Annotated in this window: 54 protein-coding genes, 1 tRNA gene and 1 pseudogene (2 of these 56 running past the window's edge); 26 read left to right on the top strand and 30 right to left on the bottom strand. The window is 66.6% G+C overall.

Features of this window, described 5'->3' with window-relative positions; genetic code table 11:
• From SBI67_RS00575 to SBI67_RS00550, 6 genes and pseudogenes are all read right to left on the bottom strand, one after another.
• A pseudogene (locus tag SBI67_RS00575) lies at positions 1–1,751 on the bottom strand (propionyl-CoA synthetase) (it extends 118 nt beyond the left edge of the window).
• A gap of 63 nt (positions 1,752–1,814) precedes the next feature.
• Complete coding sequence (locus tag SBI67_RS00570) at positions 1,815–2,672, bottom strand: LLM class F420-dependent oxidoreductase (protein WP_318978708.1); 858 nt, start codon at positions 2,670–2,672, stop codon at positions 1,815–1,817.
• Between the two features lie 19 nt (positions 2,673–2,691).
• Positions 2,692–3,126: a MarR family winged helix-turn-helix transcriptional regulator gene (locus SBI67_RS00565; protein ID WP_318978707.1), complete on the bottom strand. Its 435-nt coding sequence runs from the start codon at positions 3,124–3,126 to the stop codon at positions 2,692–2,694.
• 62 nt (positions 3,127–3,188) lie between these two features.
• Entirely contained in the window at positions 3,189–5,945 is a 2,757-nt protein-coding gene (locus SBI67_RS00560) for an aminotransferase class I/II-fold pyridoxal phosphate-dependent enzyme (RefSeq protein WP_318978706.1), read from the bottom strand.
• A 103-nt stretch (positions 5,946–6,048) separates the two neighbouring features.
• Entirely contained in the window at positions 6,049–7,413 is a 1,365-nt protein-coding gene (locus SBI67_RS00555; protein ID WP_318978705.1) for an HNH endonuclease signature motif containing protein, read from the bottom strand.
• Positions 7,414–7,530: 117 nt separating this feature from the next.
• Positions 7,531–8,103, bottom strand: coding sequence for an SRPBCC family protein (locus SBI67_RS00550; RefSeq protein ID WP_318978704.1), 573 nt, complete (start codon positions 8,101–8,103; stop codon positions 7,531–7,533).
• A gap of 162 nt (positions 8,104–8,265) precedes the next feature.
• On the opposite strand from SBI67_RS00550, the gene SBI67_RS00545 reads away from it, so the two are divergent.
• Positions 8,266–9,105: a class I SAM-dependent methyltransferase gene (locus tag SBI67_RS00545; protein WP_318978703.1), complete on the top strand. Its 840-nt coding sequence runs from the start codon at positions 8,266–8,268 to the stop codon at positions 9,103–9,105.
• Here the strand turns inward: SBI67_RS00545 and SBI67_RS00540 are convergent.
• Genes SBI67_RS00540 through SBI67_RS00510 form a run of 7 tightly spaced genes read right to left on the bottom strand, consistent with a single transcriptional unit; the run spans position 9,068 to position 17,369 of the window.
• The gene (locus SBI67_RS00540) at positions 9,068–9,751 is read right to left on the bottom strand and encodes a response regulator (RefSeq protein WP_318978702.1); all 684 of its coding nucleotides are present in this window, start codon (positions 9,749–9,751) and stop codon (positions 9,068–9,070) included. The two genes, SBI67_RS00545 and SBI67_RS00540, sit on opposite strands and share 38 nt — an antisense overlap.
• A complete protein-coding gene (locus tag SBI67_RS00535) occupies positions 9,748–12,303 on the bottom strand; it encodes an ATP-binding protein (protein ID WP_318978701.1) in 2,556 nt (851 codons plus the stop codon). The genes SBI67_RS00540 and SBI67_RS00535 overlap by 4 nt, the downstream gene beginning before the upstream one ends.
• A gap of 7 nt (positions 12,304–12,310) precedes the next feature.
• A complete protein-coding gene (locus SBI67_RS00530; RefSeq protein ID WP_318978700.1) occupies positions 12,311–13,225 on the bottom strand; it encodes a potassium-transporting ATPase subunit C in 915 nt (304 codons plus the stop codon).
• Position 13,226: 1 nt separating this feature from the next.
• Positions 13,227–15,374, bottom strand: a complete 2,148-nt coding sequence (kdpB, locus tag SBI67_RS00525) for a potassium-transporting ATPase subunit KdpB (protein ID WP_318978699.1) — start codon at positions 15,372–15,374, stop codon at positions 13,227–13,229.
• The gene (kdpA, locus tag SBI67_RS00520; protein WP_318978698.1) at positions 15,374–17,044 is read right to left on the bottom strand and encodes a potassium-transporting ATPase subunit KdpA; all 1,671 of its coding nucleotides are present in this window, start codon (positions 17,042–17,044) and stop codon (positions 15,374–15,376) included. Before kdpA ends, kdpB begins: the two co-directional genes overlap by 1 nt.
• The gene (locus tag SBI67_RS00515) at positions 17,044–17,133 is read right to left on the bottom strand and encodes a potassium-transporting ATPase subunit F (RefSeq protein WP_109761975.1); all 90 of its coding nucleotides are present in this window, start codon (positions 17,131–17,133) and stop codon (positions 17,044–17,046) included. Before SBI67_RS00515 ends, kdpA begins: the two co-directional genes overlap by 1 nt.
• Positions 17,130–17,369, bottom strand: coding sequence for a hypothetical protein (locus SBI67_RS00510; RefSeq protein ID WP_318978697.1), 240 nt, complete (start codon positions 17,367–17,369; stop codon positions 17,130–17,132). Before SBI67_RS00510 ends, SBI67_RS00515 begins: the two co-directional genes overlap by 4 nt.
• Positions 17,370–17,539: 170 nt before the next feature.
• On the opposite strand from SBI67_RS00510, the gene SBI67_RS00505 reads away from it, so the two are divergent.
• Entirely contained in the window at positions 17,540–18,289 is a 750-nt protein-coding gene (locus SBI67_RS00505) for a type III PLP-dependent enzyme domain-containing protein (RefSeq protein WP_318978696.1), read from the top strand.
• Here SBI67_RS00505 and SBI67_RS00500 read toward each other — a convergent pair.
• Positions 18,286–18,579: a hypothetical protein gene (locus SBI67_RS00500; protein ID WP_318978695.1), complete on the bottom strand. Its 294-nt coding sequence runs from the start codon at positions 18,577–18,579 to the stop codon at positions 18,286–18,288. The genes SBI67_RS00505 and SBI67_RS00500 overlap by 4 nt on opposite strands.
• 108 nt (positions 18,580–18,687) lie before the next feature.
• On the opposite strand from SBI67_RS00500, the gene SBI67_RS00495 reads away from it, so the two are divergent.
• Positions 18,688–18,761, top strand: a tRNA-Leu gene (locus SBI67_RS00495).
• Between the two features lie 51 nt (positions 18,762–18,812).
• Here SBI67_RS00495 and SBI67_RS00490 read toward each other — a convergent pair.
• The 4 genes from SBI67_RS00490 to SBI67_RS00475 form a co-directional block, all read right to left on the bottom strand.
• Positions 18,813–19,319, bottom strand: a complete 507-nt coding sequence (locus SBI67_RS00490; protein ID WP_318978694.1) for a DUF4265 domain-containing protein — start codon at positions 19,317–19,319, stop codon at positions 18,813–18,815.
• A gap of 77 nt (positions 19,320–19,396) precedes the next feature.
• A complete protein-coding gene (locus tag SBI67_RS00485) occupies positions 19,397–21,832 on the bottom strand; it encodes a polymorphic toxin-type HINT domain-containing protein (RefSeq protein ID WP_318978693.1) in 2,436 nt (811 codons plus the stop codon).
• A gap of 223 nt (positions 21,833–22,055) precedes the next feature.
• Positions 22,056–22,406: a hypothetical protein gene (locus tag SBI67_RS00480; RefSeq protein WP_318978692.1), complete on the bottom strand. Its 351-nt coding sequence runs from the start codon at positions 22,404–22,406 to the stop codon at positions 22,056–22,058.
• A gap of 14 nt (positions 22,407–22,420) precedes the next feature.
• Complete coding sequence (locus SBI67_RS00475) at positions 22,421–22,690, bottom strand: excalibur domain-containing protein (protein WP_318978691.1); 270 nt, start codon at positions 22,688–22,690, stop codon at positions 22,421–22,423.
• 325 nt (positions 22,691–23,015) lie between these two features.
• Here SBI67_RS00475 and SBI67_RS00470 point away from each other — a divergent pair, with 325 nt between their 5' ends.
• The 13 genes from SBI67_RS00470 (at position 23,016) to SBI67_RS00410 (ending at position 35,578) form a co-directional block, all read left to right on the top strand.
• Entirely contained in the window at positions 23,016–24,113 is a 1,098-nt protein-coding gene (locus SBI67_RS00470; protein WP_318978690.1) for a GGDEF domain-containing protein, read from the top strand.
• 140 nt (positions 24,114–24,253) lie between these two features.
• Complete coding sequence (locus SBI67_RS00465; RefSeq protein ID WP_318978689.1) at positions 24,254–25,645, top strand: amino acid ABC transporter substrate-binding protein/permease; 1,392 nt, start codon at positions 24,254–24,256, stop codon at positions 25,643–25,645.
• A complete protein-coding gene (locus tag SBI67_RS00460; RefSeq protein ID WP_266048886.1) occupies positions 25,642–26,412 on the top strand; it encodes an amino acid ABC transporter ATP-binding protein in 771 nt (256 codons plus the stop codon). The genes SBI67_RS00465 and SBI67_RS00460 overlap by 4 nt, the downstream gene beginning before the upstream one ends.
• 280 nt (positions 26,413–26,692) lie before the next feature.
• On the top strand, positions 26,693–28,261 hold the full coding sequence (locus SBI67_RS00455; RefSeq protein ID WP_318978688.1) for a PE-PPE domain-containing protein: 1,569 nt from the start codon (positions 26,693–26,695) through the stop codon (positions 28,259–28,261).
• A gap of 89 nt (positions 28,262–28,350) precedes the next feature.
• A complete protein-coding gene (locus SBI67_RS00450; RefSeq protein ID WP_318978687.1) occupies positions 28,351–28,638 on the top strand; it encodes a hypothetical protein in 288 nt (95 codons plus the stop codon).
• A gap of 14 nt (positions 28,639–28,652) precedes the next feature.
• Complete coding sequence (locus SBI67_RS00445) at positions 28,653–28,967, top strand: hypothetical protein (RefSeq protein ID WP_318978686.1); 315 nt, start codon at positions 28,653–28,655, stop codon at positions 28,965–28,967.
• A gap of 51 nt (positions 28,968–29,018) precedes the next feature.
• Positions 29,019–30,572 (top strand): S53 family peptidase, encoded by a 1,554-nt coding sequence (locus SBI67_RS00440; RefSeq protein WP_318979528.1) that lies wholly within the window; start codon positions 29,019–29,021, stop codon positions 30,570–30,572.
• On the top strand, positions 30,569–32,008 hold the full coding sequence (locus tag SBI67_RS00435) for a zinc ribbon domain-containing protein (protein ID WP_318978685.1): 1,440 nt from the start codon (positions 30,569–30,571) through the stop codon (positions 32,006–32,008). The genes SBI67_RS00440 and SBI67_RS00435 overlap by 4 nt, the downstream gene beginning before the upstream one ends.
• Before the next feature lie 23 nt (positions 32,009–32,031).
• On the top strand, positions 32,032–32,778 hold the full coding sequence (locus SBI67_RS00430) for an alpha/beta fold hydrolase (RefSeq protein WP_318978684.1): 747 nt from the start codon (positions 32,032–32,034) through the stop codon (positions 32,776–32,778).
• 104 nt (positions 32,779–32,882) lie between these two features.
• Complete coding sequence (locus SBI67_RS00425) at positions 32,883–33,491, top strand: TetR/AcrR family transcriptional regulator (RefSeq protein WP_318978683.1); 609 nt, start codon at positions 32,883–32,885, stop codon at positions 33,489–33,491.
• 10 nt (positions 33,492–33,501) lie between these two features.
• Positions 33,502–34,806, top strand: a complete 1,305-nt coding sequence (locus SBI67_RS00420) for a glycosyltransferase (protein WP_318978682.1) — start codon at positions 33,502–33,504, stop codon at positions 34,804–34,806.
• Positions 34,807–34,951: 145 nt separating this feature from the next.
• Entirely contained in the window at positions 34,952–35,239 is a 288-nt protein-coding gene (locus tag SBI67_RS00415) for a hypothetical protein (protein WP_318978681.1), read from the top strand.
• A gap of 42 nt (positions 35,240–35,281) precedes the next feature.
• Positions 35,282–35,578 carry a hypothetical protein gene (locus SBI67_RS00410; RefSeq protein WP_318978680.1) on the top strand — a complete coding sequence of 99 codons (297 nt, stop codon included), beginning with the start codon at positions 35,282–35,284 and terminating at the stop codon, positions 35,576–35,578.
• A 6-nt stretch (positions 35,579–35,584) separates the two neighbouring features.
• Here the strand turns inward: SBI67_RS00410 and SBI67_RS00405 are convergent, their stop codons facing one another.
• Positions 35,585–36,358 (bottom strand): DUF427 domain-containing protein, encoded by a 774-nt coding sequence (locus tag SBI67_RS00405; RefSeq protein WP_318978679.1) that lies wholly within the window; start codon positions 36,356–36,358, stop codon positions 35,585–35,587.
• Positions 36,359–36,641: 283 nt separating this feature from the next.
• On the opposite strand from SBI67_RS00405, the gene SBI67_RS00400 reads away from it, so the two are divergent.
• The 3 genes from SBI67_RS00400 to SBI67_RS00390 all read left to right on the top strand — a co-directional run bounded on the left by SBI67_RS00400 (position 36,642) and on the right by SBI67_RS00390 (position 40,002).
• On the top strand, positions 36,642–38,105 hold the full coding sequence (locus SBI67_RS00400) for a cellulase family glycosylhydrolase (RefSeq protein ID WP_318978678.1): 1,464 nt from the start codon (positions 36,642–36,644) through the stop codon (positions 38,103–38,105).
• 479 nt (positions 38,106–38,584) lie between these two features.
• Positions 38,585–39,046 carry a hypothetical protein gene (locus tag SBI67_RS00395; RefSeq protein WP_318978677.1) on the top strand — a complete coding sequence of 154 codons (462 nt, stop codon included), beginning with the start codon at positions 38,585–38,587 and terminating at the stop codon, positions 39,044–39,046.
• A gap of 521 nt (positions 39,047–39,567) precedes the next feature.
• Positions 39,568–40,002: a hypothetical protein gene (locus SBI67_RS00390; RefSeq protein WP_318978676.1), complete on the top strand. Its 435-nt coding sequence runs from the start codon at positions 39,568–39,570 to the stop codon at positions 40,000–40,002.
• A 71-nt stretch (positions 40,003–40,073) separates the two neighbouring features.
• Here SBI67_RS00390 and SBI67_RS00385 read toward each other — a convergent pair whose 3' ends face one another.
• A complete protein-coding gene (locus tag SBI67_RS00385) occupies positions 40,074–40,406 on the bottom strand; it encodes a hypothetical protein (RefSeq protein WP_413232380.1) in 333 nt (110 codons plus the stop codon).
• Between the two features lie 176 nt (positions 40,407–40,582).
• On the opposite strand from SBI67_RS00385, the gene SBI67_RS00380 reads away from it, so the two are divergent.
• The gene (locus SBI67_RS00380) at positions 40,583–41,440 is read left to right on the top strand and encodes a peptidoglycan recognition protein family protein (protein ID WP_318978675.1); all 858 of its coding nucleotides are present in this window, start codon (positions 40,583–40,585) and stop codon (positions 41,438–41,440) included.
• Here the strand turns inward: SBI67_RS00380 and SBI67_RS00375 are convergent.
• The 3 genes from SBI67_RS00375 to SBI67_RS00365 all read right to left on the bottom strand — a co-directional run bounded on the left by SBI67_RS00375 (position 41,437) and on the right by SBI67_RS00365 (position 43,918).
• Entirely contained in the window at positions 41,437–42,117 is a 681-nt protein-coding gene (locus tag SBI67_RS00375) for a DUF3060 domain-containing protein (protein WP_318978674.1), read from the bottom strand. The genes SBI67_RS00380 and SBI67_RS00375 overlap by 4 nt on opposite strands.
• A 51-nt stretch (positions 42,118–42,168) precedes the next feature.
• Positions 42,169–42,462 carry a hypothetical protein gene (locus tag SBI67_RS00370; protein ID WP_318979526.1) on the bottom strand — a complete coding sequence of 98 codons (294 nt, stop codon included), beginning with the start codon at positions 42,460–42,462 and terminating at the stop codon, positions 42,169–42,171.
• Positions 42,463–42,550: 88 nt separating this feature from the next.
• A complete protein-coding gene (locus tag SBI67_RS00365; RefSeq protein ID WP_318978673.1) occupies positions 42,551–43,918 on the bottom strand; it encodes a cation:dicarboxylate symporter family transporter in 1,368 nt (455 codons plus the stop codon).
• 63 nt (positions 43,919–43,981) lie between these two features.
• Here SBI67_RS00365 and SBI67_RS00360 point away from each other — a divergent pair, with 63 nt between their 5' ends.
• The 4 genes from SBI67_RS00360 (at position 43,982) to SBI67_RS00345 (ending at position 48,660) form a co-directional block, all read left to right on the top strand.
• Positions 43,982–45,559, top strand: coding sequence for a sensor histidine kinase (locus tag SBI67_RS00360; RefSeq protein ID WP_318978672.1), 1,578 nt, complete (start codon positions 43,982–43,984; stop codon positions 45,557–45,559).
• Positions 45,556–46,242: a response regulator gene (locus tag SBI67_RS00355; RefSeq protein WP_318978671.1), complete on the top strand. Its 687-nt coding sequence runs from the start codon at positions 45,556–45,558 to the stop codon at positions 46,240–46,242. The genes SBI67_RS00360 and SBI67_RS00355 overlap by 4 nt, the downstream gene beginning before the upstream one ends.
• 128 nt (positions 46,243–46,370) lie before the next feature.
• A complete protein-coding gene (locus tag SBI67_RS00350) occupies positions 46,371–47,204 on the top strand; it encodes an amidase (RefSeq protein ID WP_318978670.1) in 834 nt (277 codons plus the stop codon).
• Positions 47,205–47,667: 463 nt separating this feature from the next.
• Positions 47,668–48,660 carry an MmpL3/TtfA transport complex stabilizer gene (locus SBI67_RS00345; protein ID WP_318978669.1) on the top strand — a complete coding sequence of 331 codons (993 nt, stop codon included), beginning with the start codon at positions 47,668–47,670 and terminating at the stop codon, positions 48,658–48,660.
• Here SBI67_RS00345 and SBI67_RS00340 read toward each other — a convergent pair.
• Entirely contained in the window at positions 48,657–48,977 is a 321-nt protein-coding gene (locus SBI67_RS00340) for a hypothetical protein (protein WP_318978668.1), read from the bottom strand. The two genes, SBI67_RS00345 and SBI67_RS00340, sit on opposite strands and share 4 nt — an antisense overlap.
• Before the next feature lie 7 nt (positions 48,978–48,984).
• On the bottom strand, positions 48,985–49,308 hold the full coding sequence (locus SBI67_RS00335; protein ID WP_318978667.1) for a hypothetical protein: 324 nt from the start codon (positions 49,306–49,308) through the stop codon (positions 48,985–48,987).
• Positions 49,309–49,411: 103 nt separating this feature from the next.
• On the opposite strand from SBI67_RS00335, the gene SBI67_RS00330 reads away from it, so the two are divergent.
• Positions 49,412–51,031, top strand: coding sequence for a fatty acid--CoA ligase (locus SBI67_RS00330; protein ID WP_318978666.1), 1,620 nt, complete (start codon positions 49,412–49,414; stop codon positions 51,029–51,031).
• A 52-nt stretch (positions 51,032–51,083) separates the two neighbouring features.
• Here SBI67_RS00330 and SBI67_RS00325 read toward each other — a convergent pair whose 3' ends face one another.
• The 4 genes from SBI67_RS00325 to SBI67_RS00310 form a co-directional block, all read right to left on the bottom strand.
• Positions 51,084–52,274, bottom strand: coding sequence for a lipid-transfer protein (locus tag SBI67_RS00325; protein ID WP_318978665.1), 1,191 nt, complete (start codon positions 52,272–52,274; stop codon positions 51,084–51,086).
• Positions 52,275–52,327: 53 nt separating this feature from the next.
• Positions 52,328–52,669 (bottom strand): DUF732 domain-containing protein, encoded by a 342-nt coding sequence (locus SBI67_RS00320; protein ID WP_318978664.1) that lies wholly within the window; start codon positions 52,667–52,669, stop codon positions 52,328–52,330.
• 96 nt (positions 52,670–52,765) lie between these two features.
• Complete coding sequence (locus tag SBI67_RS00315) at positions 52,766–54,409, bottom strand: serine/threonine-protein kinase (protein WP_318978663.1); 1,644 nt, start codon at positions 54,407–54,409, stop codon at positions 52,766–52,768.
• A gap of 70 nt (positions 54,410–54,479) precedes the next feature.
• A complete protein-coding gene (locus tag SBI67_RS00310; protein WP_318978662.1) occupies positions 54,480–55,613 on the bottom strand; it encodes a BTAD domain-containing putative transcriptional regulator in 1,134 nt (377 codons plus the stop codon).
• A 77-nt stretch (positions 55,614–55,690) separates the two neighbouring features.
• Here SBI67_RS00310 and SBI67_RS00305 point away from each other — a divergent pair, with 77 nt between their 5' ends.
• Positions 55,691–56,818 carry an NAD(P)H-dependent amine dehydrogenase family protein gene (locus SBI67_RS00305; protein WP_318978661.1) on the top strand — a complete coding sequence of 376 codons (1,128 nt, stop codon included), beginning with the start codon at positions 55,691–55,693 and terminating at the stop codon, positions 56,816–56,818.
• Here the strand turns inward: SBI67_RS00305 and SBI67_RS00300 are convergent.
• A protein-coding gene (locus SBI67_RS00300) for a zinc-binding dehydrogenase (RefSeq protein ID WP_318978660.1) crosses the window boundary here: on the bottom strand, positions 56,815–57,108 show its 3' end. The gene runs 750 nt beyond the window's last position; the window shows 294 of its 1,044 coding nt (coding positions 751–1,044); its start codon lies beyond the right edge, outside the window; it ends in the stop codon at positions 56,815–56,817. The two genes, SBI67_RS00305 and SBI67_RS00300, sit on opposite strands and share 4 nt — an antisense overlap.

The following is a 57,108-nucleotide window of genomic DNA, read 5'->3' as shown; positions in this document are numbered from 1 at the left end:
GAGCGCGTCTTGGGCAGTGCGGGTACCACGTCGACGAGTTTGAAACTGGCCACCGCCCCGATGTTGTCGCGCACCGCCTCGATGAGCTGCTCGGCCAGCCCGTCGGCCGTCGCGCCGGACTTGAGCACCACCAGCCCGCGCGGCACCTGACCCTTGATCTCGTCGGCCACCCCGATCACCGCGCATTCGGCGACGGCGGGATGTGCGGCCAGCACGGCCTCGATCGACCCGGTGGACAATCGGTGCCCGGCCACGTTGATCACGTCGTCGGTGCGGCCCACGACGAACAGGTAGCCGTCGGAGTCGATGTGACCGCCGTCGCCGGTCAGGTAGTAGCCGGGAAACGCCGACAGGTAGGACGAGATGTACCGGGCGTCGTCGCCCCACAGGGTGGGCAAGGTGCCGGGTGGCAGTGGCAATCGCACGCAGATCGAACCCTCTTCGCCGGCATCGCATTCGGTGTTGTCCGGGCGCAGCACCCGCACGTCGAAGCCGGGCATCGGTACCGTGGCCGATCCGGGTTTGATCGGCATCGGCTGTACGCCCATCGGGTCGGCGGCAATCGCCCAGCCGGTCTCGGTCTGCCACCAGTGGTCGACGACCGGGATCCCGAGTTTGTCGGAGGCCCAGGCGAAGGTGGCCGGGTCCAGGCGTTCGCCGGCCTGGAACAGGTACCGCAGGCTGGACACATCATGCTCGGCGAGCAGCCGTGCCTCGGGGTCTTCCTTCTTGATGGCCCGAATGGCCGTCGGGGCGGTGAACAACACCTTCACCCGGTGTTCGGCGATCACCCGCCAGAACGCTCCCGCATCCGGAGTGCCGACCGGCTTGCCCTCGTAGAGCACCGTGGTGGCGCCCAGTAGCAGGGGTGCGTAGACGATATAGGAGTGCCCGACCACCCAGCCGACGTCGGAGGCCGCCCAGTACACGTCGCCGGGACGGGTGTCGTAGATGTGGCCCATGGACCACAGCAGGGCCACCGCGTGCCCGCCGTTGTCGCGGACGATGCCCTTGGGTTTCCCGGTGGTGCCCGAGGTGTAGAGCACGTAGAGCGGATCGGTGGCCGCCACGGGCACCGGGTCGACGGGCTCGGCGGTGGCCAGTGCGTCGGCCCAGTCCACATCGCGGCCGTCGACCAGCGTGCACGGCGCCTGATCGCGTTGCAGGATGACGCACTTGGGAGTGTCGTGCTCGGCCATCTCCAGTGCGGCGTCGAGCATCGGCTTGTATTCGACGATGCGGGTCGGTTCGACGCCGCACTAGGCCGACACCACGACCGCCGGCCGGGCGTCGTCGATGCGGGTGGCCAGTTCGTGCGCGGCGAAACCGCCGAACACCACCGAATGCACCGCGCCGAGCCGGGCGCACGCCAGCATGGCGATCACGGCCTCGGGCACCATCGGCATGTAGATCACCACGCGATCACCCTTGCCGACCCCTAGGCCGCGCAGCACATCGGCGAATCGTGCTGTGACGTCGTGCAATTGGTGGTAGGTGTAGGTGCGTTTGGTGCCGGTGACGGGCGAGTCGTAGATCAGGGCGGCCTGGTCACCCCGGTCGGCCAGGTGGCGGTCCAGAGCGTTGGCGCAGGTGTTGAGCTGCCCGTCGGGGAACCAGCGGTAGAACGGTGGGTTGCTGTCGTCGAGCACCTGGCTGTGCTCACGGGTCCAGGTGACCGCCTTGGCGGCGTCGGCCCAGAATGTCGCCGGGTCGGAGAGGCTGGTCTCGAACAGTTCGCGATAACCGGACATACCGCAGAACCGTAGCTGCACATCGGCTGTGAGGATGGCGGGTCGGCGATAATCGGCTGCCGATCAGCTCAGGCGCGGAATCACCTCGTCGCCCAGCCGCTTGACCCAGCCGGCGGGATCGGGGTTGCCCGGCAACGGGCCGGTGTTGATCGTGTCGACGCCGAGTGCCGCATATTCGTCGAGCACACGCAGGTAGGCGTCGACGTCGGCAAACGGGTCGTCGAAAAGTCCGACGGTCAACCTGATCTCGGAGAAATCGCGGCCCATCGCGTCGCAGTGGCGGCGCAGCACGTCGAGCTTGTGCGGTAGTTCCTCGAGCGATGCCGTGGTGTTCCACACGTCGGCGTACTGGGCGACCATGCGCAGCGTCTTCTTCTCACCGGAGCCGCCGAGCAGGATGGGCGGACGGCGGATCGGCTGGGGCGCGCAGATGGTCTCGGCGAGTTGGTAGTGCTTGCCCTGGTAGGGCCCGTCGTTCGTACTCCACATCTGCAGGCAGATCTGCAGCGTCTCCTCGAGCATCTCGAACCGGTCGGACAGCGGCGGGTAGGGGATGCCCAGCGCACGGTGTTCCCGCTCGTACCAGGCGGCACCGAGTCCGAGCATGGAGCGCCCGCCGGAGAGCACATCCAGGGTCGTCGCGGTCTTGGCCAGCACGCCCGGATAACGGTACGTGACACCGGTGACGAGCATGGTCAAGGTGATCCGCTGGGTGAGGGCGGCCAGGTAACCCATGCAGGTATAGCCCTCCAGGAACGGATCCTGGGCCGCACCGATGTCCTCCATCTGGAAGAAATGGTCGGCCAGCGTGAACATGTCGACACCACCATCATCGGCGGCTTTCACCGTCGCGGCCAAGGTGGGCGCCAGCTTCTCGGGCGGGCCCGGCAGGAAATCGATGTAATGCACCGCGAGTTTCATGGCCAGCACGTACCTTTCGTCATTCGGTGATTCGGTCGAGAAGCGTGAGCGCCTCGTTGATCACGGCGCGCTCGGCTTCGGTGTAGCGCTGCTGCATCGTGGTGGCGAGCCACTCCTGGCGGGCCTGGCGACTGTCGGCCGCCCGTCGGCGTCCGGACTCGGTCAGTGTGATGACCTGGCGCCGGCCGTCGTCCGGATCGGGAGTGCGTACCAGATAGCCCAGCCGGTCGAGCGCGGCGAGCGTTGCCGTCATCGATTGGGAGCGCACCCGTTCGGCACCGGCGAGCTCACTCGTCGAAGCCGGACCGTTCTTGAACAGCCGGATCAGGACCGACGTTTGGGAGGGCGTCAAGTCGGTAGCGGTTTCTACCTCGCGCAGGCGAGTGCGCAGCCGGCTGAACAGGACCCGCAGGTTCGTGGCCGCCGTGACGGCGGAGGCGCTGACCGTTGGCATATACGTAGGCTAGACTACGTAGTTGAAACTGTCGAATATGCGCCGCTTTGGCCCGGTGATGCTCAGTCGGCGAAACTGGACTCCGGCAGGTTCGACCAGCGCGCCGGGCGGGCGCCTTCGATGGCCTTGTCCGTGTACACCCGGAAGCCGAGTTCGGGCTTGTAACCGTGGATCTCGGGGGTGTCCAGTTCACGTAGGAAGGTCAGGATCTCCTGGCTGAACACCTGCCCGGGCACCAGCACCGGGAACCCGGGCGGGTAGGGCGTCACGAAGGTCGCCGAGACCACCTGCACGCCGGCGTCGATCTTGTCGAAGATCTCGTCGGTGGACAGGTACTCGCAATTGCTGTCGGTATAGGACAGGTAGAAGGCACGCCGCACGTCCCCTTCTGGGGTGTCGTCACCGTCGCGGAAGGCAGGGTGGAAGCCGCTGAAGTTGGGTAGCGGTGCCGAGTTCGTCGTCAGCCGGCGCACCGTCTGCTCAAAGCGGGCCCGCTCGTTCAGTCCCATCTCCGAGATCGACTCCTCCAACTCGGCGGCGATCTTGACCAGCACCTCCACCAGGTAGGCCACCGAGCTGCGGGTGGTGCCGATATTCGTCATGAACAACACCGTGTTGCGTGAGGTCTTGTTGATCTGTACCCCGTGCCGGTCCATCAGTTGCTCCCGCTTGAACTTGTCGCCGTCGTAGCCGGTGCGCCCGATCGAGAGCGTGACGCGAGACGGGTCCAACACGAAATCGTCCGTATTCCACACCGCGGTCATGCTTTTCAGGCCAGACCGCAGCGGCTGCGCGATACCCGACGGCCGGAACTGCGCCGGGATCAGGTCCGCGGTACGCAAGCAGGACATGTACTTGCTCAGCAGCGGGTGATTGTCGATCGCATCGCGCAGCTGCATGGCGTTCTCGATCTGGCGTTGCACCAATTCGACACCCTCCAGGGCCACCTGACGCCGGCCCAGATCCAGCGAAGCCAAGATCTGGTAGTTCGGCGAGGTCGAGGTGTGCGCCATATAGGCCTCGTGGAAGGACTCGGACACCTTCTGCTCGAAGTCCTGGTCGAACACGTGGATCATCGAGCCTTGTCGCAGCGAGGTCAGCGTCTTGTGCGTGGACTGGGTGGCGTACACCCGGACCCGCGCCTCGGCCGGGTCCGGCCGCAGCCTGCGTTTGAGCATGTCCTCGTCGGACAGCGGTCCCTCTGCGGTGAGCTGGGCGGTGTAGGACGCGCGGTAGTCGGGGTCGGCGAGCTTGTCGCGCAGGCTGCGCGCGGACGCCATCGCGGTGCGCTTGCGGTACACCGGGTGGAAGCGCGCGAACGCGAACCACGCTTCATCCCAGAGGAACACCAGGTCCGGCTTGATGGCCAGGCATTCCTCCATGACCCGTTCGGTGTCGTAGACGATACCGTCGAAGGTGCAGTTGGTCAGCGAGATCATCTTGACCCGATCGATCTTGCCGGCGGCCTTGAGCGCCAACAGTTTCGACTTGATCTCGCGCAGCGGTACCGCGCCGTACATGGTGTAGTCGGGCAGTGGGTAGGCCTCGAGGTAGATGACGTTGGCGCCGGCCAGCATCATCCCGTAGTGGTGACTCTGGTGACAGTTGCGATCCAGCAGCACGATATCCCCTGGTGCAACCAAGGATTGGGTGACGATCTTGTTGGCCGTCGAGGTGCCGTTGGTGACGAAGTAGGTGTGCCGCGACCCGTAGGCTTCGGCTGCGAGCTGCTGTGCTTCGCGCAGCGGTCCGGTCGGTTCCAGCAGCGAGTCCAGGCCGCCGCATGTCGCCGAGGTCTCGGCCATGAACACGTCCAGCCCGTAGAAGCCCACCATGTCTTTGATCCAGTGCGAGTTCACAATCGACTTGCCCTGGCTGATCGGCAACGCGTGGAACACCCCAGTAGGCCGGTGACTGTACTGCTTGAGGGCGCTGAAGAACGGGGTGCGGTACCGGGCCGCCACGCCCTGCAGGATCGACAGGTGCAGCTCGAGCACACCCTCGCGGGCGTGGAACACCCGGCGGAAGGACTGCCCGAGCCGGCCGGCGATGTCCTCCACTTCGATCTCGGTCATCAGGTAGAGGTCGAGTTCAGGGCGCAGGTCCCGCAGTGAGGTGGCCAGGATCGCGGCCCGTTCGTCCGGGGACTTGTGGTCGTCGAGGTCATGCGACAGTTTGTGGTCGATGAACTCCGACAGGGTGGTCAGGTCGCGGGTCGACTGGTGGCTGAACCGGCGGCGGATCACCACGGCCTGCAGGTTGACGTTGAGCCGGGCGGCGATCAGTGCCTCGTCACCGCTGCCGACCACCACCAGTTCGTACACGAACTCGTCGTCGGGGCGGCGCCAGCTGCGAACTTCCTTGCGCAGGGCCCGTTCCTGCGCTTCGGTCATCTTCTCGACCACCAGCACCTCGAAGTAGAGCTGCTCGCGTTTGTTGACGGGCTGGCTCTCCAACGTGCGTGGGTCGGCCGGGAACATGTCGGCAGTGTCGTCCAGACCGGCGGTGTCCACCTCGCCGGTGCGGTAGGACTCGGTGGTCAGCGCGCGGTTGATCCGCGTGACGGCATGCGCGAACTTGTCGTACGCGCCGGCGTTGAACAGCCGCTGCACCTTCGCGAATTGCGGTGAGCCGGGAAAGGCCCAGTAGGGCTCCAGCGGCGTCAATTTGGTCAGCAGGTCGTGGCAGATGGCGACGTATTCGTCCTTGAGCTCCCCGGTGGTGGTGGGCCGGGTGAGCCGGTCGGCGGCCTCCTCCAGGCGGCACCAGGCGTCGCCGCGGAACTGCCAGACACTGTTGTACGCGCGGGAGTTTTCCACGGCTAGAGCGTGGACCCGCGGTGGCGTCGCGCGGGTGAGCGTACGACGAACGCTTCGCGTCGATTGGGCGAACGGCCAGTCGACCGCGGTCTGGGCGGCACCCTCATGGGTCATCCGCCTCGTCCTCGCGCAGGAGTTCTTCGGGGTGGTGTAGCGAGTTGATCCGGGTTTGTCCGGTGTCGAGTAGCAGTGGCGGAATCCATTCGACGCGGCCGTCGGCGCGCAGCCGGGTGGTCCAGCCGCCCTCCTTCACGAGGCGGTTGTGCGGACCGCACGCCAGGGTCTCGTTGTCGATGTCGGTGTGCCCGCCGGCACTGAAATCGGTGACGGCGTGGTGGGTTTGGCAGAGGTAGGGCGGTACCGGGCAGCCGGGGAAGGTGCAGCCGCGGTCGCGGGCGTGCAGGACGAGACGTTGGCCGGGTGAGGCGATGCGTTTGGTGCGTCCCAGATACAGCGGGATGCCGGTGGCGTTGTCGAAGACGGTCAGCCAGAGATAGGAGTGTGCGGCCAGGCGGATGGCGTCGCGCATGGGGAGCGTCGATCCGGCGCCGGTGCGGGCGACTCCGGCCGCGTCGTGCAGTTGGGTCAAGGTGGTGGTGATCACGACGCTGACGGGCAGTCCGTTGTGATCACCGAGTTCGCCGGACATCAGGGCAGCGCGGGCCAGCGCCATCAGGGCGTCATGCTGACGCTGACCGAGGCTGCGGGTGTCGGCGGCGATCGCCTCGGCCGACGGAGTGCCGGTGGTGCACGGCTGCTCGTCGTCCGGATTGCACATGCCCTTGCCGGCGAGTTTCGGGAAGGCCGCTTCCAGGTAGGCGCGGAATTCGGGGGTGATCTCGCCCCAGAACCTCGACATTCCGTCGGCGTCCTGCGGGCCCAGGAACACCCCGCGCATCAGTTCGCGTCGGTCGACGGTGTCCTCACCGTTGGGATCGGGACCGTCGGGGTCGAGCATCTGCAGCAGTAGCCGTGCGCACCGGCGCAGCCCCTCGGGGCATTGGCTGGCCGCGACGGCGGCCAGGTCGGCTTCGGCCTTGGCGCGGGTTTGTGCGTCCACTCTCGGCGGGATCTTCTTCATGGTCGTGGTGATGATCCCGACATGTTCGGCCGTCAGCTCACCGCGGGCGAGCGCGGCGGCGGTGGCAGGGTAGATCGGGTCCAGCGGTTCTCCGGTGATGCTCTGACGCGGACCGAGGAGCTCGGCCTGGGTAAGGCGGCGGCACGCTTCGGTTTTGGACAGGCGCAGTCGGATGGACAAGGCGTCGGCCCAGCTGCGGGCCCCCAGCTCGGACGGGCCCGTGCGGTGGTTCAACGTGGCCTGGATGCGGTGCGTGAGCGCCGGGATCCGGCGGTACGCCTGCTCCAGTGCCTCCTGGATCTCCAGGAGGTCGGCCACCGTCACGTCGTCCATCGAGGCGCCGGACACTTTGTCCAAGGCGGCCAACAAGTCGACGACAACCTCCATGATTCGAAACTAGTACGGACCACCGACATCAAGCCGCAGTTATGCACAACCACGGATTCATCCACAGATGCACGGACTCAATGGCTTTCGTGCTGGAAGACGAGTAGGCTTTCGTCGTCATGCCGGCGCGGCGACGCGCAGAACGCGGTCGAGTTCCTCCAGGCAGTCGCGGAAGATCCCGTTGCGCACCCAGTCGATGATGGGCTCGGCTTCCCCGATGGCATCGAATGACGCTTCCCAAGTGACAAAACTGGAGTCTTCGTCGGCGATTTCATGCACGGCGATGGTCGCGGTGTAGTTCCGTACTGGGGCGTCACCGCCGATGACGTCGTAGGTCACCCGCCGATCGCGGTCGGACAACGCGACCAGCCGTTCGACGACAGTGGTGCCGTCGTCGATGTGATTGGTGCGCAGGGCCCCCACCACTCTTCGGCCTCCGGCGGGTTCGAGTTCGCTGGTTATGACGAAGGGGAACCAGGAGGGCAACGATCCGAAGTCGCCGACGACCTCCCACACCCGCGTCGCCGGGGCGGCGATGATTCTGCTGTAACGGACGTTTGGCATCACGGCCTCCTTGCTGCTCGCTCTACAGGCAGCCGACTCCTGCTGATGTCGACCAACCAGATACTGCGCCGCGTAGCGGCTGATGTCTTTCCTGCTAACACCCATAAGGCTGTGCCGGTAAACCATCGGTGGATAGTGGGGTTTTCTGGAAGATCTCCGATGGCGCGTGCCGTCGAGAAGGCCTCAGCCTGCTCTGCTGGCCATGAACAGGTGACCGCACTTGGCGACGCCCGCAACGTATTTCGCAGTCGCGAAAATCAGTTGATCCTACGTGCGAAAATGGTCGTCGTGACCGAAGACTGGCGCGAGACGAACCTGGCGAACTGGGAATCCCGGGTGCCGCTGCACACCGGGCCCGACGGCTACGACCTCGCCGGGTTCGACGACCCCGACTACCTGTCCAGTGTCGTCCGCTACGACCTGCCGCGGCTGGGTCGCCTGGACGGTTGGGACGTGGTGCACCTGCAATGTCATATCGGCACCGACACCGTGTCCCTGGCGCGGTTGGGTGCGAAATCGGTTACTGGTATTGACTTCTCGCCGTCGGCGCTGGCGGCCGCCCGGGATCTCGCGGCCCGGGCCGGTGTCGACGTCACCTTCGTCGAGTCCGACGTCTACGACGCCACGGGCGATTTCGACCTGGTGTACACCGGCATCGGCGCGATCTGTTGGTTACCCGACATCCGCCGCTGGGCCCGGACCGTCGCCGGTCTGCTACGGCCGGGCGGCCGGTTGTTCATCCGGGACGGGCACCCGATGCTGTACGCGATCTGCGACCCCCGGCCCGACGGGCTGCTCGTCGTCGAGTTCCCGTATTTCGAGACCGACGGCCTGACATTCGTGCAGACCGACAGCTACGCCGGGTCAGGCGTGGTGACGTCCCCGGCCTCGGTCAGTTTCAACCACGGCCTCGGCGAGATCTTCGCCGCGCTCACCGAGGCCGGCATGACCGTCACCGCGTTGGAGGAACACCGCGAGGCTCCGTGGAATCCGCTGGGCGATGCCGTCATTCCGAGCCCGGACTTCGACGGGGAGTTCGTGTTGGCGGAGGGCCGGGACCGGGTACCGCTGACCTTCACCTTGCAGGCCGTCAAGCCTGAAAGCGGTACCCCATCCCTGCCTCGGTGAGCAGGTGCACCGGGTGTGACGGATCGTTTTCCAGCTTGCGGCGCAACTGCGCGAGGTACACCCGAAGATAGTGGGTCTCCTTGGCGTACGCGGGACCCCACACCTCTTTGAGTAGTTCCTCGCGGCCGACCAGCTTGCCGCGGTTGCGCACCAGCATCTCCAGCATGCCCCACTCGGTGGGGGTCAGATGCACTTCGACACCGTTCTTGGTCACCCGCTTCATCGCCAGATCGACGGTGAACGACGAGGTTTCGACGACGGGCTCGTCCACTTCGGTGGCGGCGGCACCGCGCCGGACCGCGGCGCGCAACCGCGCCAGGAACTCGTCCATGCCGAACGGTTTGGTGACGTAGTCGTCGGCGCCGGCGTCCAGCGCCTCCACCTTGTCCGACGAATCGGTGCGGGCCGAGAGCACGATCACCGGCGCGCTCAGCCAGCCGCGCAGGCCTTCGAGCACTTCGATACCGGACATGTCGGGCAGCCCGAGGTCCAGCACGATGACGTCGGGCCGGTGATCGGCCGCTGACCGCAACGCCTCGGCACCGGTGGCCGCGGTGGTGACCTCGTACCCCCGCACCGACAGGTTGATCCGCAACGCCCGCAGGATCTGCGGTTCGTCGTCGATCACGAGCACTCTGGTGTTCATCGTCCGTCTTTCGGTGGTGCGGCCAAGTCGATTTCGACGGTGAGCCCGCCGCCGGGCGTATCGGAGGCGGTGATCGTGCCGCCCATCGCTTCCACGAATCCGCGGGCCACCGACAGCCCCAAGCCCACCCCGGTACTGGTATCGGTGTCGCCCAGCCGCTGAAAGGGTTCGAACAGCTGCTCTTCGGTACCGCGAGCCACCCCGGGTCCTTCGTCGATGACGGCGATCAGTACCCGGTCACCGACGCGGCCCGCCGTGACCCGGACCGGCCGATCCGGCGGGGAGTAGCGCAACGCATTGTCGACCAGGTTGGCCAGTACCCGTTCCAGCAGACCGCTGTCGGCCAGCACCACGGCATCGTCGACCTCCACCTTGACCCGGTCCAGTTCCTTGCGGGCAAAGCCGGTGGTGCCCTTGTTTATTCCGATGAGCGCCCGGGGCACCGTCTCCTCCAGGTAGACCCGGCGCAGCTCGGGTCGCACCACCCCGGTGGCCAGCCGGGACGAATCCAACAGGTTGCCCACCAGTGCCGTCAGCTGGTCGACGGATTCCTCGATGGTGGCCAAGAGTTCCGCGGTGTCCTCGGCGGAGAACCCGATGTCCTCCGAGCGCAGGCTGGACACCGCGGCCTTCGCCGCGGCCAGCGGCGTGCGCAGGTCGTGGCTGACCGCCGACAGCAGCGAGCGGCGCAGTTCGTCGGCCTGGGCGATGGCCTCGGCGCGGCTGGCCTCCTCGGTGAGTTCGCGCTGTTTTACCAGTCCGGCGGCCTGTTTGGCCACTGCGCCGAGTACCCGCAGATCCCTGGCGGTCAATTGGCGCCCGGACAACAACATCCAGAACTCGTCATCACCGACCTCGACCGCGGTGTCGGCGTCGTCGACACCGACGCAGGGGTCCTTGCCGACACAGGCCACGGTGCTGAAACCGTCGGCGCCCTCGCGGACCAGGCTTACCGCCCGCTGTGCGTAGGTCTCCCGGACCCGTTCCAGCAGCATGCCCAGGTCCGCACCGCGCAGCACCGATCCCGCGAACAGCGCCAGCAGTTCGGCTTCCTGCGCCGCTCGGGTGGCTTCCCGGGCGCGGCTGGCCGCACCGTCGACCAGGACGGCCACCGCCACCGCCACCAGCAGCAGCACCACCACGGTGACGGCGCTGTCGGGTTCGGCGATGGTGAAGGTGTAGCGCGGGGCGACCAGGAAGTAGTTCAGCAGCAGCCCGGACAGCAAGGCGGAGAAGGCCGCCGGAGTCTTGCCGCCGAGCAGGGCGACCACGAGCACACCGATGAAGAACAGGGCACTCTCGCCGCCGATCCCGAGGAAGGTGTCCAGCCAGACCGAGGTCACCGCGCAGATGACCGACGGGACGATCACCGCGGCCAACCACGAGGCGATGTGCTTTTGCCAAGGCACCATCGACGAATATGAGCGCGCCCGTTTGGCTTCCGGGTGCGTCACCATGTGCACGTCGATCTTGCCGGACTGCTGCACCACCGACGCGCCGATACCTTCGTCGAAGATGCGCGCCCAGCGTGAGCGCCGGGAGGTGCCCAACACCAGCTGGGTGGCGTTCATCTCGCGGGCGAACTCCAACAGCGCAGCGGGGACGTCGTCGCCTACCACGGTGTGCAGGGTGGCGCCGAGGCTCACCACCAGCTCGCGCACCTTGCCCATCTGCGGAGCCGACACACCGGACAATCCGTCGCCCCGGACGACATGGACCACCATCAGTTCGGCGCTGGACTTCGACGCGATACGTGATGCCCGGCGCACCAGGGTTTCTGATTCGGCGCCACCGGTGACGGCGACGACGACGCGTTCGCGGGCCTCCCAGGTGTCGGTGATCTTGTTGTCGGCGCGGTATTTCGACAGTGCGGCGTCGACCTGGTCTGCCAGCCACAGCAGCGCCAACTCGCGTAGCGCCGTCAGGTTGCCGCGGCGGAAGTAGTTCGACAGTGCGGCGTCGATCCGTTCCGGGCCGTACACGTTGCCGTGGGACAGCCTGCGCCGCAGCGCCTCCGGGGTGATGTCGACCAGTTCGATCTGGTCGGCGGCACGCACCACCTCGTCGGGCACCTTCTCCTGCTGTTCGATGCCGGTGATCTGGGTGACGACGTCGTTGAGGCTCTCCAGGTGCTGCACGTTGACCGTGGAGATGACGGTGATCCCGGCGTCGAGCAGCTCCTCGATGTCCTGCCAGCGTTTGGTGTTCTTGCTGCCCGGGGTGTTGGTGTGGGCCAGTTCGTCGACCAGCACCACCTCGGGGTGCCGCGCGATGACAGCGTCGACGTCCAGTTCCGGGAACCGCCCACCGCGATACTCGATATAGCGCGGCGGCACGATCTCGATGCCGTCGAGCAGTTCGGCGGTCTTGGCGCGGCCGTGGGTTTCCACCACGGCGGCCACCACGTCGGTGCCCCGGTCGATGCGCCGGTGCGCCTCACCCAGCATCGCGAACGTCTTGCCGACGCCAGGGGCTGCCCCGAGATAGATGCGCAGTTCGCCGCGCTTGGCTTTGTGCGTCGAGGAGCCGGTGGTCACACCAACATCATCCACCGCAGCCTCAACTCTTCACGGGATACTTTTGGTCCAATTCCAGGTTGAGGGCCAGTACGTTGACCCTGGGCTCGCCGAGGAAGCCGAGGGTGCGCCCCGACGCGTTGTCCTCGACCGCCGCGCGGATCACATCCGGGCTGACCCCGCGGGCCTTGGCCACCCGGTCCACCTGGATGGCGGCGTAGGTGGGGGAGATGTCCGGGTCCAGGCCGCTGCCGCTGGCGGTGACGGCGTCCGCGGGCACCGCCGGGTCGGCTGGCGCGGCACCGCGGATGGGCACGATCTGGCCCAGGCTGTAGTCCTCGCCGAACGTGGCGCATTCGACGCGCACGCTCTCGTAGGTGGTCAGGAACGGCACCTTGGTGGTCTCGCAGGGTTCGTTGACGCTCACCACCCGGGTGGGGTGCACGACGTTTCCTGCCGCGTCACGGGGCCCGATCACCGACAGCACCGCTCCGACGCTGTCCCCGCCACCCGTGCAGAACGGGCGCGCCCCATTGACACCCTCCAGCGCCCCGACGGCAGCGCTGCGCTGGCACACCAGGGTCAGCAGGCCCGCTTTGAAGCCGTTGTCGTCGGCCGGTGCCGACGGGTCGGCCGGGGTGTCGACGATGCTCTCCGGGCCGAGGTTGCTGGCGCCGCTGGCCAGTGGGTCGTAGCCGGCACCGGCGGCCGATGGGCGGCTCTGGAAGTACTGCGGCAGGGCGTTGCCTTTGTCGTCGGTGAACGATTGTCCGATCAGGCTGCTGCCCAGAGGTTTTCCGTTCGCCTCGATGATCGACCCGTTGGCCTTGGCGCTGAGGCCGGGGATCTGGGCGACCAGCCAGATGACCACCGGATAGCCGAGGCCGAGGATGACGGTGAGGACCAGCAGGGCGCGCAGTGCGGCCAGGTGCTGACGAACCAAATTGGAGAAGAACATGTCACATCCCTGGGAGGAACTGGATAACGAGGTCGATGAGTTTGATGCCGATGAACGGCGCGATGATGCCGCCGAGGCCGTAGACGTAGAGGTTGCGCGACAAAAGCTTCGACGCGCTGCTCGGGGTGTAGCGCACCCCGCGCAGTGACAGCGGGATGAGCGCCACGATCACCACGGCGTTGAAGATCACCGCCGAGAGGATCGCCGACTGCGGGCTGTGCAGCCGCATGATGTTCAGCAGGTCCAGGCCGGGGAACAGCGAGACGAACAGGGCCGGGATGATCGCGAAGTACTTCGCGATGTCGTTGGCGATGGAGAACGTCGTCAGCGCACCTCGGGTGATCAACAGCTGCTTACCGATTTCCACGATCTCGATCAGCTTGGTCGGGTCGGAGTCCAGGTCGACCATGTTGCCGGCCTCTTTGGCCGCCGAGGTGCCAGTGTTCATCGCGACGCCGACATCGGCCTGCGCCAGGGCCGGCGCGTCGTTGGTGCCGTCGCCGGTCATCGCGACCAGCTTGCCGCCGGCCTGCTCCTTCTTGATCAGGGCCATCTTGTCTTCAGGGGTGGCTTCGGCCAGGAAGTCGTCCACGCCCGCCTCGTCGGCAATGGCCTTGGCGGTCAACGGATTGTCGCCGGTGATCATGACGGTGCGAATGCCCATGCGGCGCATCTCGTCGAAACGCTCCCGCATGCCCTGCTTGACGACGTCCTTGAGATGGATGACGCCGAGCACCGATGCCGTCCCGTCGAGCACCTGACCGACCACCAGCGGGGTGCCGCCGGCGGCCGAGATGCCGTCGACGATATCGCCCAGTTGGGCAGGGACCTGGCCGCCCTGGCTGCGGACCCACTCGGCCACCGAACTCGCCGCACCCTTGCGCAGGGAGTGCCCGTCACCGAGGTCGACACCCGACATCCTGGTCTGTGCGGTGAATTCCACCCAGTGGGCGGTGCTGAGTTCACCCGGGGTGCGGGCCCGCAGCCCGTATTCCTGCTTGGCGAACACCACGATGGAGCGGCCCTCCGGCGTCTCGTCGGCCAGGCTGGACAGTTGCGCGGCGTCGGCCAGCGTCTCGGGTGAGACACCAGTCACCGGAACGAAATCCGCTGCCTGCCGGTTGCCCAGGGTGATGGTGCCCGTCTTGTCCAGCAGCAGGGTGTTCACGTCCCCGGCGGCTTCGACGGCGCGCCCGGACATGGCCAGCACGTTGCGTTGCACCAGTCGGTCCATGCCGGCGATGCCGATGGCCGACAACAGCGCGCCGATGGTGGTCGGGATCAGGCACACCAGCAGGGACACCATGACGATGCCGGAGACACCGTTTCCGGTGAGCGCCAGCGAATCCGGTACGCCGGGGTTGTTCATCTTGGAGTAGATGGCCAGCGGCTGCAGCGTTGCCACGGCGAACACGAAGATGATCGTGAGCGAGGCCAGCAGGATGTTCAGCGCGATCTCGTTGGGGGTTTTCTGCCGGTTGGCGCCCTCGACAAGGGAGATCATCCGGTCGATGAAGCTCTCGCCCGGCTTCTGGGTGATGCGCACGACGATGCGGTCGGACAGCACCGTCGTACCGCCGGTGACGGCCGAACGGTCGCCACCGGACTCCCGGATCACCGGCGCCGACTCGCCGGTGATCGCCGATTCGTCCACCGAGGCAATGCCTTCGACGACGTCACCGTCACCGGGAATGACCTGGCCGGCCTCGACGACGACGTAGTCGCCCTGCTGCAACAGGGGAGCGGCGACTTCTTCTTCGTTGACGGGGCGGTTCGGGCCCCAGTCGACGAGGCGTCGGGCCATGGTCGAAGTCTTGGTCTTGCGCAGGGTTTCAGCCTGAGCCTTGCCCCGACCTTCGGCTACCGCCTCGGCGAGGTTGGCGAAGATGACCGTCAGCCACAGCCAAATCACCGTCAGCCAGCCGAACCAGGAGGGTTCGACGGCGGCCAGGATGGTGCTCCATACCGCGCCGATCTCGACGATCAGCATGACCGGGTTGCGCCACAGGGTGCGTGGGTCGAGCTTGCGCAGGGCGTCGGGCATCGACTTCCACAGCATCTTCGGATCGAGCAGGCCGCCTTGAATGCGGTTGCCGCCTGCTGGTTTCGATGCGTGCGACTGTGGTGCGTCGAGGGTCGGGGTGGTCATCAGTGGATTCCTTCGGCGAGGGGGCCGAGCGCGAGCATCGGCAGGAAGGTGAGGGCGACCAGGATCAGCGTGACACCGGCGACCATGCCGACGAACTGCGGTCGGTGGGTGGGCAGCGTGCCGATCGATTCGGGTGTCTTGCCTTGCTTGGCAAGTGTTCCGGCCAGGGCCAGCACGAAGATGATCGGCAGGAACCGGCCGAACAGCATGGCCAGACCCAGTGCGGTGTTGTACCACTCGGTGTTGACGCTGATGCCCGCGAATGCCGATCCGTTGTTGTTGGCGGCCGAGGTGAAGGCGTAGAGCACCTCCGACAGGCCGTGCGGTCCGCCGTTCAGCATCCCGGCTCGCTGGCCCGGCATGGCCATGGCGATCGCGGTGCCGGTCAGCACGATCAGCGGGGTGATGAGGAAATACGTTGCGGCGAGCTTGATCTCACGCGGGGTGATCTTCTTGCCGAGGTATTCCGGGGTGCGACCGACCATCAGGCCGGCGACGAAGACGGTGATGATCGCCAGGATCAGCATGCCGTACAGGCCGGAACCGGTGCCGCCGGGCGCCACCTCGCCGAGTTGCATGTTGAACAGCGTCATCATGCCGCCGAGGCTGGTATACGAGTCGTGGAACGAGTCGACGGCGCCGGTGGAGGTGAGCGTGGTGGCGCTGGCGAAGACGGCCGAGTCCGGGACGCCGAAGCGCTGCTCGACCCCTTCCATCGCCGAACCGATGGCGGTAGGCACGGTGCCGTGGTGCTGCAGCTGGAACAGCAGCATCAGGCTGGTGCTGGCCAGCGCGATGATCGTCATGACGGCGGCGATCGCATAGCCCTGCTTCTTGCTTTCCACCATGCGCCCATAGGTGCGGGGCAGCGAGAAGCTGATGACCAGCAGCAGGAAAATCTCGACCCAGTTGGTCCAGCTGTTGGGGTTCTCGAACGGGTGCGCGGAGTTCGCGTTGTAGAAGCCGCCGCCGTTGGTGCCGAGTTCCTTGATGGCCTCCTGGCTGGCGACCGGGCCGCCGGGGATGGTCTGCTGGGCGCCGTTGAGCGTGGTGACCACCTGGTCGTGCAGGTGGAAGTTCTGGATGGCGCCGCCGGCGATCAGGATGATGGCGGCGAGCACCGAGAGCGGCAGCAGGATGCGGATGCAGCCGCGGACCAGGTCAACCCAGAAGTTGCCGAGGTCACCGGTGTTGCGACGGGCCAGCCCGCGGATGAAGGCGATCGCGACAGCCATGCCGACCGCGGCGGAGACGAAGTTCTGCACCGCCAGACCGGCCATCTGGACCAGGTGCCCCTGGGTGGATTCACCCGAGTAGGCCTGCCAGTTGGTGTTGGTGACGAAGCTGACCGCCGTGTTCCAGGCCAGTGCCGGGGTCATCGGGGTGGCCGGATCGTTGAGGTGCAGTGGGAGCTTGCCCTGCACCAGCTGCAGCACGAACAGGAAGAGGACGCTGATCGCCGAGAAGGCGAGCACGCTGCGGGCGTATGAGCCCCAGGTCTGCTCGGTATCGGGGTCGGCGCCGATCGCCTTGTAGATCAGGCGCTCGCCACGAGAGTGCTTCTGGGAGCTGTAAACCCGGTACATGTAGTCGCCGAGCGGAACGTGCACGGCCGCCAGGGCGACGATCAGGGAGACGAGGAACAGGATCCCCGCGGTTTGACTGCTCACTAGAACCTCTCGGGGAAAAGCAGTGCGGCGAAGAGAAACAGTGCCAGCAGGATTGCCAGACCCAGGCCGACGATGTTGTCGTAGCTCACAGGCCCTCAACCCACTTCTGCACGAGGCCGAGCAGGGCGAAGATCGCCACTGTCAGCGCGAGGTACACCACTGTGGACATGTCACTCCGTTCACTGAAGACCAGGCCTCCGGCATCGGCGGCCAGGTCGAAGCTAGACCCGTCCAGCGAGCCCAACCGCGGCGTTGACGGTTTCTTTACGGGCGGCGCGCGGTCCTTTACGGTCTTCGTTCGATTCCGGCCGTCTGCCGAGGTCACGGGTCTTTACACTGGTGGCGCCGATCACGTGTGCGCCGTCAAGAGAACGTCAAGGTTCCAGGGGCTGGCGTCAAGACCGTGCAAGAGCTCTTTTGTCCGGGCGGGTCGCGAGAGACAGTGGTGGTAGCGGCTTGACCGGCCGGGGCTCTGACCAGACAGAAGGTTCCGTGGTGCACACGCTCGTCAGTCCAGGTATGTCCTCGGCGCATCGCTTCGCGCGACGGCTGTTGCACGTTCAGGCCGTCGACGTTTTCGACGAGACGGTGTTGCTGCGCCGATGCGCCATGTACCGCAAGGCTTTTCCGATGGCGACGTCGAACTTTCCGGCCGCCGTGCTGCGCTCTGCGGTGGTGGCCGACTGGATCCGGCGCCACGGCATAGGTGTCGAGGCCTGTTTTGTCGACGAGGTCGACCGGGCGCTCTCCCGTGGCGTCCCTGCGAAACAGGTTGTGCTGCATTGCGGTTCGGGTGTAGATGCCGATTCGGTGCGCAGCGCCGCCGGCGCCGGAGTGCAGCGGTTCCGGATCGGCGCTGTCGAGCAGTTGGACGCGCTCGGTTCCGGTGCAGCTCGAGTGGTGGTGGATTGCGCGGCCTCGGGGTGGGGCAGTCTTGCCGCGGAGGTCATCGCCCGGCCCGGTGTGGAATTGATTGGTCTGCATCGGCATATCGCGCGACCCGACGGTGCCGACGGTGCGGATGCGGTGATCGAGATGGTGGCCGGGCTGGCGCGGCTCAGCCGTCGGCACGGGGTGATTCTCGGGCAGCTGAGCGTGTCGGGGGTGGGTTTCCCGGCCGATGACATCGCGGCGCTGCGGGTAGCCGCCGAGGTGGTGTACGAGATCGTCGGTGACGGGTGTGCGCTGTGCCGGTATCCGCGGCCGGTGCTGGCGCTCTCGCCTGCACCCGAGGACCTGTTCTAGCTGCCGCCGCCGCAGCCCCCGCCACCACAGCCGCCCCCTCCACAGCCCGCGCCGCCACCGCAGCCGGTGTGACCGCCTCCGCACCCGCCGTGACCGTGCCCGGCACCGGTGCATCCACCGCCGCCGGCCAAGTACGTGCCTCCGGCCGCCGCGCCGCCGGCAGTGCCGCCGCGGGTGGCCCAGTATTTCTTGGAGGCGCGTTCCTGTCCGCGTTCGTGCAACCACACCATCGCGGTGCCGAGGGGCACCAGGATCGCCACTGTGGCGAGGGCGGCGAGCAGGCCGTTCATCGGTTCAGGGTAGGTCTCTTGGGGCCCGTCGGCCATCCACTGTGCGGGGGATTCGGGGTGGGATGTCGACTGTGGTGGGTCGGGCGCTAACGTCGTGGGCGGCGTTGAGCCCCCATAGCCCAATTGGCAGAGGCAGCGGACTTAAAATCCGCCAAGTGTCGGTTCGAGTCCGACTGGGGGCACCGAGATGTCTGTAGGCAGCATTCGTTAAACCTCCTGGGAGCCGGTGCGCGTCAATCGAAGGTCCAGCATCCCTTTTCGACCGTCAGGTGACCGGCGTCAGCTTGGGGGATGAGAACATCGGAATAGAGCCGCTCGTAGGCTTTTTCGGTGGGAATGTCGACAGCCAGGATCGCGTCCCAGCTCGTCAGCTGGTAGGTGCATCCGGACGCGGTGACCCCTGCGCGCACTTCTGCGATCGTGGAGTCCGGCAGTTCGTGATGCATGTACACGCGGATCGTCGAGTGCCCACCAGAGCTGATCTTGTGGTCGAACTGCAGGTCGTCGTCTGGGCCGAGTTTCCCTTGGACGAGGTCACCGACTGCGATATCAAAGACGAACGCAGGAATACTCACGACGCGGTAGGTGAAGAAGGCCTCGTCGGGTTGAGCCCATACCGCCTCCCAGTCCGCAGGTGGCCATCCGTCGTCATCGATAGCGAGCTCGAACTGCAGGTAGCGTGCGCCTTCTGGTCGTGTAGACGGGTGAGGTTCGAGTACGAAGATCCGATTATCGGGCACGAGATGACCGATTCTTCTGATCGTTGCGGCCAGAGGACGCCCCGAATTGCGATTGCTGTTGTCGCATGCTGATCACTCTATGGGTGGGAATGGTGCTGTTTGCTCTTCCGCCTGGGCTTCTTCTTCTCGCCAGTCTTGTGGTCGCTGTGCCCAGACTCGTGATCTGAGCTCCCGCGCGTTCCCTGCTTATCCAATTGCCGAGCTGAATCCGCCGCACGCGTGCGCTGCGTCTCGGTGACATCCTGAACACGCTGTTGCTGCTCCTGACGTTGATCCGCTGGACTGGACGGCCGCCGCTGGGCGTACCGAATGGCGCCGCGGATCACCCTCATCGATTGTGATGATGGCTGCATGCCCTTGCGCTGTAGCCAATCCATCACCGGCTGGTCTCGCTTGGACAGATTGCACGAAGCACATGCTCGGTCGAGATTCACGTCGGCGTTGGTGCCGCCTTTCGCGCGAGGAACGATGTGCTCTGTCTGCCCTTCAGTCACCTTGTCGCAGTAAAGGCAGTGCACCGCATTATCGTCGTTACGCGCGGCATTGCGTTGCCCAGCCAGAGCGCGCTGTGTGGGCGATGCCGGGGGGACCCGCTCAGACAGCGGAATGTTCCCGGGCCGCACGGTGGGAGCCGGACCTTCAGCGCCCTTGGGTGCCGACATTGGGCAGTTGTGGACCAGAACGTTGGCGGTGGGTGTGCTGATGTAGAAGGTGTGGGTGGTGGTGATGGTGAGGTCCCACATGTCGGCTGTGCCGGCGACCGGTGTGTGGTTGGCGACGTGGGCGACGCTGTCGTAGAACGGTGTTGCCAGTTGGTCGCCGGGGTGTAGGTCTTGGGCGTCGACCCACCCAGCGCCTGGGGCGGTCGCGGTGCCGGTGGTGTTGGCCAAGCCGGTGACCGCCGAGTCAGCTGGCCGCGTCTGGGTGTGGGTGGGGCTGTAGAACGGGTGTTTGGCGGTGGTGTGCACCAGCGAGGTGACATCGGCCGGGTTGGTGATGGTCAGGTCGAGCAGGTCGGTGTCGTGGTTGACCAGCACGGCCTGCACCGGCTGCCCGCTGGTCTGTCCGGTGTCGGGGTCGGTGGACCACACCCGATCCCCGACCTGCAGGGCGGCGATGGGGCGTTTGGTGCCATCGGCCAGCAGCACCAGTGTGTCGGGGCTAAACGATTGGCCTGCGCACGGAACCCGCTGTGTCAGCGGCGTTGTCGGTGGTTCGGGGGTTTTGACCGCCGGTGGCGCGTTGGGGACCTTCGGGGTTTGCACGCCCGGCACCGGTGGTTTCCCGGCCGCGCCGGCGGCGGTGATCTCGTCGCGGACGTGTGTCGGGTTGGGTACGACTTTGGCGGCGTCGATGATGTCGTCGGTGTGTTTGAGGGCTTGTTCGGCGACCACCTCGGCGGTTTCTTCGGCGATCTTCTTGGCTGCCCCGGTGGGGGTGAACATGGTTGCCGCGTCGGCCAGTGTGGAGGCCACCCCGAGGGCTTTGTTGTCGGGCATGGCTTCTGAGGCGATCTGCAACCCGGCGGCACTGACATTGGCGACGGCGGCCGCGATCGCGGCGGCCCCGGCCGGACCGCCCACACCGGTGACGGCGACCGCCGCGCCGGCGACGATGATCGCGGTCTCCATCGGGTTGTTCTTCACGAAGGTGCCCACCGCTTGGGCGCCGGACACGGTGGCCGAGGCGGCGGTGGACACCGCGCTGCCGACCGCGCTGGCCGCGCTGCTGATGGTCGAGGTGAACGAATCGAACAACCCCACCGGCAGAGGGTCACCGACATGCAGGGGCGGGTCGAGGTAGACCGGCCACACGGTGTCCGGTCGCGGGTCGATGACCTCCGAGAGTTGGTACAGGCCCGGCCGCAGCTGGCGCGTCACATAGGACGAGGGCACCAGTTTGCCTGCCGCGTCCCGGGTTTCGGCGGGGGCGAACATGCCGACCGTTTCGGCGGTCGGGGTGGCGCGGTTGATCGTCAGGAACCCGTTGGTGTGGGCCAGCATCACCGTGTCGGCCGGGGTCCGCACGAACGTGGTGACCATCCGCACCCCCGCGGGACTCGTGATGCGGGCCACGGTGCGGGTACCGGTGCCGGTGTTCTCGGCCAGCATGTCGAATCCGGCGCCGGTATCGGGGTAGACGACCTGCCCGGCGGTGGTGTGTTGGGCAGCGCCGAGACCACCCGGGAGGACCACCTGCACCGGCCCGGCCGGCGTCGTCGAGGTCAACCCGGCCACCGGATCGGTCGGCAGACCCGATGACCGCTGCGCAGGTGTCAACGCCGAGGCGGGGATGGCGATCGTGGTTGATCCGGTGAATGCCGCCAGCGCGGCGTCGGCGAACCGTTGTGCCGGCGAGGCAACCGATGCACGTCCAGTCTCTGAACGGCCATAGTCGGTCAACCAGTGTTGCCCGGCGACAGTCAACGCGACCGTGACGACCAGCGCCACCGCCACTGGCCACCACCGGCGCACAGCCCACCACGGCCGGTCACCCGGCAGAAAATCCCCCACGACCCAGTTCTCCCTCTACATCAAATCCCCCACCCGCCAGCTAAGGCGAGCTTCTGAAAGAGGTAGTCGGGAACCGAGCAAGAAACCGAACGGCGCTAGCGTGTGGCCTCAGTCACGCGGGTGTGGCTGAGCCCTGCTTTGCAGGGTGCCACATGTGAGTCTGGGGCGTAGAGAGGTCGGAAGTCGGCTGTAATTCGACGAAGCTTGCTGCGCTTTGCTGCGCTCACCTGACCACAGGCCCCGCCCAATCCGCCATCCGCCATGCTCCATACAACAGGGACCATTGCGCGACGACCCCGATAAGCGCAAGCCAGAAGCCAATTCTGTTGCGCACCAATTGGATGACGCCAATTCCGGTGAACACACCGGCTGGCGCGAGCGAGGCCAACGCCGTCCAGATCGCGTAATTGATCCACTTTTCGTCACCGCACGTCTGATACGCGCAGTTGTCGATGCTCATCGGCAACACGAGCACGCTCAACAACGCGATGCCGACACCGGCGAACTGAACGCACACCAGCAACACGAATACGGTGACATCGGCGGTTCGGACACCGCGGTTATCCAGCCCCACCACTTATGCCTAGCTCATTCGCAGGCGGTCCCGTCGCCGTCCCTGTCGAGGTCGTAGATATCCCGCCCGATCACCTTGATCGGACCTTGAACGTATGCGGGACCGTTGCCACTGCCGCCGGCGCAGTCCACGTCGCTGGCAATCGGGACGCAACCCGAGTAGTTCGGGTCGCAGTCGGAGCCCTGCTTGAACGGCACACCGCTAGCCAACCCACTCGCCGACGCCGTCGGACTCACGACGGTCAACACGATGAATGCGGAGAGAAGCCATGCCAGCCTGGTCACAGCCGGTGACATTAACCTCAGGAGTCACAGGGTAATTGGCCTTTGCGTGGATCTCATCCGATCGACCGACACCCCACCTGATCTCACCCTGGAACGTCGGCCGAACTGTTGCCGCTGAGCCAACTCTTTGCGTCGTCAAGCAAACGAGGGTACCGAAAATGCGATTCTGCTGACGTTGGCGCAAATTTGACTACCCTTTCCCTTTATCGGTGGTGCAGGGCGTTCGGGTCTACTGCGTGCCGGACCGTTCGGGGGCCGGCGCGGTTGGGGCGACGTCGCGGAAATACGCACGTCAAAAGGTGTCAATCGGTCTCTGGTTGGAAAGATGCGCTTTCTCTGCACGACGCGGCTGGCGGATTGGCTGGACCAGCCCGACCCGTTCGACGCCGTAACCGCCTTCGTGCAGAACCGCGGGTTGACCCACTCGGCACGGGTCATGCTGGCCATCGTCTCCGCGTCGTCGATACTGGCGCCACTGGCCATGGTGGTGCCCAGCTATCGCGAGGTCACCCTCTTGTTCGCCGTCATCATCGCCCTGGTCGGCTGCTGCCTGTCGTGTGTGATGACGTGGTTCTGGCTCACCCACTGGCCAACGCGCCGGCAATCGCTGATCACGGTGTCGCTGTGCACTGCGTGCGCCGTGGCGTGGAGTGTCGTGCAGCCCAGTGCTGCGCTCGCCGCCCTGACCTGTGCCGCGGTGCCCATCACCAGCGGATACATCGCGTTCTTCCACAGCAACCGGGCGCTGTTGCTGAACATGGTGGCGGGGCTGGCGGCATCCGGCTGCGCCGTGTACCGACTCGCGCATGAGGTCAACATCGAGACGGCCATCGCCGCGGTCTGGCTGTTGTGCATGCTCAACACCCTGACCCCGATCACCATCCGCGGCACCTCGAAGGCCATGAGCGTCTACGCCAGCCGCTCGGACACCGATGCCCTGACCGGGCTGCTCAACCGGCGCGGGTTCTTGGACACCGTCGAACGGCACCTCGTCAGCGCCCCTGACGACGGGCCCGAGTATGTCGTCGCGATCATGGTCGACCTCGACGACTTCAAACGCATCAACGACACGCTGGGGCATGCCGAAGGTGACCGGGTGCTGCTGCACGTCGCCGACATCCTGCGCGAGCACGCCCCGCCGACCTCTGCGATCTGTCGAGCCGGGGGAGAGGAATTTCTGCTGGCGGCCATGTCCTGGACCGCCGACCCGAGCGTCCTGGCCGCGCCGCTGTGCGAGGCGATCACCTCCCGGCTGGGCGACGTCAGTGCCAGCATCGGGGTCGCGGCCGCTGCCCGCCGTGACGTGCAGTCCGCCCCCGCCCCGGCCGAGGTGGTCCTCGAGCTGGTCAGCGCCGCCGACCTGGCCATGTACGAGGCCAAGCGCAGCGGCGGGAATCGGGTCGTGGTCGGCACGCCCCGATGACCCGTTCTGTGACAAGAAGCGACGCCGCCCGCTAGCGTTATCCTCCGCGCATTGTGGATGAGGGGAGGCGCAGCATGCAGCTGGCATCGCGGAGACGACGAGGTGCCCTGCGACGATCGGCATTTCTGATCGTCGCGGCCATGGTGGGCGCTCTCAGCGTCTTGCTCTCGACGGGGACGGCCAACGCCGACGGCGAGAACTATGTCATCGCCACCGACACCACGTTCGCGCCGTTCGAATTCCAAGATGCGCAAGGCAAATTCGTCGGCATCGACATGGATCTCATCCGTGAGATCGCCAAGGATCAGAACTTCACCGTCGACATCAAACCGCTCGGTTTCGACGCGGCGTTGCAAGCGGTGCAGGCCAATCAGGCCGCCGGTGTCATCGCGGGCATGTCGATCACCGACGCACGCAAGAAGGTATTCGACTTCTCCGAACCGTATTTCGAGTCCGGCGTGCAGATGGCCGTGCTCAAGACCAACGAGGACGTCAAGTCCTACGCCGACCTGAAGGGCAAGCGGGTCGCGGTCAAGAACGGCACCGAGGGTGCTGAGTTCGCCGAGTCCATCAAGGACAAGTACGGCTTCCAGATCGTCTCGTTCGCCGACTCGGCCTCGATGTTCGAAGAGGTGAAGACCGGCAACTCGGTGGCCGTCTTCGAGGATTACCCGGTGCTGCTGTACGGCATCCAGCAGGGCAACGGATTCAAGACCGTCACCCCGAAGGAGAAGGGATCCAGCTACGGCTTCGCGGTCAACAAAGGCCAAAACGCCGAGCTGCTCAAGAAATTCAACGACGGCCTGAATCACCTGAAAGCAAACGGCCGCTACGACGAGATCATCAAGACCTATCTCGGTGAGGGTGCGGCCGAGGCCGACAACTCCTTCTTCGGTCTGCTCACGAGCACCTTCTCGGTGCTGATGACCGGCCTGAAGATGACGATCATCCTGACCGTCGTCTCGATCGCGATCGCCCTGCTGCTCGGTATTCTCTTCGGCTTGATGCGGGTGTCCCGATCGATCTGGCTGCGCGCCATCGGCACCACCTACGTCGACATCTTCCGCGGCACACCGCTTCTGGTGCAGGCCTTCTTCATCTACTTCGGCATCCCGTCGGCCCTCGGGTTCACCATGACGGCGCTGACGGCGGGCATCATCACCCTGTCGCTCAACGCCGGTGCCTACATGACCGAGATCGTCCGCGGCGGCATCCAGTCGGTGGACAAGGGCCAGATGGAGGCCGCCCGCAGCCTCGGCATCGGATACCTGCCGACCATGCGCAAAGTGATTCTGCCCCAAGCCATCAGGACCATGATCCCGTCGTATGTCAACCAGTTCGTCATCACCCTGAAGGACACCTCGATCCTGTCGGTGATCGGTATCGCCGAGCTGACCCAGACCGGCCGGCTGATCATCGCCCGCAACTACCAGTCGTTCACCATGTGGCTGATCATCGGCATCATCTACTTCGTGGTGATCATGGCCTTGACCAAACTTTCGGACCGACTGGAGAGGCGGCTCGTCAAATGACCGAACTCGTGCCCGAAGCCGCTGCCGCCGAGCCGGGAACCGTCAAGATCCGCATCGAGGGCCTGAAGAAGTCGTTCGGTGACCTGGTGGTGCTCGACGGTATCGACACCACCATCAAACAGGGCGAGGTGGTGTGCGTCATCGGACCCTCGGGATCCGGCAAGTCCACCTTCCTGCGGTGCTTGAACAAGCTGGAGGACATCTCCGGGGGCAAGGTCGTCGTCGACGACTTCGACCTGACCGACCCGAAGGTGAACCTGGACAAGGTCCGCCAGCACATCGGCATGGTGTTCCAGCACTTCAACCTGTTCCCGCACATGACCGTGATCGACAACGTCACGCTCGCACCGCTTCTGACCAAGAAGATGGACAAGGCCGCGGCCGAGAAGAAGGCGATGGAGCTGCTGGCCCAGGTGGGCCTCGCCGAGAAGGCTCAGGTCAAACCCGCCACCCTGTCCGGCGGGCAGAAGCAACGCGTCGCGATCGCCCGGGCCCTGGCCATGAACCCGTCCATCATGCTCTTCGACGAGGCCACCAGCGCGCTGGATCCCGAGATGGTCGGAGACGTGCTGGAGGTGCTGCGCGAGCTGGCGGTGGGCGGCATGACGATGGTGGTGGTCACCCACGAGATGGGCTTCGCCAGGGAGGTTGCCTCCCGGGTGATCTTCATGTGCGACGGCAATATCGTGGAGGACGCCCCGCCCGCCGAGCTGTTCGACAACCCCAAGCATCCGCGGCTGCAGGAGTTTCTCTCCAAGGTGCTCTAGTCAGGCGCCCGCCTGAATGCTTTGACATACAAGGCAATTCGGGCTCCTTGGTGCGTGCCGCGTGTAGGGGTGTGCTTTCCGCCGCAGCGCGTCCACGTCCCGGTTCGCCCCGCACAGCAGCGCGTCGATGTGCACCGGCGCCTGACGGCTCTTTGCCAGAACTGTCGTTGTGTGGTGTCGGCGAGTTCGCTGAAATGCGACCCAGCCGGATTTTGACGTGGTAGGAATTTCTGGTGCACCGCCTAGCTGCGGTGATGGGTTGAGTTCGGGGGAGGGTGTCATGGTCGGGGGTTCCGTGCTGCGGGCGCTGGCGTCGGTTGTCCGGTCGGCCGCGGTATTCGCTGTCGTTGCCTTACTGCTCGCCGGTGTGCAAACCGGGATCCGTCTGCTCGCCGGGACCCTGGTGGCGATCGGCGGAAACAGCAACCCGACCAGCATCAGCATGATGCAGGAGTTGGGCGGTAACCCCCTGCCACCTGGCACGCCGAATACCACCGGGCTGCCGCTCGGCGTCGCGGGCGAGGGCTACCTCGATCCGACCAACCCCAACTCGCCGTACTACGGCTACGCCTTCAAGCCGGTCGCCTGGCCGTCGCAAATCCCGTTCACGAACAATTGGGACGGCTCCAGCGGATACGAGGATTCCCAACGGGCCGGGCTGGCGAACCTGCAGGCCCTGGTAAATCCGGCCGTGCAGACCGGCGACCCGGTGGCAGTCGTCGGCTACTCTTCCGGAGCGAACGTCGTCGTCCGTGAGCTGCGGTATCTGCAGTCGATCGGGTCGCCTGCTCCCGGTCAACTCAGCTTCATGCTGATCGCCAGCATGAACCGACCCAACGGCGGCCTCGCGGCCCGCTTCCCTGGACTGTTCGTCCCGTTCATCAACGTCAAGTTCGACGGCACCACACCGACCAACACCCCGTACAAGATCACCGATGTCAGCTGGCAGTACGACCCCGTCTCGGACTTCCCCAACTATCCGCTCAACCTGCTGGCGGACCTGAACTCCTTGGTGGGCTTCTTCACCCAGCACGGCAACTACTACCCGGCAGATATGAACGGTCCCCGCGCAGTGCCCGACTACACCGACCCCGCCAGCAACATCACCTATGTGACACTGGCGACGCAGCGGCTGCCGCTCCTGGTGCCGTTGCGCATGCTCGGTGTGCCCAAGCAGCTAATCGATTTGGTGGAACCGGCGTTGAAGGTGCTGGTCGATCTCGGCTATGACCGCTCCATCAAGGCTGGCGTCCCCACCCCGGCGTCCCTGTCGCCGACCCCGCAGCGACTGTTGGAGCTGCCAGGGCAGCTGCTCAACGCGGTCGGCGTCGGGATTCAGCACGCCCTCAACCCGTCGTGGGACAAACCGGCCACCAGTGCGCCGGCCGCGCCCACGACCACGGCGGCCGCTGCCAGTGTGAATGCGGTCACCGCTGCCGACGCGACCACCGGCAAAGATGTTGCAGAACATCCGAATACGACTGAGTCGGCGGCGAAGACGGTCGAGCTGGACAATGCCGAACCCGCCACCGTCAAGCCGGCGCAGCCCACCGCGGAGACGGCATCCCCGACCACTGACCCGGTGCACTCGACGCCAGCGGCGGACGTCGCGCCGTCGCCGGCCGCATCGGGTACCGCCGCTGCGCATACCGATGAGGACACGGCGACATCGGGCACCAAGGGCCGTCGGTCCGGCCAGTCCACCCGGTCCACTCCGAAGGTGGCGAAGCCGCAGGCAGTGACCGGCAAACACGAGACCACGACGGGGTCGGCCACCCATGAGTCCACCACGCCGGCCAAGGAAACTGACCATAGCGAAGATTCGAGCTCGGAGAAGGCCGCCGCATAGCCGGTAAAGCCCGTGTGACCGGGCCTGATGTGCAACGATGGTGATCTTGTTGTTCGGTGCACACCGCACCGCCGCACGGGATGGATGCCATGGCTGCAAAGAAACTTGTTCGACGTCTGGGGTTGACCGCCGGTTGCGCGGCGCTCATCGGCCTGGGCGGCCTGACGGCCGCCTGCGGGACGAGCAGTAAGGAGGCGCCGTCCTCCACGACGACCACCACCACGACGACCACCACGACGACCGCGCCCGCGACCACCTCGGCGCCGCTGTCGCCCACCCAGAAGTCGATCGACCCGACCGGGGGCAACCTGTTCACGCCCACCGTGCTGGCGCCACCGGCGCCGACCCAGCCGCCGGGCGTGCACCGCAACAACTGATGCTGAGGATGGCTATGGATACCCGTAAGTTCACCAGTCGGCTGGGTGTGGTTGCCGGCGCTGCGGCCGTCATTGCGCTCGGCGGGCTGACCGCGGCGTGCGGCAACAGCAGCAAGGAAAGCCCAACCAGCACGACGACAACGACCACGACGACCACCACGACAACCGAGGCGACCACCAGTGCGCCCGCGGCGCCGTCGGAATCGCTGTCGCCGACCCAGAAGTCGATCGATCCGACCGGCGGCAACCTGTTCACCCCCTCGGTGGTCGCACCTCCGGCCCCGACGGTGCCGGGCGGCCAGCATCCGGGGATCAACGGCATCTCCTGATCGCAGCGTGTGGGCGTGACCGGTCGGCGCCGGTTGTGGGCGCTGGTGGCGATGGGAACGCTGCTGGCAGCGGATCTTTCGGTGCTGCCGGCCCCCGGGCCGGCCGTCATCTCCGGTCCGTATGCGCGGCTGCTGGCGGCCTCGACCGATCTGGGGGAGTCCCGCGGACGTGATGTCCGTCTGACGGTCAGCTTGGCCGATGCGCGCCGCCCCGACGAATTGATCGGGTGGTCGCAGGCACGTGGTCTGCGGGTGCGCTGGCGGCAGGGTGACGACTGGGCTGTGGTCGTAGGCGAAGCCACCGGGATGGCCCGCGCCTTCGGCGTCCCGGTGCGCGACTACCGGGGCCGCCGTGGGCAGGTGTTCTATGCGTCGCCGCGCCAGCCGGCGGTGCCCGAGGCGTTGACCGCGTCGATCACCGCCGCCGGCCGCATCCTGGGCTACACACCGCACCACACCGCCCGCCCGGATCTGCTGCCCATGGATGTGCCCGGCCATGGGCTGGGCCCGGACGCCTTGTTGACTGCCTACAACGCGCATCCGCTCGCGGCGGCCGGGTTCACCGGTGCCGGCGCCACCCTCGTCATTTTCGGTTTCGACGGTTTCGCGCAGAGCGATCTCGACGCCTTCGCCGACAGCTCGGCACTGCCTCGGTTCACGCCGGTGGTGGTTGGTGGACAACCGGGACCACCGGGCGCCGAGACCACCATGGATCTTCAAGTGGCCCATGCGATCGCACCGGATGCGCAACTGGTCGTGGTCAATGCGCGGCCAACCGTGGAGGGCGACGGCGGTTACGAGAAGATCGGCCGGCTGTTCGAGGAGACGGCTCGGCAGTTCCCCGGAGCGGTGTGGAGCCTGTCGATCGGCTGGGGGTGCGACCGGTTGCCCGCAGCCGCCGACCTCGCTCCGGTGCGCACTGCCCTGGTGGCCGCACAACGCACCGGTACCGCGGTATTCGACGCGAGCGGCGACAACGGTGGCCTGGAATGCAAAGGTGGCCCGGATTGGTCCGCGCCACCGGGTCTCGACGATATCGGGCTCGACGCGGTCGCCTCGCTTCCCGAGGTGACGTCCGTCGGTGGCACCACGCTGTCCACCGACGCGCAGGGGCAGTGGCTGGCCGAACAGGCCTGGGTCGACGTGCCCATGTCGCTGGGCAGCAGCGGTGGAATCTCGAAGTTGTTCCCCCGCCCCGCCTTCCAGGCTTCGATCCGGACGAATCGATACAAGGAACAACGATTGGTCCCGGATGTGTCCGCGCTGGCCGACCCGTTCACCGGTGTCCGCATCGTGCTGGACGGCCAGCCGCGTATCGGCGCGGGCACCTCGCAGGCGGCGCCGATCTGGGGGGCCTTGACGGTGCTCATGAACCAATACCTGCAAGCCCATGGCGGACGTCTACTCGGCGGCGATCTGAATCCGCTGCTCTACCAAGTGGCTTCAGGCGCCCGGGCGCCTGGCTTCCGCGATGTCAGCCTCGGCTCCAACGCGGTGGACGTCTCGACTCCTGGCTATGACCTGGTGACCGGCCTGGGCAGCCCCAACGTCGACAACCTGGTACGTGACCTGCTGGACGCGCAGACCGGCGCGGCGCGTCGATGACACCCACCCTTGCGCGGCGAGCGCCGCTGTGGGGGGCGGTGCTGTTCGTGCTGGTCGTGCTGATCATTCTGGCGATGCTGCGCTGGCAGGCGCCGATGATCGGTGCCGGCGCGGTCGGCGTCCCGCTGGTGCTGGTGAGTTACCTTCGCGGCAGCGGTCAACCGCCGCGGGCGCTGGCTGTGGTGGCGGTGGTCGGGGCGGTGTTGGGCCTGGGGTGGGCGCTGGTCACCGGTGACATCGTGGCCCATGCCTACGATGTCGCACTGGGGGACGGCGTGACCGTCGACCACACCGTCCGCGATGGCCTGGTCATCTCGGTAGGCGGGGCCCTCGTCATGTTGGCGCCTGCCGTGCTGGCCTACCGGTTGATTCGAGATCCGTTGACCGGCTTGATGTTCGGCGCTCTCGGCGCGAGCAGTTTCACGGTGGTGACGACGCTGACGCGCCTGGCTCCGCAATTGGCGACCGGGGTGTCCACCGGTGAGCGGTCAACTGCCGGCCTGCTCGCCGAGGCGTTGATCCAGGGTGTCGCCGTTCCGGTGCTTGCCGCGGCCGTCGGCGCCATGGTGGGGGCGGCAGCGGGCTCGCATCGCCGGCGGGTGGTGTTGGTGGTCGCCAGCGTGGTCGGAGCGGCAGTGCTCTACGGCTGCCTGGGTCTGGTGGAGGCGGCTCCGCTTGCGCAAGGCGTGCAGATGGGTGTGCATCTTGGCTTGGCGGCCCTGGCGGTGCTGGCGATGCGCACCGTGCTTCGAGCGGGTTCGGGTGACCGGTCTCCCGAACTTTCGCGCGAGGTGTCGGTGCTGCCGCCGGTTGCAGTGGGCGTCGTCATCGCCGCCGCGATCACATCAGCGGTGTCCCTGGTGATCACCCCCGCGATCCCCAACTATCGATGCCCGCCCGACTGTGGACAGCCGCCGATCGGCACACCGGTGGCGACCAATCCGCGCTTCACCGCCGCGGACGGATCCTTCTCGGTCTCCTATCCCGGCCCGGGCACCGCCTACCGCGCGGAGCTCGACCCCGACGGCGTCACCCTGGATTTCGGCGCAGGGGACACCGGCACGGTGGAGCTGTTCGGCGAGCCGGCCAACGGGCGCACGCCGCGGATGATCACCGAGGAGCTGCTTGCCCGCAGCTACCCCAACGCCACCGTGGACTACGAGATCCCCAATGCCGCAGTCGGTTACCAACCCGGTTACGGGGTGTTCGCCGACGACTACCCGCAGGATTCGACCGGCACGTACACGCGGCTACGCATCATGGTGATGGTCGCCGTCAAGAACGACCTGGCTCTGGTGGCTTCTGCGATCGGGCCCTACCACGAGTTCAGCCCGTCGTTCGGTATCGGGCATCCCTCGGGCGCCAACCTGCAACTGGCGATGGACATCGGCAAGTACGTCAACAGCTTCAGTTGGCGCGGCGACCCACCGCGCTGACGCCGTGATGCCAGGATGGGCTCATGACGGTGGTTCTGGTGCACGGCAATCCGGAGACCGATGCGCTCTGGGGCCCGCTGGTCGAGGCGTTGGGCCGAGATGACGTCATCCGGTTGTCTCCGCCGGGTTTCGGCGCGCCGCTGCCCGATGGCTGGCCCGCCACCTATCTGGACTACCGCGACTGGCTCGTAGATGAACTGGGGCGCATCGACGGCCCGATCGATCTGGTGGGCCACGACTGGGGCGGCAACCACGTGGTGAACGCCATGATGCACCGGCCAGATTTGGTGCGCAGCTGGACCACCGACATCATCGGGGTGTTCGACCCCGAGTACGTCTGGCACGAGGCGGCCCAGATCTGGCAGACGCCCGGCGCCGGTGAACAGTTCGTCGACGCGCTGGTCGGCGGCACGGTGTCGGAGCGTGCCGAGCGGCTGACCGCACTCGGGATCACCGCGCCGGTGGCCGCGGAGATCGCCGTCGGTCTCGGCCCGGAGATGGGCCGGGCCATCCTGGCGCTGTACCGCTCCGTTCCGCCGCCAGTGCTGGCCGAAGCCGGCCGTCAGTTGGGCAACGCGGCTGCCCGGCCGGGACTGTGCCTGCTGGCCACCGAAGACCACTACACCGGCTCGCAGGAAATCCGTCGCCGGGCGGCCGACCGCGCGGGCGCCCGCACCGAGGTGCTCGACGGACTGGGGCACTGGTGGATGGTGCAGGATCCGCACCGCGGCGCCGCGGCACTGACGAAATTCTGGGAGTCTCTTCAGTAGCTGGGATGCCTGAAACGCCAGCTCAAATGTAAAAACCGGATGAAAACTGCATCGAAGTTCAGGAAATTGATGCGCCGCTGTCTCGATCCTGACAGCATGGGCGGGTGTCCGTCAGCCGCGCCGAACGTCGTGACAAGCTGCTGCGCGCCGCACAGACTGCGGTGATGAAGCACGGCGTCGACGTGCAACTCAAACAGGTCGCCGCCGAGGTCGGGCTGACTTCCGGCGCGGTGCTGTACCACTTCCCGGATATCCAAACCCTGCTGATCGAAGCCAACCAAGCCGGCGTGGAACGGTTCTACGACGCGCGGCTGCGTGCCATCGAAGGCGTCACCGAGCCCGACCGCAAACTGGTCATCACGATCGAGTCCGGGCTGCCCGTCGACTCCGAGGATCCCGCGGTCAAACTGATGTGTGCGCTCGGCGGCGCCGCCTCCCGCTTTCCCGCCTACGCGGTGATGCTCACATCGCTGTACGACCGGCAGGTGGCGATGTACCAGGTGATTTTGGAAACCGGTGCGGCACAAGAGATTTTCTCGCTCACCTCGCCGTCGCTGACCATCGCGCGCAATATTGTCGCGCTGGAGGACGCCTACGGATACCGCATGGTGGCACGGCACCCGAGCCTGGACGCCGCAACCGCCACCGAACTGATTCTCGACTACGCGCGGGTGGCAACCGGCCACCCGCTTCCCCGACCCGGCCGAGTGTGAAGGGTTGCCCATGACCACATTGACCATCATGTTCTGGCCGGAGTCGGCCTACGGACCGACGAACCAGTGCATCGGGCTGGCCGCCGTGCTGCGCGACCGGGGCCACCGGATCGTGTTCGCGGCCGAAAGCTCGTGGGCGGGAAAGCTCGCCCCGTTCGGCTTCGTCGAAGAACTCGTGGATCTCGCCGAGCCGGCGGCCGGCGCCGAGGACGACGATCCAGGCAAGTTCTGGACCGACTTCATCGCCGAGACCGCGCCGGAATTCCGCAAACCGACGGTCGAGCAGCTGCAGACGTTCATCCAGCCGACCTATCAGGCGCTGATCGACGGCGCCAAGTACTGCGAGCCCCGACTGCGGCAGATCATCGCCACTCATCGTCCGGACGTCATCGTCGAGGACAATGTCGTGCTGTTCCCCGCGCTGGCCTCGGCGGGTGTGCCATTCGTCCGCATCGTGTCCTGTAGCCCGCTGGAGGTCACGGGACCCGATGTGCCCCCGCCATTTTCCGGACTGCCCAGCGCGGATCGGTCGCAGTGGGACGCCTACCGTGCCGAATACGATCGCACCCACCGCGCCATGTGGTCCGAGTTCAACGAGTGGGTGCAGGCCCAGGGTGCGGCCCCGCTGCCGGAACTGGAATTCATGCCGCGCGACAACGCCGCCAACTTGTACGTCTACCCGGCCGAAGCGGACTACCTAGAGGCCCGGCCGTTGGACGGTACCTGGGTGCGGATGGACTCCAGCGTCCGCGAAACCGACGAGGAGTATGTGCTGCCCGCCGCGGTCGCCGACCGGCCCGACGGTAGCGCGTTGATCTACCTGTCGTTGGGTTCCCTCGGTGGCGCGGACGTCGAACTGATGCAGCGCCTGGTCGACGTGTTGGGCACCACCCGGCATCGCTACATCGTCAGCATGGGTCCGCAGGCGGATCGAATCACGTTGGCGGACAATATGATCGGTGCTCAGATGCTGCCGCAGACCAAGGTCATCCCGCAGGTCGACCTGGTGATCTCGCACGGCGGCAACAACACCGTCACCGAGACGCTGCACTTCGGGAAACCGCTGATCGTGCTCCCGCTGTTCTGGGATCAGTACGAGAACGCACAGCGGATCGACGAACTCGGCTTCGGGATCCGATTGAATACCTACGGTTTCGCCGACCAGGACCTCACCGCAGCGGTCGAGCGGCTGCTGGCCGACGACGAGTTGCGCGCCAAGCTGGTCGGTATCGGCGCGGCGATCAGGGCCCGCGACGGGCTGCGGGTGGGCGCCGATGCCATCGAACGGGTCGGAACGCAGTCCGCGGGTTCCTGACGGGAGACTCCAAGCCCGTATCCAGTTGTCGCACGGGAAACTTGCGGTCGAGGCGCTGGGTGCACACAGCCGGCTGGTGTATGTCACGATGGTAGATGGCTCGTTGCCGCACCGCGGGTGCGGCACCTCGGATAGGACAGATGTCATGGCTTCTCGGGTAGTGGTTCGGCGGATCGGGATGACAGCCGGATGCGCGGCGTTGGTCGCGCTGGGCGGGCTGACCGCAGCATGCGGATCGGGCGGCAAGGAGGCTCCCTCGAGCACCACGACCACGACGACCACTACCACCACGACGACCACCACCACGACACCGGCGACGGTGGCGCCGACGGAGAAATCGATCGTTCCCGGCGGCGGCAACCTGTTCACGCCCACCGTGCTGGCACCGCCCGCGGCGACCGAGCCGCCCGGCGTACATCGGCACACGTCGTAGTCGGTCAGCGCAGAGTCAGACAGCGGAGAAAAGGACAGCAACGTGAATTCACAGTTGGTGCGGCGCCGTATCGGTGTTGCCGCGGGGGCTTTGGCCATTGTCGCCGTCGGTGGCCTGAGCGCGGCGTGCAGTAACAGCGCCAAGGAGAGCCCGAGCACCAGCACGACGACCACGACGACAACGACCACGAGTGCTCCGGCGAGCCCGTCGGCGACGGTCGCGCCGACCGAGAAGTCGGTCAGCCCGACCGGCGGCAACCTGTTCACCCCCTCGGTGGTCGCACCTCCGGCCCCGACGGTGCCTGGTGGTCAGCATCCGGGGATCAACGGTATTTCCTGACCGTCGTCAGCTGAAATGCGTTGCCGGGCGCGGTAACCGCGCGCCGTCGACGGTGATGTCGACCTTCTCGTTGTAGAACGCGACCAGGCCGCTGATGGCGCTCACCGCGGGCAGTGGGTAGTCGTACACCCAGGCGAGATCCGGGTGAACGGTGTCGGCGGTACGCACCGACCAGTAACCGGTGGTGGTGCCCTTGTAGGGACACAGCGTCTGTGTTTCGCTGGGCACCAGATGCTCGAAGCGGACATCGGTGCGGTCTAGGTAATACCTTGTCGGTAGGCCGGTTTCGAACAACAGCACTGGACTGTGGGATTCGGCGAGCACCACGCCGTCCAACTCGACGACGACGTGGCGGTGCGAGCGCAGGGCATCGACTCGGGTATATGGATTACGCGGATGCCCGACGATGCGTTCGTCTTCCTCGAACCACTGCAGGCTGGTCCACTCGAAGCGCACGTACCCCGGCAGCAGGCCGTCGCCGTCGGCGTCGAAGACCCGCGCCGCCGACGCGACGGTGACCTCGCCGGCCACCACCGAATGCAGCCGGAAGGGGCCGAACTGGCTGCGTTGCGGATGATCCTCGTCCACCAGGTGTTCGGTGCGAACATCGGCCAGCGGAATGTAGTACTGGGGGTAATACGGCAATTCCCACACGTAGCGGGCCGCCGTGGTGTCGAAGACGACGGTTCCGTTGCAGTAGCCGCGGACCCGGCGCGGCACGGGCTCGACTCGGCCTCGGTCAGCTGCGTTGCGCGGGTAGTCGGTCGAGTCGGCGGCCATGGTGCCATTCTCGCACCGACGCTGTGGTACTCGTCCCTGCGTACGAGGGTTGATGACTGCGGAATGAAACTTTGCCCGTAATGGCCAATACCGCGTATTACGCAGTGCCATCGATTACTCGACACGCCGAATTGGATTGCGGGCTGGCAATGGTCTGTACGTGAGAATGACGTCTGGGCCGGCAGGGGGTCAGAGAGATTGGGTGTGCGTGCGTCGGAGGATGATCAACCCTGCCCGTAAATACTCTCGGGCCGCAGCGTCGATCACCGTTTCGATACTGACGGTGGCGACGCTGGCGCTGGTCCCCACGTCGCAACGGCACCGCCCGGTGGAATCCGACCGCGTCACCCCGTTGGCCGTGTCGGCGTCCACCTTGGGCTTCGCCGACTCACAGGTCTTCTTCTACAACGACGACCAGATTGCGCAAACGGTTCAGCGCTGGGTTGCGAGCAATATCCGCACCGTTCGAATCGGCATCCCGTGGGCCGGTGTCGAGGCCAGCAGGGGAAGCTTCGATTGGTCGCGCGCCGACCGGGTAGTGACCGCGGCGGCCGCGGCGAACATATCGATCATCTGTGCCATCACGTCGAGCCCGTTGTGGGCGGCGGCGGCCGGGGCCCTACCGCCACATGGCCGGCCGGCCTCACCGGATGCCTACGGAGCGTTCACCGCGCAGGTAGCCCAGCGATACAAGGGAAAGATCGCGGCGTACGAGATCTGGAACGAACCCAATGGCATCATCGGCTACCGGCCGTTTCCGGATCCGGCCGGATATACCGAGCTTCTCAAGGCGGCGTACCCCCGAATCAAGGCGGTCGATCCGTCGGTCACCGTGCTGGGCGGGGTGCTCGGTTCGGGAAAGACCTGGGGCGCCCTCACGATCAACCCGGTCACCTTTCTGTCGAAGATGTATGCCGCCGGGGCCGCGCCGTACTTCGATGCGCTGTCGTACCACCCATACAGCTACAGCATGAAGTTCTCCGACGGGATGTACCAAAGCGATTCCCCGCTCGATCAGCTGGTGCGGCTGCGGCAGACCATGCTCGCCAATAGTGAAGGCGCTAAGACGATCTGGATCACCGAGTTCGGCGCGCCCACCAACAGGGTGTCCGAGGCGACCCAGGCGGCGCTGATGTCGGACATGATCAGCAGTTGGCGGCAACTGCCCTACGGCGGCCCGCTGATGCTCTACACCACACGCGATCTGAACAGCTCGAGCTGGGCCGACGACGACCGCTTCGGGGTGTATCGCTCGAACTGGACGCCCAAGCAGTCGGCTCAGGTGGTGGCAGCCCCGCCGGTGCCCGGCGCCGCCTACCAGCGGTTCGCGGCGAATACGGATCCGTCGCTCGGTGAAGTGCTCAGCCCGGTCTTCGCGGCGACCTCGAAGGTCGCGGCGCAACTGCGTACCGGTGGCATGTTGTGGGAGCTGGCCCCGGGACAGTTCGTCGCCTCGCCTGGGCCGGTCGGTGATATGGCTCGCGCCCGACGGGTGACGCCCACGTCGGCGTTCGCGAACGGTTACCAGGACTTCACCGGCAGCACTCCCGTCCGGATCTGGTACTCGCCGGCCACCGGAGCGCATTGGGCCAGTAGGGAATTCGTCAAGGCGTGGGTTCCCGAGTTGGGTTTGGCGACCTCCGATGAGCGATGGTCGGGCGCCAGCACCAAGGTGACATTCGAGCGTGGCTCGATCACCTGGACGCCGTTTGTCGGGACAAAGGTCTCGCTCACTCAGCAACGCTGAGGTCTGATTTACCGGCTTTGACGCCGGTTTGCGCCGCGCGTGGGCCGCGGCGGCCCTGCCGTACTCACCTGGCGCACCCGGGTGGCGGGTTCGCTGATCACTATCAATTAGCTGTGTGTAACACGTAGCAACACTGTGGCGATATTGCACTTTCGGGTGGTGTCGCAGGGCTGGGCGGGCTTGGCCTTCTCGGCTGGCAACGACGCTGTGGGCTGATGTCCGCGTGTTGGTCGAGACCCTGGCGGAGGTCGTCGCTAGGCCTATTGCGGCGCTTTGAACTGGCCTTATCGGTCGCCACAGAGTTGTCACGGTGCGTCGATCCGGCTGGCTTTGCCGGGCGGAAGGGCGTTGAAAGCTAATCTTGGGCGGTCCACGCGGATAGAGGTTTATCGCAAGATGGTCACGGGGTATGGATCGATCACCGATGGCTGTGGTAACTTCCATTCGCCAACAAAGTAGTTTGCTGGAAGGAGACGGAGATGGAACGACGTCAGGGTTTGGGGCGCAAGATGATCGCGACGGTGGCGATCGCCGGTGGCGGCCTGGCTGCCGCGATGGGCATTGCCACTGCCGCGGCCGGGACTGCGGCTGCTGATTCTCAGCAAAATGTGCTGACCCAGATCGGCAACAAGACCACCCCGCTGTCGCAGCGGCTTGGGCAGTTCGGGACCAATGTGCTCGTCAACGGCGGGACCGTGGGGACGAACCTGTTGAAGAACAGCGGCACCGTGGGCTCGGACGCTCAGGTCAACCTCGGGACTGTCGGAACGAACCTGTTGAAGAGCGGCGGCACCGCGGCCAGCGATGCCCAGCAGCAATTGGGGGCGGCCGGTAGCAGCGCCCAGCAGCAGCTGGGGGCGGCCGGTAGCAGCGCCCAGCAGCAGCTCGGGTCGGCGGCCAGTAACGCGGTCAAGTCGATCGGATCCGCTCTCGGCGGCTGATTCTGCAAGCTTCACCCCCGACGACCACCGGCCCGCTCGCCGTCGCGAGCGGGCCGCTGGTCTGTCTGGGGCCGTTGCCGGCCTTCCGTCAGCTCTTTGCTGGCGTGTCGCGCGACGATTTTCTTCCGACGTCGGAACGGTGGCCGATCCGGAGTCCGGGCGGCCATTGATTTGCCACAAACACAGCTAACGTGCCGACTCGACGGTGCGCGGGCGACGGGTGTTCAGGGCCCGACGAAGCTGCGGTACCGCCGGTACTGAATCGGAGCTGGTAGACCCAAATTTGTCGAGGACGTAAAAACTTGCTGGCTGCTCAGGGGGCGTATCATCGTCGGCCTGACCCGTGCACGCAGCGCAGTGCGCCGCCGATTGCCAAATCCCCCGCCGCTTGCAGGCAAATATTTTTCCGCCGCGTAAGGTTTGGATATTCCGCTCTGGGGCTACTTCAATCGTGGTTTGCATCACAGACCACGTGCTAGCTTAGGCGGGCTCGGTTGGGATTTGCTGGAGGGAGAGCAATCATGGATCACAAGGTGGGGTCGGAAAGCCGGAAATGGGTGCGGGTCATCGCGGTGACCGGTACGGCGACGGCCCTCGCAATCGGTGGGAGTGTGGCTGGTGCGGGATCGGCATTCGCCGATTCGCAACAGAACGTCGTCACCAGTACGGGCAACATGGCGACCCCGAACCAGACGATCGGGGAGTTCGGGTCCAACCTGTCGCACAACCTGGGTGTGTTCGGCAGCAATCTGTTGGTGAACGCTGGAAAGGTCGGATCCAACGCGCAGCAACAGCTGGGCAAGACCGGCACCAACCTGCTCGTCAACAGTGGAAAGTTCACCACGAACCTGTCGACGAATATCGGTAAGACCGGTGGCAACCTGAGCAAGAATGCCGGCCAGTTCGGCGGCAATCTCGTGAAGAACATCGGGAAGTTCCTCAGCGGAAACGGCTAGGCCGACAGCGATATCCACATGGGCGGCACCTCCGGGTGCCGCCCATGTGGCGCGTTGGGGCCGACCGCAACTCAACGGGAGCAGTCCAATGACACCGACACGGTGCGACTCACGACCACCGGAATGACATCCCGGTGCTCGCGGCCACCGACACGGACGAACTCGGTGCGCTCGTGCGGATTCCGCACGCCGGTCACCACGCACTGATCCAGGGGCGCAGAGCCCACCCGGTCGATCTTCACGTCGGAACCTTGCGCCTCCAACAGGCCGATGGTGACCACCGCGGACTCTCCGGCCGCGGACGCCGCCGGGGCCGTCCACGCGCCGAGCATCAACGCGGTCCCGAGCGGCGCCGCGATGGCGGCCGTGGTGGCGGCGAAACGCTTGGCGATGATGCTTCTCATGGTGAGACTCCTTGTGCGAGTAGGCGTATTGATCCGTATTGATCCATGCCGCCGGGGTAGGTTGACTGGTATCCATCCTGTCGGCGCGGGGCGTGGTGCCGCTTGGAGGTTCGGTGGAGATCGGGTGGAGAGCACCGGTAGGCGGCCGGTAGCGATCGAGGTGGGGAGGCAACGCGGTGCCGTCAAGGCGACCCTGGACGGGGAATCCGGTCTGGCTGGCCGATGTGTTGCGAGCCGAGGGCCTGGACGTGGTCGAGTATCCGGGCTGGCGGGATCGAGGCCACGGTGCCTTCGAGGACATCCGCGGAGTGATGGTGCATCACACCGGTTCGGATACGGCGACGGCGGCGTCGATCGCCGTCGGCCGACCAGACCTGGCCGGGCCGTTGTCGCAACTCCACATCGCCAGGGATGGAACGGTGACGGTGGTGGCGCTGGGTGTGGCGTGGCATGCCGGTGTCGGGATGTATCCATGGGTGCCCGCGAACATGGGCAACTGGCATCTGATCGGGATCGAATGCGCCAACAGCGGCACCAGCCCGCTCGCGCCGCATCGCCAGAATTGGCCGGATGCCCAATATTTCGCGCTCGTCGGGTGCTGTGCGGCGATCAACCGCAGGTTGGGTCAGACATCGTCGCGGACCATCGGGCATAAGGAGTACGCGGGATACGCCCAAGGCAAGTGGGATCCGGGTGCCATCGATATGGCCGTGCTGCGCCGCGATATCGGAGTCCGCATCGGTGAGTTGACCAACCCCGCCGCCGACCGCCGCCCACCGGTGCCGGTGGGCGAGTACACCGGCATCCTGTTGTTCGCCGGATCGCAGGGACCGCAGGTCGCCGAATTGCAGCGACGGCTCAAGTACGCCTACGCGTCGTATGCCGGCGATCTGGTGATCGACGGCATCTTCGGTCCGCAGACCGAAGCCGCCGTGCGCGAATTCCAGCGCCGCACACCCGGGCTGGCGGTCGACGGCATCGTCGGGCCCGCAACCGCGGCGGCATTGCGGCTCAGGGTGTTACCGCAGACCTAACCGTGTTCGACCACGTTGCCTTCGCCGGACTTGGTGATCGCCGGGTCACCCGAGCGGAACGCGATGTGATTGTCGAATCCGGCGGCGGTGATGGTGTCGGCGGTGTCCACGGTGACGTTGTTCTCGAAGCCGGACACCGTCAGGCTGGTGCAGTGCCCGGTGATGGTGACCCGGTTGTTGGCCCCGCTGACCACCACCACATTCTGATCGCACGTCATCGACTTGACCGCGCCGATACCCGAGACGCTCACGGTGCTGCCCGGCTGCGGGATGTCCTGCGGCGGGACGTCCTGCGGCGGGACGCCCGGCGCCTGCGTCACGGCGGATCCGCGGCTCGACGGGGTCTCGGTGAGGATGCCACCGCCACCGGAGATGCTGGGGATGCCGGGGATGGACGCGGCATTCCGGTACATCACCCAGCCCGCGCCGCCGACCGCCGCCAGAAACACCAGCATGATCGGGACAATCAGCATCCAGGGCCGCAGGCCCGAACGCAACGGTGGCGCAGGCGGGTATCCGACCGGATATGCGTTGGCGGGGTAGGGCCACTGCGCTACCGGCGGCGGGTAACCCATGCCGGTCCGGTGGTCGGCTCCCAGTTCGGATGCCCTGGCCATATCGCTGAGCGGTTGCTCCAGAGCCCGGATTCGGGCCTCGGGATCATCCTCTGGGTTCATCTGCCGATGGTCCCACATCGGCGCCACGACAAGGGGCGATAAGACAAGGGGTTACCTGGAGCAGTCCAGGGACACCGTGATGGTGCGCCGCACCACGATCGGGACGAATACGTCGCGATCACCGCGCCGCTCCACTTGGACGAGTCTCGTTTCTGATTGCGGATTTCGGACGCTGGTGACCACGCACTGGTCCAGTGGAGCACTCCCCACCCGGTCGACGTTGACGTGAAAACCCTGCGATTGCAGCGTTCCGATGGTGGCCACCGCCGACTCCGCCCGAGCCGGGCCTGCGGTCGACAGCGCCGCCGCCGGTATGACGAACAGGGCGATCAACACAGTACGCATACCCATGACACGGTGTCCGTCCGGAAATGGTTCACCCACAACGAAAAACCCGGCCGGAGTAGCTCCGGCCGGGCCTTTCGTGCGCACCCTACGCCGGCACCGGGACGCGCGCCGATGCCGGTTCTTCGGTGCGTCCGCCGTGGTCGCTGTCGACCATGGTCAGCTCGTCGAACGGGACGTCACCGCGCAGCACCGCGTCGACCCTGGCCCGATCGATGGTCTTGGTCCACGACCCGACCAGGACGGTGGCGACGGCGTTGCCGGAGAAGTTGGTGACCGCGCGTGCTTCGGACATGAAGCGGTCGATACCGACGATCAGGCCGACCCCGTCGAGCAGATCGGGCCGGTGGCTCTGCAGTCCGCCTGCCAGCGTGGCCATCCCGGCGCCACTGACCCCGGCGGCGCCCTTGGAGGCGACGATCATGAACACCAACAGCGACAGCTGCTCGCCCAGTGACAGCGGGTGCCCCATCGCATCGGCGATGAACAACGAGGCCATGGTCAGGTAGATCGCCGTGCCGTCCAGGTTGAACGAGTACCCGGTGGGCACCACGACGCCGACGGTGCTGCGGTCCACGCCCAGGTGCTCCATCTTGGCGATCAACCGCGGCAGCGCGGATTCCGACGACGAAGTCGAGAAGATCAGCAGATATTCGCGGGCCAGGTAGCGCACCAGTTTGAAGATCGACACCCCGGACACCGCGCGCATCAGCACGCCCAGCACGCCGAACACGAACACGATGCAGGTCAGGTAGAAGCCCAGCATCAGGGCCAGCAGCTGGGTGACCGCGCTCCAGCCGGTCTGGGCCACCACGTTGGCGATAGCGCCGAATGCGCCGATGGGTGCCAGCCACAGGATCATGGTGAGCACCTTGAACACCAGCTTCTGCAGATGCTCGACACCGCGCAGGATGGGCTCACCGGCGGTGCCCATCGCCTGCAGCGCGAACCCGACGAGCAAGGCAACGAACAACGCCTGCAACACATTTCCCTCCGTCAGCGAGGACAGCAGGGTGGTCGGGATGATGTGGGTGACGAAGTCCATCAGGCCGCCGGCCTCATGCGCCTTCTCGGCGAGCGCGGCGCCTTGACCGGCCGCCTTCTCCGACAGGTGCATTCCCGAACCCGGCTTGAGCAGGTTGCCCACCACCAGACCGATGCCCAGCGCGATGGTCGACATGATCAGGAAGTAGACGAAAGCCAGCCCGCCGACGCGGCCGACCGTGGCGGCTTTGCGGACCGACCCGATGCCCAACACGATGGTGCAGAAGATGACCGGCGCGATCATCATCTTGATCAGGCTGACGAACATGGTGCCAAGGACGCCGACGTCCTTGCCGATCGACGGGGCGAGCAGGCCGACAGCGACGCCGATGACGACGGCGGCGATGACGGCGATATAAAGCCAGTGCGTGCGGTCCCGCTTCTTCGCGGGCGTGTCCGTGGTGGAGGTCATGTAAGGATGGTCGGCGAGTGCGTGATCCCGGTCACGTTTTAGTTCATTTCGTTCAGTATGGGGGTGTCGGTGCGCAGGTGGTGGCCGGCCACGTCGCGGTGGTCGCTGGCGGGTCAGGCGATCGCGCTGCAGATCGTCGTGGTGGTGCTGGTGGTGCTCGCCGGCACCGGCCTGGCCCTGCTGGACGCGCGCCGGGACGGCGACGACGCGGCACGCCAGCAGGTGATCGGCATCGCGACGGCGCTGGCTGATTCCCAGTCGACCGCGCAGGCCATCGAATCGGGTTCGGCGACAAGCTCGTTGCAGCCGGTGACCGAGGCGGTGCGCAAGGCCACCGGCATTGCCTTCATCACCATCATGGCGCCCGACGGCATCCGGTTCACCCACACCGATCCCTCGCAGATCGGCGGGCACTACCTGGGCACCCTGGAGCCCGCGCTGCGCGGTCAGACGTTCACCGAGGTCTACACCGGAACATTGGGCCCGTCGATCCGGGCCGTCGCCCCGGTGCGCGCGGCCGACGGCCGGATCGTGGGGCTGGTGTCGGCGGGTATCACCCGCCAGACCCTGGCCCAGCGCTGGCGATCGCAGATCACCACCATCGCGGCGGTCACCGTGGCGGCGCTGGCCATCTCCTTGACGGGAGCCTGGGCGATCCGGCGCCGGTTGCTGCGCCAGACCCACGGCCTGCGGCCGGACGAGCTGCGGGTGATGTATGACCATCATGACGCCGTCCTGCATTCGGTGTCGGAGGGGCTGATCGTGCTCGATGGTGACGGCGTGGCGCTGGTCAACGACGAGGCGCGCCGGCTGCTGGGACTGCCGGAGGGGCCGGTGACGCGTGCCGACCTGCCCGAGTTCCTGCGCAGCCAGGATCCGGGCGTGCGCGACGAGCTGCAGGTCACCGAGGAGCGGGTGCTGGTGGTCAACCGGGCATCGGTGGCGGACCAACGCGGTGACCGGGGCCGGGCGGCAGGGTCGGAGGTGGTGACCATCCGCGACCGCACCGAGTTACAGGATGCGCTGGGGGAACTGAGCGCCCTGAAGGTGCTCACCGATTCGTTACGCGCGCAGGCGCACGAACAGGCGAACAAACTGCACACCGTCATCACCATGGTGGAAATGGGTCGCCCCGAGGACGCGGTGCGGTTCGCCACCGACGAATTGGAACTGTCGCAGCGGCTGGTCGACCGGTTGTCGCAGTCGGTGCGCGAACCCGCCCTGGTGGCGCTGTTGTTGGGGAAGGCGGCGCAGGCCGATGAACGCGGCATCACCCTGACCGTCACCGAGGACACCCAGTTGTCCGCCGATATCCCGTTGACGGGCCAGGAGATCGTCACCGTGCTGGGCAACCTCATCGACAATGCGCTCGATGCCTGCGATCGGGACGAGCCGTGGGTCGAGGTCACGGTGAACCAGGACGACCAGGCGCTGATGATCAAGGTGGCCGACAGCGGCCCCGGCATGGACCCGGCGACGTTCGAGCGGGCGTTGCGGCGTGGGTATTCGACCAAGACCGATGCGGCGGGGCACGGTTTGGGCCTGGCGCTGGTGGCTCAGGTGGTCAACCGGCACGGCGGCACGGTGGCCGCCGAGCTGTCGTATGGCTCGGTGGTCACCGTGACGGTGCCCGTCCCATGAGCGCGATCCGGGTGCTGATCGTCGAGGACGAACCACTGATCGCCGAGGCGCACCAGGCGTATCTCGGCCGGGTCGACGGGTTTTCGGTGGTCGCGGTGGTGCACACCGCTCGTGACGCGATGCGGGTCGCGGCGGAGGCGCAACCGCCTGTCGATCTGGTGCTGCTCGACCTCGGTCTGCCCGATGCCAGCGGTATCGCACTGGCATCGGGGCTGTCGGGGCTGGCGCCGGCGCCGGACATCATCGCGATCACCTCCGAGCGGGATCTGGAGATGGTCCGTGCCGCGGTCGCGCACGGGGCGCTGGCCTATCTGCTCAAGCCGTTCACCTTTGCCGCCTTCCGGGATCGGATGGAGCGATATCGCCGCTACCGCAACGCGCTGCCTGCCGGTACCGAGGCGGCCAGTCAGGCCGAGGTTGACCGCGCCTTCACGGAATTGCGGGTGGCCACCGACAAAGCGGTCACGCCCAAAGGCGTCGCACCACACACCACGGACGAGATCGCGCGGGTGGTGCGGGACAGCCCGGGTGGCCTGACGGCCGACGAGGTCGCCGCTCAGGTCGGTGTCTCCCGGGTGACGGCATGGCGATACCTGGAGCGCCTCGCCGACGACGGCACCGTCACCCGCAGCACCGATTACGGGAAGGCCGGGCGGCCCAAGACGCGTTATCAGTGGCGCTGAGCGCCGCGGTCCCGCGCATCGCCTGAGTGACTAATCGAAAATCACGGCTTGGCAAAGAATTCGTCAGGCGGCAGCAAATGGCCAATTCGAGAATTATGATTCTGCGAATTGTGTCCGAAGGGATTGCCGTGAGTTCGACCAGAACGCGCATTGGGCTGACCTCGCTGACGGTTTTCGGTGTTGTTTCGGGTGTCGTCTCGGCCCTTGTCTCGGCCCTTGTCTCGGCCGTTGTCTCGGGGGCATCCGGCGCCGTGGTGCTGGCGACCGCTGGTGCGGCGCCGGAATCGGCGGCCGACGCCCGCGCCGTCACCGTCAACACCGGCAGCTTCGATCTCAACATCCGGTCGGCACCGTCGACGGCGAGCCAGAAAATCGGCACCGTCGCCAATCATTCGCAGGTGGTCATCACCTGTTATGCCCGCGGCACGGTATTCGTCGGCGGGCCGTATCAGCTGCGCACGGATCTGTGGAACCGTCTGGACAGCGGGGGTTACGTCACCGACGCAATGCTCGACACCGGCTCCAATGATCCGATCGTCCCGCCGTGCGCCACCGAATCGTCGCGGCCGACGTCGGCGCGGGCCACCGGGCGGAAGGCGCAGGCGAACCCGGCCAAGAACGGCACGGACGCCTGGGCGGCGTTGGAGAAGTGGTTCTTCGTTTCGGGCCAGCAGTTCTACCCGGCGGTCACCGCGACACCGCAGGATCTGGCCGGTTCGGCCAGGTCGGCGGGCTGGACGGTGGTGGACGATCCGCAGCCGCGGGCGATCGTGGTGATTCCGGGCGGCCGGCTCGATGCCCCGCCGGCGGGTCATGTCGCGTGGGTGGACTCGACGTCGAAGCGGCCCGATGGCACGTATCTGACGCTGACCGAGATGGGCGGCCCCGGCCGCGGTCCGGGTACCTGGTCGGCGCGCACGGTGAAAGCCGAGAAAGGGCTGTCGTTCGTACTCTTGCCGTGAGGCACGCCAGCTAATTTGACAGCAATGTCAATTCAAGTGGATGGACTGCTTCGCCGACACGCGGAGTGGCGCAATGTGACCGAAAGTTTGCTGATCCGGGCACTGTGATCTGGCGCTCACTTTGTGCCGCCAAGGTAAGAATCCGTGATGTGACGGATGGGGCGACCACGCATCGGGTGAATTGCCAGTGCTCGGTACGTCCAGTTCAGAGCCTTGTGACGAGTTGCTACCACGAGGTCACAAATGCATAACGAATTGTTTCCTGTGCGGTGTATAAGAGGTTGACGGCAGCTCAACGCACGGTGGCGCGCAATGCCGGGTTTGCCTGTCGGATGCGTCGCTAGACTCGATCGGGAACGCGCCATCCTCGGCGCATCGCGACTGAATCTAGTGCCGGTGCAGTTATACCGGCGGAGGTGTCGAAGAAATGGCAAGTGTTTTCGTGCGCGCAAATGACGCCGCCGTGACCGAATCCCGGACCGCGTATGCGGGGTCGGTGCAGATCGGGCGGGGCGCGATTGCCGACGTCGCCGCCGATTCCAGGACCATCGTCGTGGCCAACCTCGGCGACGAGTCGGTCACCGTGGTGCGCCCGGATACCGTCGCGGCCCCGGCCGTGGTCGACGTGGCCGGTGAGCCCACGGCCATCGCACTCGCCGAGGACCGCGCCTACGTGATCACCAGCGCCGCCGAGGTCGACACCGTCGTGGTCGTCGACACCAGGGCCAACGCCGTGGTAGCCAGCTACCCGCTGGCCTTCACCGCCACCGCCGTCGAGGTGAGCGGCGACGGCAAGCGTGCCTACGTCGCGCGCACCGGCACCGACCACGTCGACATCGCCGTCGTCGACACCACTGCCGAGCGGGTGGGCACCATCGACATCCCGGCCGGAATCGGCGCCTCGATCGACGGGCTGGCGATGTCCGCATCGGGGCGGGAGCTGTACGCCGCCGTCACGACCATCACGGGCAGCCGCCTGCTGATGATCGACACCGAGACCGCCACCGTGCGCAAGTCGCTGTCGATCGGAGCCCCGATCCGCGATCTCGCGCTCACCAAGACCGCGGCCTACGTGCTGACCTCTGATCTGAGCTCACTCGGCGCCATCGTCGTGGTGGACCTGGCGGCCTTCACCGTCACCGGCACCGTCGCGGCCGGCGCGCTGCCGATTCAGATGGCGCTCTCGGCCGACGGCTCGCGTGCCTACGTGGTGGACTACGACCAGGTCGCGGTGCTGTGCACAGTCACCAACGACGTGCTGGAGACCATCACGGTCGGCTCTCGGCCCACCGCCCTGGCGCTCAGCGGGCAGGGGGACCGGCTCTACGTCGCGGACGTGGACGGCCGGATCACCGCGTTCCGGGTGACCCCGCCCGCGCCGATGTACTCGCCGTTCGGGGCCGTTGCCCTCAACGATGCCCGCGAAGCCCGCCAGCTGGAGTCGGTCGGCGTCTAGCTGCCCGAGATCGACCGGTTGCAGTCCAAGGTCACCGAGATCGACTGACTGATGGTCTGCTGCACCAGCACCCGCTCGTCGGTGCCGGGCCCCACATAGGGCACCCACTGCTTGACGGTGTTCGGGTTGCGCACGTTGGTCACCACGCATTGGCTCAGCGGCAGGGTGCCGGTGCGGTCGATGTTGACCGTGTAGCCCTCGGACTGCAGACGGCTGATGGTCTCCTGCGCCGTCTCCTCGGCCCAAGCCGCAGGGACGGTGACCGCCGCGGCTGCGGTGGCCGCGGCGATCGTGGCCAAGGCCCATCTCATTCGCATCTGTCCATCATGGCCCATGTTGCTGGTTTGCGGTGCAGTCGAGCGACACCGAGATCGACCGGCTGACCACCACCTCGATGTAGTCGTAGTCGTGTTTGCCGTTACGGCCGTTGTCCACCCTGATCAGCCGGGTCACGGTCTGCGGGTTGCGCACGCTGGTGACGACGCACTGATCCAGCGGGGCGCTACCGACCCGGTCGACGTTGACGGTGTAACCCTCGGACTCCAGCCGACCGATGGTTTCCTGCGCCGACTCGTCGGCGCGGGCCGGCGGTGCGGCGGTGAGGAGCACGGCCAGTGCAGCCACCGCGGCGAGAAGTAATGGACGCATCGCGCGCCCCCTGTCGGATTCTTGAACACCTGCTGTGAACTACATCGCCGGGCGGCGGTGATTCGTTGCAGGCGATCTCCGCGCTGGCGCTACCATCGCGGCGGTGTACTCCACCATGCAGAACTGGCCGCTGACCATCACCGCGATCCTGCGTCACGCCTGCGGCGTCAACGGGGACCGCGTCGTCACCACCGCCACCGGGCAGGGCCATCGCAGCCTCACCTACCGTGAAGTCGGCGAACAGGCCGCCCGGCTCGCGAATGCCCTGCGCGGGCTGGGGATCACCGGTGACCAGCGGGTCGCCACGTTCCAGTGGAACAACGCCGAGCATCTGGTCGCGTACCTGGCCGTACCCGCGATGGGGGCGGTGCTGCACACGCTGAACATCCGGCTGGCGCCCGAGCAGATCGCCTATATCGCCAACGAGGCCGAGGATCAGGTCATCATCGTCGACGCCTCACTGGTCACCCTGCTGTCGCCGGTGCTGCCGCAGCTGACCACCGTGCACACCGTCATCGTCGTCGGCGACGGGGATACCAGCGCGCTGACCGGGCCGACGGTGCTGCGTTACGACGAACTGCTGGCCGGCCAGCTCACCGAGTTCGACTGGCCCGAACTCGACGAGAACTCCGCCGCCGCCATGTGCTACACCAGCGGCACCACCGGCAATCCGAAAGGTGTTGTCTACAGCCACCGTTCGAGTTATCTGCACGCGCTGACGGCGTGCACCGCCAACGCGCTGGACGTCAGCTCCAGCGACGTGGTGCTGCCCATCGTGCCGATGTTCCACGCCAACGCGTGGGGTCTGCCCTACGCCGCGCTGATGGCCGGTGCCGACCTGGCCATGCCGGACCGGTTCCTGGACGGGACCTCACTCATCGAGCTGATCGAATCGCGGCGCCCGACGGTGGCCGGCGCGGTCCCGACCATCTGGAACGATGTCATGCATTGCCTGGAAAAGTCTGGCGGCCATGATATTTCGTCTCTGCGACTGGTTGCCTGCGGTGGCTCGGCCGTGCCGTTGTCGTTGATGCGGACGTTCCAGGAGCGCCACGGCGTCTACATCCAGCAGGCCTGGGGGATGACCGAGACCTCGCCACTGGCCACCGTCGCCAAGCCGCTGCCCGGGGTCTCCGAGGAGCGGCACTGGCAGATGCGGGCCACCCAGGGCCGGCCGATGTGCGGGGTCGAGATCCGCATCGTCGACGACGAGGGCAACCGGCTGCCCGACGACGGCCAGGCCGTTGGCGAGCTGGAGGTCCGCGGGCCGTGGATCACCGGCGGTTACTACCTGGGCCGCGACGCCGAGAAGTTCGACAGTGGCTGGCTGCGCACCGGTGACGTCGGCGTGATCGACTCGGACGGTTATGTGACGCTGACCGACCGGGCCAAGGATGTCATCAAATCCGGCGGGGAATGGATCTCCTCGGTGGAGCTGGAGAACCATCTGATCGCGCATCCCGCCGTGCTGGAGGCCGCCGTGGTGGGCGTGCCCGACGAGCGCTGGCAGGAACGTCCGCTGGCTGTCATCGTGCTGGACGAAGGAGCCTCGGCCGAGGCCGCCGAGCTGCGAGAGTTCCTGGCGGACAAGGTGGTGCGGTGGTGGCTGCCCGAGCGCTGGACGTTCATCGAGCAGGTCCCGCGCACCAGCGTCGGCAAGTACGACAAGAAGACCATCCGGGCCAGGCACGCCGACGGCGTCTACGAGGTCATCATCCTGTGATTTGTGGAGCCGCACCCGTAATGGTTACGGGTGCGGCTCCACAAATCGCCGTTCAGCGCTCGGCGCGCTGATACGCGGTGACCACCGCCGCGCCGCCGAGCCCGATGTTGTGCTGCAGGGCCGCGCTGACGTTGTCGACCTGGCGCATGTCCGCGGTGCCGCGCAGCTGCCAGGTCAGCTCGGCGCACTGCGCCAGACCGGTCGCGCCCAGCGGGTGGCCCTTCGAGATCAGGCCCCCGGACGGGTTGACCACCCACCGCCCGCCGTAGGTGGTGTCGTCGTTGTCGATCAGGGCGGGCGCCTCACCAGGACCGCACAGGCCCAGCGCCTCGTACAGCAGCAGCTCGTTGGCCGAGAAGCAGTCGTGCAGCTCGATCACCTGGAAGTCGGCCGGGCCGAGGCCGGCCTGATCGTAAACCTGTTGGGCGGCCTGCACATTCATGTCGTAGCCGATGATGTTGGCGGCGCTGCCGTCGAACGTGGAGGCGAAATCGGTGGTCATCGCCTGCCCGACGATCTCCACGGCCTGGCCGGCCAGGCCGTGCGCGTCGACGAACGCCTCGCTGGCCACGATGGCCGCACCCGACCCGTCGGAGGTGGGGGAGCACTGCAACTTGGTCAGCGGGTCGGAGATCATCTTCGCGGCCAGGATGTCGTCGAGGGTGTACTCGTCCTGGAACTGCGCGTACGGGTTGTTCACCGAGTGCTTGTGGTTCTTGTAGCCGATCTTCGCGAAATGCTCTGCGGTGCTGCCGTACTTGCGCATGTGCTCGCGTCCTGCTGCGCCAAACATCCACGGCGCCACCGGAAATCCGAACTCGTCGATCTCGGCCAGCGCCTTGACGTGCCGGCCAAGCGGGGATTCCCGGTCCTGTGCACCGCCACCCAGGGAGCCGGGCTGCATCTTCTCGAAGCCCAGTGCGATGGTGCAGTCGGCCAGTCCGCCGCGGATCGACTGTGCGGCAAGGTAGAGCGCCGTCGAACCGGTGGAACAGTTGTTGTTGACGTTGACGATCGGGATGCCCGTCATGCCGAGCTCGTAGAGGGCGCGTTGGCCCGAGGTGGAGTCCCCCGAGCAGTACCCGACGTAACCCTGCTGCACCTCGGTGTAGTCGATGCCGGCATCGGCCAGCGCCTTGGTGCCGGACTCGCGGGCCATGTCGGGATAGTCCCAGCCTTCGACCCGTCCGGGCTTCTCGAACTTCGTCATTCCGACGCCGACGACGAAAACACGATTCGGCATGGTGGTCCCTTTCGCTTCATTGCGGTCGAGACCGAACATACTTCGCGGGTTTCTCAGGCGAACGCGTCGGTGTACTGCGGGCAGTAGTAGTCGATCGACATGACGACGAAGGCGGCGGCCTGCCGGGTGGTCAGGTCGGTGTCGGCGAGGATGTCCATCCCGATCTCGGTGCCGGTCGCGCCGGCTTTCAGCTCCGAGCACACCTGGCGCGCGTTGCCGATGACGTCGGTGGCCGAGTCGTAGGCGATGCCCTCCTTGGCGATCTCGTCGAGAAACGCGCTATCGGTCTGGGAGGTGATGGCATTCGCCGTGCCGGCCGAGGAGAGGGCGGCCAGCCCCAGCGCCAGCCCGGACAGGGTGGTGACGACGGCGGCGCGGGCGGCGGTGCTGAGCATGGTGTGGACTCCTGATGAGGTCGGTTCCGGTCGTTCCGGGCGACCACAGGGTCCAACGGCGATCTTGATGGATTCTTGGTGGATCCTTGGCAGCGCTCAGCCGTAGGCCAGCCACCACTGGTGCAGCTGTTCCATATCGGGTGCCTGGATGTTGCCGATCATCAGATCGGAGTTCTTGGTCCAGGTGATGTCGGGGCCGTCGGCGTAGGTGCCGCAGGCGATCGAGCCCTCGGCCCGCTGGGCAGAGTCGGTGTAGTGCCACGTCGTCGGCGAGTCGATACCGCTGCCAGGGCATTGCAGCAACTCGGAGTCGCCCTGGATGGCGTCGTCGAAATGCCCCGACAGCGCGCCCTGGTCGGCGAACAACGAATACCGAGACGCGGCCGGTCCGCCCGGCGAGGTGGCCGGCCCGCAGTCGACGGTGGCCAAGGCTCCGGTGATCGGCGGGTGCACCACCTGGCAGGCGCCCGGCGCATAGTCGCGGGGCAGCATCCCCAGCAGCCGGTTTTCCAGGGTGCCGGGGCTTTCGGGTTCGGTACTCCCGGCGGGTTCGGTGGTCTCACTGGTCTCGACCGGTTCCGTGGTCGAGGTGCGTGCTGTTGTCGTGGTCTTGGTGGCCGGTGCTGCCGTGGTGTCCTCGGGCTTGACCAGCCAGAACACCCCGAGTGCGGCGATGACCAAGACGAACATACCGGCCGCGGCCGCGATGGGCACCCAGGCGGTCTTCTTCCGGGGTCCCGGAGCGCCGGGCGGGGTCTGGTTCCAGGTGGGGCCACTGGGCTGGGGTGTGTGGAAGCGCGCGGGTGCCGGCGGCGTGGTGGGGTACGGGGTGGGTGCCCCGAACCGCGGCGCGGGCCGGGTGGCGGCCTCGCCGCGCGCGACGATATCGGCCGCTTGCGTCTGGTCCCGGGTGCTCAGCGCCTGCGTCGCGGCGGCGGCCAGCTCGCCGGCGGTGGCGAACCGGTCCTCGGGCTTCTTGGCCATGCCACGGGCGATCACGGCGTCGAATGCGGTGGGAATCCCGGGCCGGATGGTGCTCGGCGCCGGCACCGGGTTCATCAGATGGGCGGTGATCACCATGCTGACGCTGTCGCCGGGGAACGGCTGCCCACCGGTCAGGCATTCGTGCAGCACACAGGTCAAGGCGTAGACGTCGGCGCGATAAGTCACCGTGCCGCTGGTGAACCGTTCCGGGGCCATGTAGGCGTAGGTGCCCACCGCGGTGCCCAATTCGGTCAGCTTCTCGTCGCTGGCCGCATTGGCGATCCCGAAGTCCACCAGGTAGGCGAAATCGTCCCTGGTGATCAGGATGTTCTCCGGCTTGACGTCGCGGTGCATGATGCCGCTCTCATGGGCAGCGTCCAGCGCGGAGGCCACCTGGCCGATGATGGCGACGGCACGCGCCGGCGGCATCGGGCCGGAGGCCTTGAGCAGCTTGCGCAGGTCCTGGCCGTTGATCATGCGCATGTCGACGTACAGCACGCCGTCGATCTCGCCGTAGTCGTGGATCGGCACCACGTGCGGCTCCTGCAGACGCCCGGCCGAATGTGCTTCGCGCTGCAGCCTTTTGCGGAACACCGGGTCGTGCGAGACGCCTTCGGGCAGCAGTTTCAGCGCGACGATGCGGTCCTTGACGGTGTCCTCGGCCTCGTAGACCTCGCCCATGCCGCCGCGCCCGATGAGCCGCCGCAACCGGTAAGGGCCGAACTGGGTGCCCTCGCGCGAAGTCGGCCCGGTCATGTCTGCCTCGCTCCTCTACGTCCGCAGGCTCAACACCCTAACGGGTGGCCGGAACGCGCACAGCGGAAGCTCAGCCGGGGTGCACGATCTCGAACACGAATTCGTGCTCGCAGATGCGGAACCGGTCACCGTCGTTGAGGGAGGCGGTGCCACGGATGCGCTGACCACCCACCTCGACACCGTTGGCCGAGCGCAGGTCGGTGATGACGAAACTGGTCCCGGTGTCGATGATGACCGCGTGGTGGCGGCTGACATTCGGCTGGTCGAGCACGATGTCGTTGTCCGGCAGCCGGCCGATCCGGGTGGCGGCCGCCGCCAGCGGGTGCACCCGCCCGGACAGCGAGCGGATCTGCGCCGCGGCCGTCTGCACCCCGACTGCGGTGTGCAGGTCGAGATTGTTGATCTTGTGCACGGCCGTGGTCCGCGCCGCCTGCCGGACGTTCAGCGGTTCCTGCCGCAGGATCCGCTCGTACAGCGAACGGATCGTCGCTCCTGGATCGATGCCAAGGTCGTCGGCCAGCGTCGTCCTGAGGCGCTGGTAGGCATCCAGCGCGTCGGACTGTCGATCGCTGAGGTAGTACGCCGTGATGAGCTGCGCCCACAGCGGCTCGCGGTAGGGGTATTCGACGACCAGTGGTTCCAGTTGGCCGATCACGGTATACGCACGGTTGCAAGCGATTTCGGCCTCGGCATGCGCGGTGTGTGCCACCACTTTGTCCTCCACCAGAGCGGTGGCGAAGGGATCGACGAACTCGAACTCGCGAAGGTCGTCGAGCACCGGGCCGCGCCACTGGGCCAGCGCCGTGGACAGATGGTTGCTGGCCTGTTCGAACTGCCCGGCCGCGGCGGCTTGCACGCCGGCGCCCTTGGCCGCGATGAACCGGCCGATATCGCAGTTGCCGTCGTCGACGGCCAGCCGATAACCCGGTGCCGCGCTGGCCAGCACGGCACGACCGTCGGCTCCGGTGCTGGAGATGAGCTTGCGCAGGTTGGAGATGTACGAGTGCAGGCTGGCCTTCGGCTCCGGCGGCGGGAACTGCTCCCACGCCGCGGTGACCAGCGAATCGCCGCTGACCGGCCGATTGCGGCTCATCACCAGCAACGCCAGCACGGCCCGCTGCTTCGGCGTCCCCAACGGTAGCGGTCTGCCGTCGACGGTCACCTGCAACGGGCCGAGCACACCGAAGTCCAGGCCGTTGGTCATCACCGGTCATTGTGCCGGGCAGCGCGCCGAAAGGTGGTAGAACGTGTTCTAGTTCTTGCGCTGGGAAGGGAGCGACAATGGCGTTGCGCGTGGTGCAGTGGGCGACCGGCGGGGTGGGCAGCGCGGCCATCAAGGGCATCCTCGACCATCCCGACCTCGAGCTCGCCGGGGCATGGGTGCACAGCGCGGCCAAGAACGGCCGGGATGTCGGGGACATCGTCGGCACCGGCCCGCTCGGGGTGCCGGCCACCAACCGCGTCGAGGACATCCTCGCGCTGGACGCCGACGCCGTCATCTATGCGCCGCTGCTGCCCGATCCCGACGAGGTGGCCGCGTTGCTGCGGTCGGGGAAAAACGTGGTGACACCGGTCGGTTGGCTGTACCCGAGCGCGAAACAAGCTGCGCCCCTGCGCGAGGCGGCCCTGGCGGGCGGAGTGACGCTGCACGGCACCGGCATCGCCCCCGGCGGATTCAGCGAGAAGTTCCCGCTGTTGTTGTCGGTGTTGTCCACCGGGGTGACCTTCGTCCGGGCCGAGGAGTTCTCCGACCTGCGCACCTACGACGCACCGGATGTGCTGCGGCACGTGATGGGGTTCGGGGACACCCCGGACAAGGCGATGAGCGGACCCATGCAGAAGATGCTCGACGGCGGTTTCATCCAGGCCGTCCGGATGTGCACCGACAAACTCGGCTTCCGGGCCGATCCGCGGGTGGTCACCGCCCAGGAGGTGGCGGTGGCCACCGCTCCCATCGCGTCGCCGATCGGCGACATCGCACCCGGACAGGTCGCCGCCCGCCGGTTCCACTGGGAAGCGCAGGTCGACGGCGAACCCGTTGTGCGGATCACCGTCAACTGGCTGATGGGTGAGGAAAACCTCGACCCCCCATGGACTTTCGGCCCGGAAGGGCAACGCTACGAGATGGCCGTGCGCGGCAATCCCGACTTCACCGTGGTGGTGCGCGGATTCCAGGGTGAGCCGGGCGACGACGTGAGACCCGGTTCGATCGTCGGCTCCGCCGACCACGGTTCGACCGTCGGCTCCGCCGACCACGGTTCGACCGTCGGCTCCGCCGAACCGGGTGTGGTGGGCACTGCGGCGCATTGCGTCAACTCGGTGCCCGCGGTGTGCGCCGCGCCGCCGGGCATCGCCACGTATCTGGACCTGCCGTTCGTCGCGGCCCGGGCCGCCTCACATCTGAGCTAGGGCTGCACCAGGATTCGGATCGGGTCGCCGTCGGCTCGCTCCAGCTTCTCGATCCCCGCGGCGATATCCTCCAGCGGCACGATCTGGCTGATCGAGCGGTGCAGGTCCAGCCGGCCGAGCGACACCAGATTGGCCAAGGTCCCGATATCGGCGTTCTGATAGCCGAGGTGGCCGAGCACCTGACGCTTGGTGAGATTGAACAGCGACGTGGGCCCGATGCTCGGTGCGTCGGCGCTCATACCGACCCCGACCAGCCGGCCCCCCACGGTCAGGGCCGCCAGCGCCTGGTC

The organism is Mycolicibacterium chengduense, assembly GCF_033741155.1.
Classification (GTDB): domain Bacteria; phylum Actinomycetota; class Actinomycetes; order Mycobacteriales; family Mycobacteriaceae; genus Mycobacterium.
Note: the sequence above shows the minus strand (reverse complement) of the source record. Positions and strands in the feature narration are given on the sequence as shown.

What these genes read in the sequence shown, in the direction of transcription:
- SBI67_RS00570 (WP_318978708.1), bottom strand. Translation starts at nt 2,672, where the DNA reads ATGAAACTCGCGGTGCATTACATCGATTTCCTGCCGGGCCCGCCCGAG.
- SBI67_RS00565 (WP_318978707.1), bottom strand. Translation starts at nt 3,126, where the DNA reads ATGCCAACGGTCAGCGCCTCCGCCGTCACGGCGGCCACGAACCTGCGG.
- SBI67_RS00555 (WP_318978705.1), bottom strand. Translation starts at nt 7,413, where the DNA reads ATGGAGGTTGTCGTCGACTTGTTGGCCGCCTTGGACAAAGTGTCCGGC.
- SBI67_RS00550 (WP_318978704.1), bottom strand. Translation starts at nt 8,103, where the DNA reads ATGGTTTACCGGCACAGCCTTATGGGTGTTAGCAGGAAAGACATCAGC.
- SBI67_RS00540 (WP_318978702.1), bottom strand. Translation starts at nt 9,751, where the DNA reads ATGAACACCAGAGTGCTCGTGATCGACGACGAACCGCAGATCCTGCGG.
- SBI67_RS00530 (WP_318978700.1), bottom strand. Translation starts at nt 13,225, where the DNA reads ATGTTCTTCTCCAATTTGGTTCGTCAGCACCTGGCCGCACTGCGCGCC.
- kdpB (WP_318978699.1), bottom strand. Translation starts at nt 15,374, where the DNA reads ATGACCACCCCGACCCTCGACGCACCACAGTCGCACGCATCGAAACCA.
- SBI67_RS00500 (WP_318978695.1), bottom strand. Translation starts at nt 18,579, where the DNA reads ATGAACGGCCTGCTCGCCGCCCTCGCCACAGTGGCGATCCTGGTGCCC.
- SBI67_RS00470 (WP_318978690.1), top strand. Translation starts at nt 23,016, where the DNA reads ATGCGCTTTCTCTGCACGACGCGGCTGGCGGATTGGCTGGACCAGCCC.
- SBI67_RS00465 (WP_318978689.1), top strand. Translation starts at nt 24,254, where the DNA reads ATGGTGGGCGCTCTCAGCGTCTTGCTCTCGACGGGGACGGCCAACGCC.
- SBI67_RS00460 (WP_266048886.1), top strand. Translation starts at nt 25,642, where the DNA reads ATGACCGAACTCGTGCCCGAAGCCGCTGCCGCCGAGCCGGGAACCGTC.
- SBI67_RS00455 (WP_318978688.1), top strand. Translation starts at nt 26,693, where the DNA reads ATGGTCGGGGGTTCCGTGCTGCGGGCGCTGGCGTCGGTTGTCCGGTCG.
- SBI67_RS00450 (WP_318978687.1), top strand. Translation starts at nt 28,351, where the DNA reads ATGGCTGCAAAGAAACTTGTTCGACGTCTGGGGTTGACCGCCGGTTGC.
- SBI67_RS00445 (WP_318978686.1), top strand. Translation starts at nt 28,653, where the DNA reads ATGGATACCCGTAAGTTCACCAGTCGGCTGGGTGTGGTTGCCGGCGCT.
- SBI67_RS00440 (WP_318979528.1), top strand. Translation starts at nt 29,019, where the DNA reads ATGGGAACGCTGCTGGCAGCGGATCTTTCGGTGCTGCCGGCCCCCGGG.
- SBI67_RS00435 (WP_318978685.1), top strand. Translation starts at nt 30,569, where the DNA reads ATGACACCCACCCTTGCGCGGCGAGCGCCGCTGTGGGGGGCGGTGCTG.
- SBI67_RS00430 (WP_318978684.1), top strand. Translation starts at nt 32,032, where the DNA reads ATGACGGTGGTTCTGGTGCACGGCAATCCGGAGACCGATGCGCTCTGG.
- SBI67_RS00420 (WP_318978682.1), top strand. Translation starts at nt 33,502, where the DNA reads ATGACCACATTGACCATCATGTTCTGGCCGGAGTCGGCCTACGGACCG.
- SBI67_RS00415 (WP_318978681.1), top strand. Translation starts at nt 34,952, where the DNA reads ATGGCTTCTCGGGTAGTGGTTCGGCGGATCGGGATGACAGCCGGATGC.
- SBI67_RS00405 (WP_318978679.1), bottom strand. Translation starts at nt 36,358, where the DNA reads ATGGCCGCCGACTCGACCGACTACCCGCGCAACGCAGCTGACCGAGGC.
- SBI67_RS00395 (WP_318978677.1), top strand. Translation starts at nt 38,585, where the DNA reads ATGGAACGACGTCAGGGTTTGGGGCGCAAGATGATCGCGACGGTGGCG.
- SBI67_RS00390 (WP_318978676.1), top strand. Translation starts at nt 39,568, where the DNA reads ATGGATCACAAGGTGGGGTCGGAAAGCCGGAAATGGGTGCGGGTCATC.
- SBI67_RS00385 (WP_413232380.1), bottom strand. Translation starts at nt 40,406, where the DNA reads ATGAGAAGCATCATCGCCAAGCGTTTCGCCGCCACCACGGCCGCCATC.
- SBI67_RS00375 (WP_318978674.1), bottom strand. Translation starts at nt 42,117, where the DNA reads ATGAACCCAGAGGATGATCCCGAGGCCCGAATCCGGGCTCTGGAGCAA.
- SBI67_RS00370 (WP_318979526.1), bottom strand. Translation starts at nt 42,462, where the DNA reads ATGCGTACTGTGTTGATCGCCCTGTTCGTCATACCGGCGGCGGCGCTG.
- SBI67_RS00365 (WP_318978673.1), bottom strand. Translation starts at nt 43,918, where the DNA reads ATGACCTCCACCACGGACACGCCCGCGAAGAAGCGGGACCGCACGCAC.
- SBI67_RS00355 (WP_318978671.1), top strand. Translation starts at nt 45,556, where the DNA reads ATGAGCGCGATCCGGGTGCTGATCGTCGAGGACGAACCACTGATCGCC.
- SBI67_RS00340 (WP_318978668.1), bottom strand. Translation starts at nt 48,977, where the DNA reads ATGCGAATGAGATGGGCCTTGGCCACGATCGCCGCGGCCACCGCAGCC.
- SBI67_RS00335 (WP_318978667.1), bottom strand. Translation starts at nt 49,308, where the DNA reads ATGCGTCCATTACTTCTCGCCGCGGTGGCTGCACTGGCCGTGCTCCTC.
- SBI67_RS00325 (WP_318978665.1), bottom strand. Translation starts at nt 52,274, where the DNA reads ATGCCGAATCGTGTTTTCGTCGTCGGCGTCGGAATGACGAAGTTCGAG.
- SBI67_RS00320 (WP_318978664.1), bottom strand. Translation starts at nt 52,669, where the DNA reads ATGCTCAGCACCGCCGCCCGCGCCGCCGTCGTCACCACCCTGTCCGGG.
- SBI67_RS00315 (WP_318978663.1), bottom strand. Translation starts at nt 54,409, where the DNA reads ATGACCGGGCCGACTTCGCGCGAGGGCACCCAGTTCGGCCCTTACCGG.
- SBI67_RS00310 (WP_318978662.1), bottom strand. Translation starts at nt 55,613, where the DNA reads ATGACCAACGGCCTGGACTTCGGTGTGCTCGGCCCGTTGCAGGTGACC.
- SBI67_RS00305 (WP_318978661.1), top strand. Translation starts at nt 55,691, where the DNA reads ATGGCGTTGCGCGTGGTGCAGTGGGCGACCGGCGGGGTGGGCAGCGCG.